48 protein-coding genes and 1 pseudogene (2 of these 49 only partly in view) are annotated in these 57,671 nt (G+C 71.8%); 26 read left to right on the top strand and 23 right to left on the bottom strand.

From position 1 onward, the window contains the following. Both LADH09A_RS10800 and LADH09A_RS10795 read left to right on the top strand, forming a co-directional pair. Positions 1-2,583, top strand: the 3' portion of a protein-coding gene (locus LADH09A_RS10800) for a DUF4407 domain-containing protein (RefSeq protein ID WP_238644736.1). Its footprint begins 339 nt before the window's first position; only the last 2,583 of its 2,922 coding nucleotides appear in the window; its start codon lies beyond the left edge, outside the window; its stop codon occupies positions 2,581-2,583. Between the two features lie 2 nt (positions 2,584-2,585). After that, complete coding sequence (locus tag LADH09A_RS10795; RefSeq protein WP_238644735.1) at positions 2,586-4,121, top strand: WD40 repeat domain-containing protein; 1,536 nt, start codon at positions 2,586-2,588, stop codon at positions 4,119-4,121. Positions 4,122-4,149: 28 nt separating this feature from the next. On the opposite strand, the gene LADH09A_RS10790 is transcribed toward LADH09A_RS10795, so the two are convergent. Together LADH09A_RS10790 and LADH09A_RS10785 are read right to left on the bottom strand one after the other, a co-directional pair. Beyond that, a complete protein-coding gene (locus LADH09A_RS10790; protein WP_308194527.1) occupies positions 4,150-5,346 on the bottom strand; it encodes a pyridoxal phosphate-dependent aminotransferase in 1,197 nt (398 codons plus the stop codon). 40 nt (positions 5,347-5,386) lie between these two features. Continuing rightward, complete coding sequence (locus tag LADH09A_RS10785) at positions 5,387-5,878, bottom strand: MmpS family transport accessory protein (protein WP_238644734.1); 492 nt, start codon at positions 5,876-5,878, stop codon at positions 5,387-5,389. An 807-nt stretch (positions 5,879-6,685) separates the two neighbouring features. Between LADH09A_RS10785 and glmS the strand changes: the two genes are divergently transcribed. Next, positions 6,686-8,599: a glutamine--fructose-6-phosphate transaminase (isomerizing) gene (gene glmS / locus LADH09A_RS10780; protein WP_238644733.1), complete on the top strand. Its 1,914-nt coding sequence runs from the start codon at positions 6,686-6,688 to the stop codon at positions 8,597-8,599. On the opposite strand, the gene LADH09A_RS10775 is transcribed toward glmS, so the two are convergent. Both LADH09A_RS10775 and LADH09A_RS10770 read right to left on the bottom strand, forming a co-directional pair. Next, complete coding sequence (locus LADH09A_RS10775) at positions 8,586-10,202, bottom strand: alpha/beta hydrolase (RefSeq protein ID WP_238644732.1); 1,617 nt, start codon at positions 10,200-10,202, stop codon at positions 8,586-8,588. The two genes, glmS and LADH09A_RS10775, sit on opposite strands and share 14 nt — an antisense overlap. Continuing rightward, on the bottom strand, positions 10,199-10,495 hold the full coding sequence (locus LADH09A_RS10770) for a hypothetical protein (protein ID WP_238644731.1): 297 nt from the start codon (positions 10,493-10,495) through the stop codon (positions 10,199-10,201). The genes LADH09A_RS10775 and LADH09A_RS10770 overlap by 4 nt, the downstream gene beginning before the upstream one ends. A 174-nt stretch (positions 10,496-10,669) precedes the next feature. Between LADH09A_RS10770 and LADH09A_RS10765 the strand changes: the two genes are divergently transcribed. The 6 genes from LADH09A_RS10765 to ung all read left to right on the top strand — a co-directional run bounded on the left by LADH09A_RS10765 (position 10,670) and on the right by ung (position 16,109). Continuing rightward, positions 10,670-11,038, top strand: a complete 369-nt coding sequence (locus LADH09A_RS10765) for a holo-ACP synthase (protein ID WP_141911139.1) — start codon at positions 10,670-10,672, stop codon at positions 11,036-11,038. 54 nt (positions 11,039-11,092) lie between these two features. Further along, complete coding sequence (locus LADH09A_RS10760) at positions 11,093-12,562, top strand: NAD(P)H-hydrate dehydratase (protein WP_238644730.1); 1,470 nt, start codon at positions 11,093-11,095, stop codon at positions 12,560-12,562. Between the two features lie 80 nt (positions 12,563-12,642). Further along, positions 12,643-13,761, top strand: coding sequence for an alanine racemase (alr, locus tag LADH09A_RS10755; protein ID WP_238644729.1), 1,119 nt, complete (start codon positions 12,643-12,645; stop codon positions 13,759-13,761). Continuing rightward, entirely contained in the window at positions 13,758-14,861 is a 1,104-nt protein-coding gene (locus tag LADH09A_RS10750) for an alpha/beta fold hydrolase (RefSeq protein WP_238644728.1), read from the top strand. Before alr ends, LADH09A_RS10750 begins: the two co-directional genes overlap by 4 nt. After that, positions 14,858-15,340: a tRNA (adenosine(37)-N6)-threonylcarbamoyltransferase complex ATPase subunit type 1 TsaE gene (gene tsaE, locus LADH09A_RS10745; protein WP_238644727.1), complete on the top strand. Its 483-nt coding sequence runs from the start codon at positions 14,858-14,860 to the stop codon at positions 15,338-15,340. The genes LADH09A_RS10750 and tsaE overlap by 4 nt, the downstream gene beginning before the upstream one ends. Before the next feature lie 67 nt (positions 15,341-15,407). Then, a complete protein-coding gene (ung, locus tag LADH09A_RS10740; protein ID WP_238644726.1) occupies positions 15,408-16,109 on the top strand; it encodes a uracil-DNA glycosylase in 702 nt (233 codons plus the stop codon). A 16-nt stretch (positions 16,110-16,125) separates the two neighbouring features. Here ung and LADH09A_RS10735 read toward each other — a convergent pair whose 3' ends face one another. Beyond that, positions 16,126-16,830 carry a helix-turn-helix domain-containing protein gene (locus tag LADH09A_RS10735; protein WP_238644725.1) on the bottom strand — a complete coding sequence of 235 codons (705 nt, stop codon included), beginning with the start codon at positions 16,828-16,830 and terminating at the stop codon, positions 16,126-16,128. Between the two features lie 283 nt (positions 16,831-17,113). Between LADH09A_RS10735 and tsaB the strand changes: the two genes are divergently transcribed. The 4 genes from tsaB to LADH09A_RS10715 are packed head-to-tail and all read left to right on the top strand — an operon-like array spanning position 17,114 to position 19,578. Then, positions 17,114-17,791, top strand: a complete 678-nt coding sequence (gene tsaB, locus LADH09A_RS10730; RefSeq protein WP_238644724.1) for a tRNA (adenosine(37)-N6)-threonylcarbamoyltransferase complex dimerization subunit type 1 TsaB — start codon at positions 17,114-17,116, stop codon at positions 17,789-17,791. Continuing rightward, positions 17,788-18,270, top strand: a complete 483-nt coding sequence (rimI, locus tag LADH09A_RS10725; protein WP_238644723.1) for a ribosomal protein S18-alanine N-acetyltransferase — start codon at positions 17,788-17,790, stop codon at positions 18,268-18,270. The genes tsaB and rimI overlap by 4 nt, the downstream gene beginning before the upstream one ends. After that, a complete protein-coding gene (gene tsaD / locus LADH09A_RS10720; RefSeq protein ID WP_238644722.1) occupies positions 18,263-19,309 on the top strand; it encodes a tRNA (adenosine(37)-N6)-threonylcarbamoyltransferase complex transferase subunit TsaD in 1,047 nt (348 codons plus the stop codon). Before rimI ends, tsaD begins: the two co-directional genes overlap by 8 nt. A gap of 14 nt (positions 19,310-19,323) precedes the next feature. Next, positions 19,324-19,578: a hypothetical protein gene (locus LADH09A_RS10715; RefSeq protein ID WP_053660576.1), complete on the top strand. Its 255-nt coding sequence runs from the start codon at positions 19,324-19,326 to the stop codon at positions 19,576-19,578. 31 nt (positions 19,579-19,609) lie between these two features. Here LADH09A_RS10715 and LADH09A_RS10710 read toward each other — a convergent pair whose 3' ends face one another. The 8 genes from LADH09A_RS10710 to LADH09A_RS10675 form a co-directional block, all read right to left on the bottom strand. Further along, positions 19,610-20,353 carry a DUF4142 domain-containing protein gene (locus LADH09A_RS10710; RefSeq protein WP_238644721.1) on the bottom strand — a complete coding sequence of 248 codons (744 nt, stop codon included), beginning with the start codon at positions 20,351-20,353 and terminating at the stop codon, positions 19,610-19,612. 125 nt (positions 20,354-20,478) lie between these two features. Further along, positions 20,479-20,775, bottom strand: coding sequence for a DUF1707 SHOCT-like domain-containing protein (locus LADH09A_RS10705; RefSeq protein ID WP_238644720.1), 297 nt, complete (start codon positions 20,773-20,775; stop codon positions 20,479-20,481). Positions 20,776-20,794: 19 nt separating this feature from the next. Further along, positions 20,795-21,976 (bottom strand): ROK family protein, encoded by a 1,182-nt coding sequence (locus LADH09A_RS10700; RefSeq protein ID WP_238644719.1) that lies wholly within the window; start codon positions 21,974-21,976, stop codon positions 20,795-20,797. A gap of 20 nt (positions 21,977-21,996) precedes the next feature. Continuing rightward, the gene (locus LADH09A_RS10695) at positions 21,997-23,259 is read right to left on the bottom strand and encodes a sugar ABC transporter permease (protein WP_238644718.1); all 1,263 of its coding nucleotides are present in this window, start codon (positions 23,257-23,259) and stop codon (positions 21,997-21,999) included. Next, entirely contained in the window at positions 23,256-24,074 is an 819-nt protein-coding gene (locus LADH09A_RS10690) for an ATP-binding cassette domain-containing protein (protein ID WP_238644717.1), read from the bottom strand. The genes LADH09A_RS10695 and LADH09A_RS10690 overlap by 4 nt, the downstream gene beginning before the upstream one ends. A 115-nt stretch (positions 24,075-24,189) precedes the next feature. Then, the gene (locus LADH09A_RS10685; RefSeq protein ID WP_238644716.1) at positions 24,190-25,278 is read right to left on the bottom strand and encodes a sugar ABC transporter substrate-binding protein; all 1,089 of its coding nucleotides are present in this window, start codon (positions 25,276-25,278) and stop codon (positions 24,190-24,192) included. A 179-nt stretch (positions 25,279-25,457) separates the two neighbouring features. Then, complete coding sequence (gene ybaK, locus LADH09A_RS10680; protein ID WP_238644715.1) at positions 25,458-25,937, bottom strand: Cys-tRNA(Pro) deacylase; 480 nt, start codon at positions 25,935-25,937, stop codon at positions 25,458-25,460. Between the two features lie 10 nt (positions 25,938-25,947). Next, positions 25,948-27,144 (bottom strand): THUMP-like domain-containing protein, encoded by a 1,197-nt coding sequence (locus LADH09A_RS10675; protein ID WP_238644714.1) that lies wholly within the window; start codon positions 27,142-27,144, stop codon positions 25,948-25,950. A 265-nt stretch (positions 27,145-27,409) separates the two neighbouring features. Between LADH09A_RS10675 and groES the strand changes: the two genes are divergently transcribed. The 3 genes from groES to LADH09A_RS32065 all read left to right on the top strand — a co-directional run bounded on the left by groES (position 27,410) and on the right by LADH09A_RS32065 (position 31,320). After that, positions 27,410-27,718: a co-chaperone GroES gene (gene groES / locus LADH09A_RS10670; protein ID WP_007465101.1), complete on the top strand. Its 309-nt coding sequence runs from the start codon at positions 27,410-27,412 to the stop codon at positions 27,716-27,718. A gap of 70 nt (positions 27,719-27,788) precedes the next feature. Further along, positions 27,789-29,429 carry a chaperonin GroEL gene (gene groL, locus LADH09A_RS10665; protein ID WP_238644713.1) on the top strand — a complete coding sequence of 547 codons (1,641 nt, stop codon included), beginning with the start codon at positions 27,789-27,791 and terminating at the stop codon, positions 29,427-29,429. 124 nt (positions 29,430-29,553) lie between these two features. Then, positions 29,554-31,320, top strand: a complete 1,767-nt coding sequence (locus LADH09A_RS32065; protein WP_238644712.1) for a molybdopterin-dependent oxidoreductase — start codon at positions 29,554-29,556, stop codon at positions 31,318-31,320. A gap of 423 nt (positions 31,321-31,743) precedes the next feature. Here LADH09A_RS32065 and LADH09A_RS10655 read toward each other — a convergent pair whose 3' ends face one another. Both LADH09A_RS10655 and LADH09A_RS10650 read right to left on the bottom strand, forming a co-directional pair. Further along, a complete protein-coding gene (locus tag LADH09A_RS10655) occupies positions 31,744-32,304 on the bottom strand; it encodes a hypothetical protein (protein WP_238644711.1) in 561 nt (186 codons plus the stop codon). A gap of 832 nt (positions 32,305-33,136) precedes the next feature. Continuing rightward, positions 33,137-33,520 carry a WhiB family transcriptional regulator gene (locus LADH09A_RS10650; RefSeq protein WP_238644710.1) on the bottom strand — a complete coding sequence of 128 codons (384 nt, stop codon included), beginning with the start codon at positions 33,518-33,520 and terminating at the stop codon, positions 33,137-33,139. Between the two features lie 253 nt (positions 33,521-33,773). Here LADH09A_RS10650 and LADH09A_RS10645 point away from each other — a divergent pair, with 253 nt between their 5' ends. Beyond that, entirely contained in the window at positions 33,774-34,592 is an 819-nt protein-coding gene (locus LADH09A_RS10645) for a helix-turn-helix transcriptional regulator (protein WP_238644709.1), read from the top strand. Positions 34,593-34,923: 331 nt separating this feature from the next. Here LADH09A_RS10645 and LADH09A_RS10640 read toward each other — a convergent pair whose 3' ends face one another. Further along, entirely contained in the window at positions 34,924-35,343 is a 420-nt protein-coding gene (locus tag LADH09A_RS10640; protein ID WP_238644708.1) for a DUF5319 domain-containing protein, read from the bottom strand. 185 nt (positions 35,344-35,528) lie between these two features. Here LADH09A_RS10640 and guaB point away from each other — a divergent pair, with 185 nt between their 5' ends. Both guaB and LADH09A_RS10630 read left to right on the top strand, forming a co-directional pair. Beyond that, positions 35,529-37,091, top strand: a complete 1,563-nt coding sequence (gene guaB, locus LADH09A_RS10635) for an IMP dehydrogenase (RefSeq protein ID WP_238644707.1) — start codon at positions 35,529-35,531, stop codon at positions 37,089-37,091. 30 nt (positions 37,092-37,121) lie between these two features. Continuing rightward, a complete protein-coding gene (locus LADH09A_RS10630) occupies positions 37,122-38,240 on the top strand; it encodes a GuaB3 family IMP dehydrogenase-related protein (protein ID WP_238644706.1) in 1,119 nt (372 codons plus the stop codon). Positions 38,241-38,310: 70 nt separating this feature from the next. Here LADH09A_RS10630 and LADH09A_RS10625 read toward each other — a convergent pair whose 3' ends face one another. Together LADH09A_RS10625 and LADH09A_RS10620 are read right to left on the bottom strand one after the other, a co-directional pair. Then, positions 38,311-41,628: a ThuA domain-containing protein gene (locus LADH09A_RS10625; protein WP_238644705.1), complete on the bottom strand. Its 3,318-nt coding sequence runs from the start codon at positions 41,626-41,628 to the stop codon at positions 38,311-38,313. Between the two features lie 214 nt (positions 41,629-41,842). Further along, the gene (locus LADH09A_RS10620; RefSeq protein WP_238644704.1) at positions 41,843-42,964 is read right to left on the bottom strand and encodes a sugar phosphate isomerase/epimerase family protein; all 1,122 of its coding nucleotides are present in this window, start codon (positions 42,962-42,964) and stop codon (positions 41,843-41,845) included. A 318-nt stretch (positions 42,965-43,282) separates the two neighbouring features. Here LADH09A_RS10620 and LADH09A_RS10615 point away from each other — a divergent pair, with 318 nt between their 5' ends. Together LADH09A_RS10615 and LADH09A_RS10610 are read left to right on the top strand one after the other, a co-directional pair. Next, the gene (locus tag LADH09A_RS10615) at positions 43,283-44,704 is read left to right on the top strand and encodes a M1 family metallopeptidase (RefSeq protein ID WP_238644703.1); all 1,422 of its coding nucleotides are present in this window, start codon (positions 43,283-43,285) and stop codon (positions 44,702-44,704) included. Between the two features lie 110 nt (positions 44,705-44,814). Further along, a complete protein-coding gene (locus tag LADH09A_RS10610) occupies positions 44,815-46,272 on the top strand; it encodes a M1 family metallopeptidase (protein ID WP_238644702.1) in 1,458 nt (485 codons plus the stop codon). A gap of 6 nt (positions 46,273-46,278) precedes the next feature. Here LADH09A_RS10610 and LADH09A_RS10605 read toward each other — a convergent pair whose 3' ends face one another. Continuing rightward, entirely contained in the window at positions 46,279-47,397 is a 1,119-nt protein-coding gene (locus LADH09A_RS10605; protein WP_238644701.1) for an LCP family protein, read from the bottom strand. A gap of 145 nt (positions 47,398-47,542) precedes the next feature. Between LADH09A_RS10605 and LADH09A_RS10600 the strand changes: the two genes are divergently transcribed. Then, a complete protein-coding gene (locus LADH09A_RS10600; protein WP_238644700.1) occupies positions 47,543-49,240 on the top strand; it encodes an FAD-dependent oxidoreductase in 1,698 nt (565 codons plus the stop codon). 67 nt (positions 49,241-49,307) lie between these two features. Next, the gene (guaA, locus tag LADH09A_RS10595; protein ID WP_238644699.1) at positions 49,308-50,864 is read left to right on the top strand and encodes a glutamine-hydrolyzing GMP synthase; all 1,557 of its coding nucleotides are present in this window, start codon (positions 49,308-49,310) and stop codon (positions 50,862-50,864) included. Positions 50,865-50,871: 7 nt separating this feature from the next. On the opposite strand, the gene LADH09A_RS10590 is transcribed toward guaA, so the two are convergent. Then, complete coding sequence (locus tag LADH09A_RS10590; RefSeq protein ID WP_238644698.1) at positions 50,872-51,246, bottom strand: PspC domain-containing protein; 375 nt, start codon at positions 51,244-51,246, stop codon at positions 50,872-50,874. Between the two features lie 143 nt (positions 51,247-51,389). Here LADH09A_RS10590 and LADH09A_RS10585 point away from each other — a divergent pair, with 143 nt between their 5' ends. From LADH09A_RS10585 to LADH09A_RS10575, 3 genes are all read left to right on the top strand, one after another. Continuing rightward, positions 51,390-52,340: an NUDIX hydrolase gene (locus tag LADH09A_RS10585; protein WP_238644697.1), complete on the top strand. Its 951-nt coding sequence runs from the start codon at positions 51,390-51,392 to the stop codon at positions 52,338-52,340. Between the two features lie 331 nt (positions 52,341-52,671). Next, entirely contained in the window at positions 52,672-53,628 is a 957-nt protein-coding gene (locus LADH09A_RS10580) for an NUDIX hydrolase (protein ID WP_274529338.1), read from the top strand. 346 nt (positions 53,629-53,974) lie between these two features. Then, positions 53,975-54,913: a CDP-alcohol phosphatidyltransferase family protein gene (locus tag LADH09A_RS10575; RefSeq protein ID WP_238644696.1), complete on the top strand. Its 939-nt coding sequence runs from the start codon at positions 53,975-53,977 to the stop codon at positions 54,911-54,913. An 80-nt stretch (positions 54,914-54,993) separates the two neighbouring features. Here the strand turns inward: LADH09A_RS10575 and LADH09A_RS10570 are convergent, their stop codons facing one another. The 3 genes and pseudogenes from LADH09A_RS10570 to LADH09A_RS10555 all read right to left on the bottom strand — a co-directional run. Then, positions 54,994-56,247, bottom strand: coding sequence for a phosphatidylserine decarboxylase (locus LADH09A_RS10570; protein WP_238644695.1), 1,254 nt, complete (start codon positions 56,245-56,247; stop codon positions 54,994-54,996). Between the two features lie 530 nt (positions 56,248-56,777). Then, positions 56,778-57,020: pseudogene (locus tag LADH09A_RS31880) on the bottom strand (hypothetical protein); the annotation flags it as partial. After that, positions 57,017-57,671, bottom strand: partial view of a PspC domain-containing protein gene (locus tag LADH09A_RS10555; protein ID WP_238644694.1) — the end only. The gene runs 1,130 nt beyond the window's last position; the window shows 655 of its 1,785 coding nt (coding positions 1,131-1,785); its start codon lies off the right edge, out of view — the gene reads right to left on this strand; it ends in the stop codon at positions 57,017-57,019. The gene LADH09A_RS10555 and the pseudogene LADH09A_RS31880, both read right to left, overlap by 4 nt.

Below are 57,671 nucleotides of genomic sequence, written 5' to 3'. Positions count from 1 at the left end.
GCCGTCGGTCCGCTGGCGGTGCTTCCGGCGGCCGGTCTGTGGTTCCTGCTGATCCTCAACTTCGACCGTTGGCTGGTCACCACGCCGCTGTCCAGCAGCGGAATCCGGAGACTGGGGACAGTCCTGATCCGGTTGGGCATGGCTCTGATCTTCGGGATCGTCGTCGCCGAACCCCTGGTTCTCGTGGTGTTCCAGAGCGCGGTGTCCGAGAAGGTGAAGGAACTCCGCGAGGACGAGGTCCGCAAGTTACGGGCGACCTGGGAAGGGTGCAACCCGCTGGACTCGGTGACCGACGTCGGCGCTGCGGGTGGGACGCCAGTCACCACGGCTCCCGTTGACGCTGCCCCCCAGGACCCGGCGCCCGCTGCGGCCGACGACACCTGCGGGAAGTACGTCATACCCCCGCCCACGGCGATCAGGGCACTGCAGAACGAGTACGCGTCAAAGCAGCAACAACTCGTCGACCTGCAGAAGGCCCTCACCCCGCTTCGGGAGCACCACGACGCCCTGGTCAAGAAGTCTCAGGACGAGTGCCTGGGCAAGCCGGGCATTGGGCAGACCGGTCAGTACGGCGACGGTCCGGTGTGCAAGCGCCTGACCCAGGACGCAGCGGAGTACGCCCGCCTCAACCGGCTCGACCCCCTGACATCGAGCGCCGCGGACCTTACCGGCCAACTTCAGAACCTGACCGAGAGGATCCGCGAGGAGAGCGTGATCTCGGTCGCGGCACGGCAGACCTACATCGACGTTCAGGCAGATGCGCGGCGGGCCGGTTTCGAGGAACCCGGCCTGTTGGAGCGTATTGAGGCGCTGCACAGGCTGGCCGCCGAGCACGCGGCACTGGCCTTGGGGATCTGGGCCGTACGGGCGCTGTTCATCCTCGTCGACCTGGCCCCCGCGCTGGTGAAGTTCAACTCTGGTCCAACCACCTACGACCGGTTGGCGCAACGGAGCCTCAACCTCGGCGAGATGCGGTACTCGGCGTTGGCGCTGGAGGAGACGGCGCGTGCGCATCGCTGGGCCGACGACCAGAAGGAAGACCTCGACGTCGAGCGGGCCAGGTCAGCGGCCGGCCGGGCCGCCGAGTACGACACCATCGTCGACGAGCTTGAACGGCACTGGGCCCGAGCTGCCTCGGAACTGCCCCACCCGACCGGCGCCATTGGTCCGGCAGACCGAGGATTCCCGATGTCGGAGTCGACCTACTCGTACATCGCCGAGGAGGAAATTCCCCAGTTCGACCCGCCCGAGCCGGCCGAGGACGAGGGATCCGACGCCTCCGGCGGGTTGACCGGGAACGACCAGGCTGTGAGCGGTGACGGTGATCGGCTCCGACGGGCGTTCCGTTCCGTGCCACGGATGAACGTGGTCACCCTCGGCGGGGTGGGAGTGGGCAAGACGGCGTTGATGGCGGTCATGTTTGCCGAGTTGGAGGACGACGAGGAGTGGCCGGGACGCGGTTACCGGGTCATCTGTCCGGACGCCGAGCAACGTGACACCCTCTCCCGTCACGCGCACGCGGTGAAGGCTCCCGGCGTCGAATGGCCGGAACGCACCAACACCGCGGCGGTTCAGGAGTACGGCTTCAACTGCCTGGTCCGGGTGGACCATGAGGAGATCCCCGTTCTGCGCCTCCGCTACTTCGACTACGCCGGCGAGTTGATCGAACGCGGCGCGGAGGTCGATCGGGCCACCCGGGTCGAGCTGGCGCGACGGGTCGAGTCGGCGGATGCCGTACTGCTGATGGTGGACGGTGTCCGACTGCGTGAGTGCGAGGGCGATGCCCGGGATCGCCTCGACTTCGGCCATCTGCTCAACAACTGCGTACGGTGGATCGAGGGGGCGAGCGGTCCGGTCCAGGTGGTGGTGACCAAGTGGGACTGCCTTGAGGGTGAACCCGACTCGGCCGGGCGACCATGGACCCGGGAGCGGCTGGTGCTCGCCTTGGAGCGCTACCCGGCGATGCGCCGTTTGGCGGCTCGTCGACCCTCGTTGGCCGGTGGGGGTGGCGGTGGTCCCGGCCTGCGCGTGATTCCGGTCTCCGTCGTCGGTGCCGGCGCTGTGCAGGAGCGGCGCGGTCCCGGATACCCGCTGATGGAGAAGGTCCGACCCGGCACCCCCATCAACGTGGATGTGCCGTTCGCGGGCCTGCTGCCGGACCGGCTCCTGCAGGTGTTGGACGGGATGGGACACGCGGCGCTCCGGAGCCGTATCCGCACCGCCCGCCGTCGGCGGATCCGCTATCGCGTCACGACCCTGCTGACCAGAACGGCGGGGCTCCTCCGGGGGCTCACGCTTCAGCTCAACCTGGGTGTCGGCTCGGTTGGCTGGCAGCATCAGGCGGCCACCGACCCCAACGCGGGCTGGGTTGCCTCCGGGGTGTTGGAGGAACGCCTGGTTACCCTCCGCCGCGACATCGCCCGTGACACCGAGCTCGTCGGCAACGCTCAGGAGCTGCGCCGACGGGCCGACTGGTCGCTGCGGGCCAAGCTGCGCGTGCTGGAGTGCTTCACGCGCAGGCTGGCTCGCTTCGATCGGGAGTTCCCCGGTCGCGGTCTGCGCAACACGACGGTGGGGGAGTGACGATGGCTGCGACGACCGGTCCCAGTCGTCCGGAAGGGTCGATGTGGCCCTTCCTGGTCAGCCCCGCAGGTCGAGGCGGCAACCGTCCGATCGTCCTTCCTGATCTGGATCTCGGCTCGGACCACGGGAGGCTGCTCCAAGCCCTGGTCCGTACCGACGACGGGATCGTCGACGGTCTGGTCGAGACCCGGGAGTTGGAAACCCGCCAGTACGGGCACCTGACCCTTGTGTTCCGACGGGTGCGGGCAGGCAGTGACGGCGCGGCACATGTGTGGGACCTCGCCGAGCGTCGGCGGATCGCTGGGCTCACCGGCCACGTCGCCCGGATCACCGACGTGGCCTTCTCGCCGGACGGACGTTTGGTCGCCACGGCAAGCTGGGACCACACGGTCCGTGTTTGGGACGTCCGTTCGGCGCAGACCGTCGCGACCCTGGATGGGCACGACTCCTGGGTGGTGGGCTGCCGATTCACCCGTGACGGCCGCACGGTGGTCACCGCCACCGCCGACGGGACGATCGCGGCCTACGACGTGACCTCCGGCGCCCGCACCGTCGTCGCCAGGCTGGAGGTGGTGCTCGTCGGGCCGATGGAGATCAACCGGACCGGCCGGGTGCTGCTCGTCGCGGCCGCTGACCACACCGTCCGGGCGATCCAACTGCGTCGGGGGGAACAGGTCGGCGTGCTGCGCGGCCACCGGGACCGGATCACGGCCTGTGCGCTGGCGCCGAACGGACTCCTGCTGGCGACCGCGAGCCGCGACCGGACCGTTCGGGTGTGGGACCTTGCGACCGGGGTCGAGCGCGACACCCTCACCGGGCACCAGGACTGGGTCACCGGTCTCGCCTGGCCCGCAGAGGGCTGGATCGCCTCGGTGGGCTGGGATGGCACACTCCGGCGTTGGTCTCCCCGGCAGGAGGTGCTGTTGCGCGAGGTGGGGCCACTGCGGGCCTGTGTGGCGGTGCCCGGCGGTCAGCAGGCCAGCCGGCTGGTGGTCACCGGCGAGCACGGGCGGATCGTCCGCTGGGACGCCGCCCATCCAGATGCGACCGCGATCCTCGCCGGGGACGCCGGCTGGATCGACGTGGCACGTTGCTCGCCCGACGGGCAGCTCATGGTGACCGGCAGCCACAACGACGGGCCGGCCGGAGCGCACCCCTTCCGGGACGGATTCGGCCGCCCAGCGACGATGGTCGAGGGAGTTCTGCTGGCGGGGCGCCGCGGCGACGCTGTCCTCACCGACCTGGACTGGCAACGGGTGCATGCCGTCTGCCTGGACGGGTTGGGCACCGCGCTGACCGACCATCGAGGGGATCTGGTGGTCCGTAGCGGTCCGCAGAACCGCCCTGGCGACCCACAGCCCGCGGTGACCGGCCCAACCGCTCTCACCGGCAGGCGGAAAAAACGTTCGATCTCCGCTGGTGAACCGGCCCTCGAAACGCGGCTCCGTCGCGGCGGCGGATGCGCGCTGTCCTCGGTGGCCGTCGCACTGCTCGCGCTCGGTGGATTGTGGGAGGTGCTGACCAGGTTGCTGGGCTGATGCCCGCCGTACTCGCCGGACAGGTGGCTCAGGTCGTCGTGGCCAACCCGCGCAGCCGGCTGACCGCCTCGGTCAGCACCTCGGGGCGCTTGCAGAACGCGAACCGGACCAGCCGCCGGCCCGCCTCGACATCGTCGTAGAAGACCTGCGTCGGCACCGCCACCACGCCGCAGCGCTCCGGCAGCGAGCGGCAGAACTCCACCCCGTCCCGACCACCGAGGGCGGTGATGTCGGCGGTGACGAAGTACGTCCCCTCCGAGTCGAGCACCTCGAAGCCGGCGTCGGTGAGTCCACCGACGAGCTGGTCACGCCGCTGCTGGAGCCCATCACGGAAGCCGGTGTAGTAGTCGTCGGGCAGAGCCAGCGCCACGGCGACGGCGGGTTGCAGCGGCGCCGCGTTGACGTAGGTGAGGAACTGCTTCACCCGCAGCATTGCCGAGACCAGCGCCGCCGGGCCACTCGCCCAGCCGACCTTCCAACCCGTGCAGGAGAACGTCTTGCCGGCCGAGGAGATACGCAGCGTCCGCTCCCGCATCCCGGGCAGGCTGGCCAGTGACACGTGCGGGCCCGACGCGTCGGTGAAGACCAGGTGCTCGTACACCTCGTCGGTGACCGCGTACGCGCCGTGCTCCTGGCACAACTCGGCGACCAGCGCCAGCTCGGCCGGGGTGAAGACCTTGCCGGTCGGGTTGTGCGGTGAGTTGAGCAGCACCAGTCGGGTGCGCGGGCCGAACGCCGCGCGCAGCGCCGCCGGGTCGAAGGCGTACCGGCCGTCGGCCGCGGGCCGCAGGGTCACCGGTCGCCGGACCGCACCGGCCAGGGCGACCGAGGCGGCGTACGAGTCGTAGTACGGCTCGAAGCACACCACCTCGTCACCCGGTTCGCAGAGGGCGAGGATGCTGGCCGCGACCGCCTCGGTCGCGCCCGCGGTGATCACGATCTCGCCGTCCGGGTCGTACGACAGGTTGTGGAACCGCTGCTGGTGGGCCGCCACCGCCGCGCGCAGGGCGGGAATTCCCGGGCCGGGCGGGTACTGGTTCTGCCCACCGCGCAGCGCCTCGGCGGCGGCGGCCAGCATCTCCGGCGGACCGTCGGTGTCCGGGAAGCCCTGCCCGAGGTTGACCGCGCCGGTACGCACGGCGAGGGCGGACATCTCGGCGAAGATCGTCGTGCCGAACGGCCGCATCCGGGCCACCAGCGGGTCGACATCGGTGCTCGTCGTCACCTGCGCCAGCCTACGACCACCCGGGACGGAAACCCCAGCCTCACTCGGGCGTGCACCTGGTCCCCCAGTATCCCTGGGTCTTCCTGACGACCGGCTCGCCGGCACCGGTGACCGTGACGGTGCAGTCCATTGGCTTCTGGACGTCGTCGACCCAGTCGGCCTCCACCATCACCCGGCTCTGGCCGTTGGTTCGGATGGTGGTGCGCCAGGGAAGTTGCACGCCGTCGACGTGGATGAGGTCGCTCTCGGCGTCGTAGTACGCGATGTCGGCAACGCCCGACCCGCTGACCTCGTAGACCACCGTCACCGGGGCCGGCCCCGACGTCGGTCGGGTGATCGGCTGTTTGCTCGGGGTGGGCGCCACGGTGGTCGGCCGGGCGGTGGGTCGCTCGGGGATGAGCGGCCCGGCGGTGGACGTCCCGTCGTCGTCGGGAATGACCCACGGGTCCTCGGCGACCGGGTCCGGGGCGGTCGTGTCGAGCAGGGCGCCGCCCACGCAGAGGCAGCCGCAGATGATCAGGACCAGCGCCACGAAGGCCGCGACGACGATGCCGACGATCCGGCCGCTGTTCGTGGTCGGGCTGCCGCTGGCCTGCGGGTGACCGGGGTAGGTGTACGGCGGCGGATAGCCGTACGGCGGCCATCCGGCTGACGGTGGCCAGTGCGCGGGCGGTGGCTCGCCGGCGGGCGTCGGCCATCCGGCTGACGGCGGCCAGTGCGCGGGCGGTGGCTCGCCGGCGGGCGTCGGCCATCCGGCTGCCGGCGGCGGTCCGGCGGTCGTCGGGTCCGATGCGTCGGGCGGCGACGCCGGTGGGCCGGGCGTCCACTGGGTCGACGGCGGTTGAGGTGTCCACTGGCTCGGGGGCGGCGACGGGGTCCACGGTGCGGCCGGAGTCCACGGGGCTGGTGCCCACGGTGCCGGCGGTGCCCAGGGCTGGCCCGGGGCCAGTGGGTCGGGGGCCGAGGGCCCGGCGGGGAAGGACGGTGCCGTCGGATCCGACGGCAGCGGAGAGGACGGCTCGGGTGGCGACCCCGACGTGCCGCCGGGTGCCGGGTCCGATGGTGAGGAGGGGGACGGATCGGGCGGGGGCGCGTCGGACATGGCTGCTCCGGGCGGGAGTGGGTATGGGACGAACGGGCCGAGGGCGGGCGCGCCGAACCCGCCGAGAGACTGTCGTACCCGACGGCGCGCCGCAACCCCGTCTCCCCGGGCGGCCGTGAGCGGGGCTGTGACGCTCGTCCCGTTGCGACCCGCCAAACCTCGATCGCTCAGATTCCGTGATTGATAACCCGACTTTCGAGCACCCATGATGAGTGAAACTGGGTTAGGCTGCGGGCCATGTGTGGAATCGTGGGATACGCGGGCGCGCGCCCCGCACTCGGCATCGTGCTCGACGGGCTGCGGCGGCTGGAATACCGCGGCTACGACTCGGCGGGCGTCGCGATCGTGTGCGACGACCGGCTGCTGACGGAGAAGAAGGCCGGCAAGCTGGCCAACCTCGAGAAGGTGCTGTCCGAGCGGGCCGCCGAGGACCCGACCTCCTGCGCGGCCAGCCCGATCGGCATCGGTGACGGCACCACCGGCATCGGGCACACCCGGTGGGCCACCCACGGCGGCCCGACCGACCGCAACGCCCACCCGCACGTCGCCCCCGACGGCCGGGTCGCGGTGATCCACAACGGCATCATCGAGAACTTCGCCAAGCTTCGCGGCGAGCTGGAGGCCGAGGGCGTCCAGTTCACCAGCGACACCGACACCGAGTGCGCCGCACACCTGCTGGCCGCCGCGCTGGCCGACCTGCGAGCCGCCGGCCAGCCGGACAGCCCGCAACTGCTGGCCGCCGGCATGAGGGTGGTCTGCCAGCGGCTGGAGGGCGCGTTCACGCTGCTCGCGGTGGATGCCGGCGTGCCCGGTGCGGTCGTCGGCGCCCGGCGTAACTCGCCGCTGGTGGTCGGCCGCGGCGACGGTGAGAACTACCTGGCCAGCGACGTGGCCGCGTTCATCGAGCACACCCGGGAAGCGGTCGAGCTGGGCCAGGACCAGATCGTCCTCATCACCGGTGACAGCATCGAGATCACCGACTTCGACGGCCAGCCCGCCGCCGGCAAGGACTTCCACATCGACTGGGACTCCTCCGCCGCGGAGAAGGGCGGCTACGACTGGTTCATGCTCAAGGAGATCGAGGAGCAGCCGCAGGCCATCGCCGACACGCTGCTCGGCCGGCTCACCGAGACCGGCGAGATCGCCCTCGACGAGGTCCGCCTCAGCGACCAGGACCTGCGCGACGTCGACAAGATCTTCATCGTGGCCTGCGGCACGGCGTACCACGCCGGCATGGTCGCCAAGTACGCCATCGAGCACTGGACCCGGATCCCCTGCGAGGTGGAGCTGGCCAGCGAGTTCCGCTACCGCGACCCGGTCCTCGACCGGTCCACGCTGATCGTGGTGATCTCGCAGTCCGGCGAGACGATGGACACCCTGATGGCGCTGCGCCACGCCAAGGAGCAGAAGGCCCGGGTGCTGGCTATCTGCAACACCAACGGCTCGACCATCCCCCGTGAGTCGGACGCCGTGCTCTACACCCACGGCGGGCCCGAGATCGCCGTCGCCTCCACCAAGGCGTTCCTCACCCAGGTCGTCGCCTGCTACCTGATCGGGCTGCACCTGGCCCAGGTGCGCGGCATCAAGTTCGCCGACGAGGTGGGCGCGGTGGTCGCGCAGTTGCAGGAGATCCCCAGCAAGCTGCGCGAGCTGCTCGACCGGATCGAGCCCGTCCGTGAGCTGGCCCGCGAGCTGAAGTCCGAGCCGACGGTGCTGTTCATCGGCCGCCACGTCGGCTACCCGGTGGCCCTGGAGGGCGCGCTGAAGCTCAAGGAACTGGCGTACATGCACGCCGAGGGCTTCGCCGCCGGTGAGCTGAAGCACGGCCCGATCGCCCTGATCGACAAGGGCACCCCGGTGATCTGCGTGGTGCCCTCGCCGGTCGGCCGGGGAATGCTGCACGACAAGGTCGTCTCCAACATCCAGGAGGTCCGGGCGCGCGGTGCGCGGACCATCGTGATCGCGGAGGAGGGCGACGAGGCCGTCGTCCGGTACGCCGACCACCTCATCTACGTGCCGCGTACGCCGACGCTGTTGGCCCCGCTGGTCACCACGGTGCCGCTGCAGGTGCTCGCCGCCGAGATCGCCGCCGCCCGTGGTCACGACGTGGACCAGCCCCGCAACCTGGCAAAGTCGGTCACCGTCGAGTAGGCCCCTCGACGACCTGGCCCAGCACGACCCGGGCCATCCCGTCCAGCGCGGGATTGCCCGGGTCCCAGTAACCGGTGTGGCCGCCTCGCCCACTGCCGAAGACCCGACCACCGAACCCGGGATCCGACGGGTCGTGACCGAACCACAGCTCGTGGCCGGTGCGGTCGGGCCAACCCAGCGCGGCGGCCAGCGGAGCCGCGCCGGACAGCGCACGTCGGCCCAGCTCGTCCACCGGAAGGGCCCCGCGGATCACGTCGTCGGGAGCGCTGCTCGCCCAGACCTCTCGGGCGGGCACGCCCAGCTCGGCGGCGTGCGACGCACCGACCCCGGGGGAACCGACGAAGACCAGCGCGTCGGCGGCCAGCCCGTGCTCCCGGGCGGCCACCCCCACCACCAACGACCCGTAACTGTGCCCGAGCACGGTCTGTCGGGCCGGTGGCCCCTCGTGGGTGGCCCGCAGCCCCTCCTGGAAGCGGTGCAGCGCCGGGCCGGCATCGCGTGCCAGGCCCGCCGAGGCCGCGTCGGTCACGAAGTCCGGGGCGTCGTAGTCCAACCAGAGCACCGCCGCGCTGCGTTCACCCGGGGCGAGCGTGGCGCACCGGTCCAGCACCCGCGCCGCCCTGCCCAGCTCACCGGGGGCGTCGTCCAGCCCGGAACCCATGCCGGGCACGTAGGTGAGCACCCGGTCGGCCTGGTCCGGGTCGCCGAGCGCCAGCACCACCCGACCCTCACCGGCCGTATCCAGCCCCAGCAGGTACGCGCGCGGCTCCCCGCCGCCTGCCAGTCGTCCGCCCAGCGCGTCCAGACCGGCCAGCCGCTCGGCCACCCCGCGCAGCCGGACCGACGCGAGTGCCCCCGGCGGCACCCGGGTCAGCAACCGCCGCCGCTCGGCCAGCAGCTCCTCCCGCCAGACTCCGAGCCGCAGCCGGTTCGCCTGGTCGCGGGCGGCCACCGGCACCCCGTCCAGTCGGCCGACCAGCGCCGGCTCGTGCCCGATCAGCCACCGTCGCTGCGCCGGTGTCAAACCCGCCCACCAGGCGTGGACCAGGGGCGGCGCCGCACCGGGGCCCGGCCGGTCCGGTGGTGGTGGGGACGCCCAGCCGCTGCCGGCGGCCCGGGCCAGCTCGTCCAACCGGTCGGCGGCGACCCGGTCCGCGGCCCCGGCCTGGTCGAGCGCGTCCCGAACGGCTGCCGCCACCCGGGCCGCAGCCACGCCGGCCCGCTCGGTCGGCCGGCCCCGGGCAGGATCGACGTGCACGCCGCCCGAGCGGTCCACCAGCAGGCCGGCCGCGTCCGCCAGGGCGACCGCGTCGGCGAGCCGCGCCTTCGCCACCGTCAGCCGGGCGGCCAACTCGGCCAGCACCTGGTCGACCTCGATCACCACGGGTGCGACCGACGCCAACTCGTCACGCAGACCGACGAGCCGGGCGTCCGCCGCCGTGGCCGCCGCACCCGACCAACCGCCCCGCAACCGCCCACCAGCCGTACGCAGCTCACCGACGCGTCGGTCGACCAGCCCGGTCAACCCCGCCCAGGCCGCCCCGGCGGCCCGCCACCCGCTCGGATCGGCAGCCCACAGCTGTCGGTACGCGACGCTGCTCACCGGTGCAGGGCGGCGAAACGGTCGGCGGCCCGGTCGTCGACCGACTCGTACGCCTCGGCCGAGGCCCGCACCCCCGCCGACGCCGCCGCGACCCGGGCACCCAGCCGGCAGAACCAGGAGTGCACGGCTGCCTCCACTCCCGCCAGGGCCGCGCCGGCTCGCCACTCGGGTGCCGTCACCAGCAACCCGGGCACCCCCGCGAGGCCCAGCGCCAGCCGGTGCGCCCCGTCGTCGAGCACGACGGCGACAGCGCGCAGCTCCTCCGGCCGGACGACGAACGGCTTCTCGGTCATGACCACACCCCCACCGACGATCGGGATCGACGCGCCGACGCTAGGCGCGTACCGGAGGTCGCCGAGTGCCCTGTGGACAGCCGGCGGTGAGGCGTACCCCGGCCTGTCCACAGGCGTTGCCCACCGCGGGCCCGACGGCTAATGTGCGGCACCGGCCGCCGGTAGGGTGAAGTGGTGATCGTCGCTGTCGGCATCGACGTCGTCCTGGTCGACCGGTTCGCCCGGGCCCTGGCACGGACGCCGCTGCTCGCCGACCGGCTCTTCACCACGGCCGAGCGACACACCCGCGCCGGCGCCCCGCGCTCACCGGAGTCGCTTGCCGCCCGCTTCGCCGCCAAGGAGGCCGTGGCCAAGGCGCTCGGCGCTCCGGCCGGGCTGAGCTGGCACGACTGCGAGATCGTGCCCGACCCGGACGGCCGCCCCTGGCTCGCCGTCTCCGGCACGGTCGCGGCGGCGGCCGACGCGCGTGGAGTCAACCGCTGGCATCTCTCGTTGTCGCACGACGGGGGGATCGCGTCGGCGATGGTGGTCGCGGAACGGTGACGTCGGCTGGGTGGGCCGACCCGGTCCACCCGCGAACGAATGGGACACGGTGGCATGAGATCGGTGTGGCGGGTGGCCGACGTACGGGCGGCCGAGGCAGGGCTCATGGGCACGCTGCCGGAGGGGACGCTGATGCAGCGGGCCGCCGCCGGGCTGGCCCGACGGGCCGCGCTGCTGCTCGCCGAGCGGGGCGGGGTCTACGGCGCGCAGGTGCTGCTGCTGGTCGGTTCCGGCGACAACGGCGGCGACGCGCTGTACGCGGGGGAGCGGCTGGCCCGCCGGGGAGTCCAGGTGTCCGCCCTGCTGCTCACCCCCGGGCGCGCGCACGCCGCTGGGCTGGCCGCGCTGCGAGCGGCCGGCGGCCGGCTGGTGCCGCAACCGGCCGGCCCGGTCGACCTGGTCCTGGACGGCATCGTCGGCATCGGCGGCACCGGTGGGCTGCGGGCGAGCGCGGACGAGGTGGTCCAACGCCTCGGCGAGCTGCGTGGGCGCGACGGCGAGCGCGCCACCATCCTGGCGGTGGACGTCCCGAGCGGGGTCGCGGTTGACACCGGCCACGTGCCGCTGTCCGCGTCCGGCCGACCGACCGCGGTCCGCGCCGACGTGACGGTGGCGTTCGGCGCGCTCAAGCCCGCACTGGTGGTCGGGCCGGCCGCCGCCCTGGCCGGGCAGGTGGAGCTTGTCGACATCGGGCTGCGGCCGTGGCTGCGAGGGTCCCCGGCGCTGCGGGTCACGGAGTGGTCCGACGTGGTCGACTGGTGGCCGGAGCTGGGCCCGGCGTCGGAGAAGTACAGCCGGGGCGTGGTGGGGGTGTCGACCGGTTCGGCGACCTACCCGGGCGCGGCCGTGCTCTCCGTCGGCGGGGCTCTGGCCGGGCCGACGGGCCTGGTCCGCTACGCCGGCGGTGCCCGGGCCGAGGTGCTGCACCAGCACCCCTCCGTGATCGCCAGTGGGCGGGTCGCCGACGCGGGCCGGGTGCAGGCCTGGGTCTGCGGCTCGGGCCTGGGCACCGGAGAGGACGCGGCGGCCGAGCTGCGCGCCGTGCTGGCCTCCCCGGTGCCGGTGGTGCTCGACGCCGACGCGCTGACCCTGCTGGTGGACGGCTCCCTCGCCGACCGGCTGCGCGGGCGGGACGCGCCGATCGTGGTCACGCCACACGACCGGGAGTTCACCCGCCTGTGCGGGGAGGAACCCGGTGCCGACCGGGTCGGCTCCGCGCTGCGGCTGGCCGCCTGGATGAACGCGGTGGTGCTGCTCAAGGGCGACCGCACGGTGATCGGCACGCCGGACGGTCGGGCGTACGTCAACCCGACCGGCACCGCGGCGCTGGCCACCGGAGGCACGGGTGACGTGCTGGCCGGGCTGCTCGGCTCGTTGTTGGCGGCCGGGATGCCCGCCGATCGGGCTGCGGCCTCGGCCGCGTACCTGCACGGGCTCGCCGGCCGGGAGGCGGCCCGGGGTGGGCCGGTGACCGCGCCCGACGTCGTGACAGCGCTTCGCCCGGTTGTCGCCCGGCTGGGCTGATCGGGCCGTTCCGGCCGGGTCGGCGTGCGGGGGCGTGCGTCGCCGCCCCCGGTGATCACGGCGGAAAGTAGGCTGGGCGTATGTGGCAGGCCGAGGTACGCGTCGATCTTGACGCGATCCGCGAGAACGTGAGCCGACTCCGCTCCGGCACCACCGCCGAGCTGATGGCGGTGGTGAAGGCCGACGGGTACGGCCACGGGATGCTTCCGGCCGCCCGCGCCGCGCTCGACGCCGGTGCGGACTGGCTCGGCGTCTGCACCCTCGACGAGGCGCTCACCCTGCGGCGGGCCGGAGTGACAGTGCCGGTGCTGGCCTGGCTGCTCGCGCCGGGGTTGCCGCTGCACGAGGGGGTCAGCGCCGGGGTGGACCTGGGCACGGCCAGCCTGCCGCAACTGGACGAGATGATCGAGGCGAGCCGGCTCGCCGGGCGTCCCGCCCGCCTGCACCTGAAGATCGACACTGGGCTGTCCCGGGGCGGGGCGACCGTCGCCGACTGGCCGGCGCTGCTGGACGCCGCCGCGAAGGCCCAGGCCGACGGCCTGGTCGAGGTGGTCGGCGTGTGGAGCCACTTCGTGTACGCGGACTCGCCCGGCCACCCCACCACCGACCGTCAACTGGCCGTGTTCCACGAGGGGCTGGCCATGGTCGAGCGGGCCGGGCTGCGACCGCGCTGGCGGCACCTGGCCAACTCGGCGGCCACCCTGACCCGCCCGGACACCCACTTCGACCTGGTCCGCCCCGGCCTGGCCATCTACGGCCTCTCCCCGGTGGCCGGCGAGACGTACGGGCTGCGGCCGGCGATGACGGCGCGCGCCCGGGTGATGCTCACCAAGCGGGTGCCCGCCGGCACCGGTATCTCCTACGGGCACGCCTACACGACGGAAGCCGACGCGAATCTGGCCGTGGTCCCGCTCGGCTACGCCGACGGGGTTCCCCGGCACGCGTCCAACACCGGGCCGGTGCAGCTGGCCGGAGCGCGAAGGACCATCTCGGGACGCGTCTGCATGGACCAGTTCGTGATCGACTGCGGCGACGACCCGGTGGCCGACGGCGACGTCGCGACCCTGTTCGGCAGTGGCGCCGACGGCGAGCCGACCGCCGACGACTGGGCCGAGGCGGTCGGCACGATCAACTACGAGATCGTCACCCGGTTCGGCGGCACGCGGGTGCCCCGGGTCTATGACGGCGAGCGGCCATGAGCTATCGCATTCCGCGTCCGCGGACCGCGGTGGGCCGGGTCGCGGGGATCCTCGGGGCCGCGGTCGGGGTCGCGGCCGCGGGCCTGGCGGCCGGCGTCGCGACCGAGCGCACCCTGGTCCGCCGGCTCAAGGCAGACCCGGCCGACCGCTACGCGCACGAGGCGTTCGGCGAGCAGCGGTACGACGAGGCGTTCCGCCTGGCGCTGCCGGACGGCACGGACATCCACGTCGAGGTGGTCGAGCCGACCAGGCCGGTGCCGGGGCATCCGACGGTGGTGCTCGTGCACGGTTTCTGTCTGGACATGGGGACGTTCCACTTCCAGCGCCAGATGCTCGCCGCCCGGGGTGACTACCGGGTCGTGGCGTACGACCAGCCCGGTCACGGCCGGTCCGGCCGGTTGGAGACCGGGGAGTACGACCTCGCGGTGCTCGGCCGGACGCTGCGCCAGGTGATCGACCGCACCGCGCCGGACGGGCCGCTGGTGCTGGTCGGTCACTCGATGGGCGGCATGACCATCATGGCGTTCGCCGAGTTGTTCCCGGAGCTGTTCGGTGACCGGGTGGTGGGCACCGTCCTGATGGCCACCTCGGGCGGGCTCGTCGCCGAGACCAAGCTGGTCGCGCCCGCGCTGCTCGGCCGGGTCGGCGGCCCGGTGTTGTACATGGTCAGCAACGCCACCCGGTACGGCGGGCCGGTGATCGACAAGGCCCGCAAGTCGACGTCGAACGTGGCCTGGCTGCTGACCCGCAAGTACGGCTTCGGCACCCGCAAGCCCAGCCCCGCGCTGGTGTCCTATGTGGAGATGATGAACTCCCGGACGTCGGCCGACACGGTGACCCGATACCTGCGGACCCTGGCCACCCACTCGCGCTTCCCGGCTCTCGCGGCGTTGGCCGCGACGCCGGTGCTGGTGGTGGTCGGCGACAAGGACATGATCACTCCGGTGACACACTCGGAGGAGATCGTCCGGCGGCTGCCGCACGCCGAGTTCGTCAAGATCAAAGACAGTGGTCACGTGGTGATGCTGGAACACGCCGACGAGGTCAACGCCGCGCTCGCGCGGTTCCTCGAATCACTCGCGAAGCCGGAGGAACGGTGAGTCACGTCGTCAAGCTGCCGACCGTCGAGGACACTCGGGAGTTCGGTCGACGCCTGGCCGGGCTGCTGCGCGCCGGCGACCTGGTGTTGTTGACCGGCCCGCTGGGCGCCGGCAAGACCGCGCTGACCCAGGGCGTCGGCGCCGGGCTCGGTGTTCTCGGCGACGTCACCTCGCCGACGTTCGTGATCGCCCGGGTGCACCGCCCCGATCCGGCCCGGGGCGGCCGGGTGGCTCTGGTGCACGCCGACGCGTACCGACTGGGCGCGGCGACCGACCCCCGCGCCGAGATCGACGACCTGGACCTCGACGCATCGGTCGAGGACTCGGTGACCGTGGTGGAGTGGGGCGAAGGCCTGGTCGAGCAGTTGGTCGACGCGCACCTGCGGGTCCGGATCGACCGCCGTGACGACGACACCCGCATCGTCGAGCTGGACCCGGTCGGCGGCGACTGGGCCCGTCGGCTCGCCGACCTGGGCTAGGCCGGTCGCTGTCGTACCCGATGCCTAGAGCGCGGGGGACCGACCCGCGCTGTGTGAGAGGTTCCTGATGCCCGACGACGCCCCCGCCCTGGATCTGCTGGCCCTGCTGCCGGAGCAGTGGCGTGCCGTGCTCACCCCACACCTGGATGCGGCGCGCACCGCCGCGCTGGCCGAGTTCGTCGCGCGGGAATACGCGACACAGACCGTCTTCCCGCCCGTGGAGGACCTGTTCTCGGCCTACCGGCTCTGCCCGCCGCAGGGCACCCGGGTGCTGATCCTCGGCCAGGACCCTTACCACCGGGCCGGGCAGGCCCACGGGTTGAGCTTCAGCGTCCGCGAGGGTGTGACGGTGCCGCCGTCGTTGCGCAACGTCTTCAAGGAGCTGGGCGAGGACGTCGGCGTTCCCAAGCCGCGTAGCGGCAACCTCGACGGGTGGGCCGCCCAGGGCGTGCTGCTGCTCAACGCGGTGCTGACCGTCCGTCAGGCCACCCCGGGCTCGCACGCCAACGCCGGCTGGGAGGAGTTCACCGATGCCACCATCCGGGCACTGGACGCCTCACCGGACCGGGTGGTCTTCCTGCTCTGGGGCGGCTACGCCCGCAAGAAGGCGGCCCTGGTCACCAACCCGCAGCACGTCGTGCTGGAGGCCGGCCACCCCAGCCCGATGAACCCGCGTGGCTTCCTCGGCAGCCGTCCGTTCAGCGCGGCCAACAAGGCGCTCGCCGACGCCGGCCTGCCCACCATCGACTGGGAGCGCACCGCCGGCTGACGTCTCTGCCGTTGGCTCAGCCTCCGCTGGCCTGCTGCCGGTCCCGGTAGCGGCGCAACAGCTCGCCGGCGCGTGGCTCGGTCAGCTCCAACTCGACGAGCGGCACCACCTGGTAACCCCGACCGCCGTGGCGCACCTCGATCGTCTCGGGCAGCTCGTCGCACATCGTGGCCCTGATCTCGCCGTACCGGCTCGACCATCGGTGCTCGCCCGGCTCCTCGGGCTCCAACCACACCCCGCCGAACTCGCCCCAGCGAGCGTTCCACCGCTGGCCGTAGTTCCTCTCCAGCCAGCGGGTGAGCACCTTCGAGTCCTGCCATCGCACGGCGATCTCCAGCGCGTCCACGGGCACCGGCGCGCCCTGCAACAACGCAGCCGTACTTCCGGTGATCACCTGCGGGAGGTCGCTGAGCCGGTCCATCAGCTCATTCAGGCCCAGCTCGTCGATCCGCTCGGCGATCGGCCGGGCGGCTAGGTCGTCCATCCGGGCGTCGAGGTGCGCGTCCAGCGGTTCCACCCCGACGACCAGCTGCACCTCCATCGCGGCGAGCAACGCCTCGAGCATGGCGACGCTGGGCGCCCGCCCGCCACGTTCGATCCGGGCGACGGTCGCCTGGCTGACCGCGGCCAATTCGGCCAACTCGCACTGGCTCAGCCCGCGCAACTGCCGTTGCTGGCGGAGGACGGTGCCGAGCAGAGCGCCGAGACGGGTGGATGGCATCTCGGGATGGTGAACCAGGCTGGGCCCCATCCGATACCGCTGAGGCTGATTCACGACTGGCCGGCTGTCGGGCGGGTTCCCGGGAGAGCGGGTCGAATGCCCTTCGTGGCGGGCCTTTCCCTGATGAGCGCTATACCTCTGAGTCATAAATATGACCCAGAGGTATAGCGCTTGTTGAGATGTCCGCCGCCCAAGCCGGAGCGTCCCCGAGAGCGGTGGGGCTGGGGCGGCTGAGGGCGGGGCGTGACCGGGGGCCGTGGCGGGGCGGCTAGGCTGGCTTACCGTGCTCGTACTCGTGGTGGACAGCTCGACCCCTGCGGTGACCGCAGCGCTGGTGGAGGTCTCGGCGGATGATGTCGTGTCCCGGGCGTACCGGTGCACGGTCGATGCCCGCGCGCACGGCGAACTGCTCGCTCCCCAGGTGGACGCGGTCCTCGCCGACGCCGACGCGCGCCCACGTGACCTGACCGCCGTCGTCGCCGGGCTCGGCCCGGGGCCGTTCACCGGGCTGCGGGTCGGCCTGGTCACCGCCGCGACGATGGGCCAGGTGCTCGGCATCCCCACGTACGGCGTCTGCTCGCTGGACGCCATCGGCTACCCGGCGGCGTCCGGTGAGCCGGTGCTGGCCGCCAGTGATGCCCGGCGCAAGGAGCTCTACTGGGCCGTCTACGACGGTGCGGGCCAGCGGATCGTCGGGCCTGAGGTGTCCACGCCGTCGGTCGCCGCCGCGCGCGCCCGGGAGCTGGGCGCGACGATCGCGGTCGGGGACGGGGCGCACCGGTACGCCGAGATCCTGGACCTGCCCGTCCGGGTCGAGCCCCGGTACCCGGACGCCACCGTGCTGGCGCTGCTCGCCGCCGAGCGGATCCGGGCGGGTGCGTCCAGTGAGCGGCTCACCCCGCTCTACCTGCGCCGTCCCGACGCGGTGGCGGCGACCGGCCGTAAACCGGTCCTGCCATGACGGCGGTACGACTCGTCCCGTTCCGTTGGTGGCACATCGACGACGTGCTGCCGATCGAGGCGGACCTGTTCGGCGCCGAGCAGTGGTCGCCGGCCATGTTCTGGAGCGAGCTGGCCAACGGACACCACTACCGGGTCGCCGTCGACGGGGAAGGCGCGGTGCTCGGTTACGCCGGTCTCGCCGGGGTTCCTCCGGACGAGGTGTGGGTGCAGAACATCGCCGTCCGCCGGGACGCCCAGCGACGCGGCGTCGGCCGTGCCCTGCTGGAGGAACTGCTCGCCGAGGCGGCCCGGCGTGACGCCCGCAGCACCCTGCTGGAGGTCGCCGTGGACAACGCCGCAGCCCAGCGGCTCTACGCGACGTACGGGTTCGAGCCGATCGGGGTGCGGCGCGGCTACTACCAACCGAGCAACACCGACGCGCTGGTCATGCGGCGCGACGCCGAGCCGACCGGGAACGGACCACACGACCATGGCTGACGAACCGCTGATCCTGGGTATCGAGACCTCCTGCGACGAGACCGGCGTCGGCATCGTGCGGGGGCACACCCTGCTGGCCGACGCGCTCGCCTCCAGCGTCGAGGAGCACGCCCGGTTCGGGGGTGTGGTGCCCGAGGTGGCCAGTCGGGCACACCTGGAGGCCATCGTGCCCACCATGGACCGGGCCCTCACCGAGGCCGGAGTCACCCTGGCCGACATCGACGCGATCGCGGTCACCTCCGGGCCTGGTCTGGCGGGCGCGCTGCTGGTCGGTGTCGCCGCCGCCAAGGGGTACGCGGTCGCCGCCGAGAAACCCATCTACGGCGTCAACCACCTCGCCGCCCACGTCGCGGTGGACACCCTTGAGCACGGCCCACTGCCCGAACCCGCCATCGCGCTGCTGGTGTCCGGCGGGCACTCGTCCCTGCTGCTCGTCGACGACCTGGCCCGGGGCGTCACCCCGCTGGGCGCCACCATCGACGACGCGGCCGGCGAGGCGTTCGACAAGGTCGCCCGGCTGCTCGGGCTGCCGTTTCCGGGCGGTCCGCCGATCGACCGGGAGGCCCGGGCCGGCGACGCTGCCGCGATCGCCTTCCCACGTGGCCTGACCGCCGCGAAGGACCTCGCCGCCCACCGGTACGACTTCTCGTTCTCCGGCCTGAAGACGGCGGTGGCCCGGTGGGTCGAGGCGCGTCAGCGTGCCGGTGAGCCGGTGCCGGTGGCCGACGTGTCCGCGTCCTTCCAGGAGGCGGTCTGTGACGTCCTGACCAGCAAGGCGCTCGCCGCCTGCCGCGCCCAGGGCATCGAGACCCTGGTGATCGGTGGGGGAGTGGCGGCGAACTCGCGGCTGCGGGCGATGGCCGAGCAGCGGGCCGAGAAGTACGGCATCCAGGTTCGGGTGCCCCGGCCGAAGCTCTGCACCGACAACGGTGCGATGGTGGCCGCGCTCGGTTCGCACCTGGTGGCCGCCGGGGTCGCGCCGAGCCGACTGGACCTCCCCGCCGATTCGGCACTGCCGTTGACCACGGTCAGCGTGTGACGGGAGCGCCGGACATGATCGTACGGATGTGGGAGGCGCGCGCCGAGGCGTACGGCGTCGCCGACCTGATCACCTGGGTGTGCGACACCGCCCTGCCCGAGTTGGAGCACGACCCGCTGCACGTCTCCAGCGAGGTCTTCTCGTCCACCGACCATCGCGTGGTGGTCATCTCCAAGTGGCGCAGCAACCCGCGGCCGCTGCCCGACCCGCCTGCCCTGCTGGTGGCCCGCGCCCCGCACTCCTGGGACTTCACCCAGGTCGACCGCTGACGCGAGCCACCAACGGGGTCACCGCCGATGGTCAGGTGCGGCGCAGCATCCGGTAGGTGGCGATGCCACCGGTGCCCAGCGCGGCGAGGAAGACCAGCCAGACGACGGTGCTGCTGACACCGACCTGAGGGCCGGCGTTGGCGGAGGCGGCGGCCAGCAGACCGTCCTCACCCGGGGCGGGCAGCGCGGCCGGGGGCAGCTCCGGCCAGCGCACCAGACCGGTGCTCTCCAGCATCTGCATGTGGTGCATCACGAAGCCGTTGGAGTCGTCGCAGAGCTTGCGGACCGTGGCGTCCCGGGTGCTGGCCCGCACCGCCCCGATCACCGGGAAGATCTTGCCGTGGGCGACCCGGAGCCGGGTGACGAAGATCTGGTCGAATCGGGCGCCGGAGGCCTTCTGCATCTCCGCCAGCCAGCCCTTCTGCTCGGCCGTCGGCTCGCTGGGGATCGTCGCGCCCAGCTTGTTGGCCGCGTCGACGACGAGCTGGTCGAGCTTCTGGTGCTCACTGGCGATGCCGGCACCGATCTCCCGGACCTTGGCCGACTGCCCCTTCTCGGCGGCCATCTGACCGGCTGGCATCTCCCACAGCCCGGCCAGCCGTACCCCGTTGAGCAGTGTCATGTCGGCGGCGTTGAGCTGCTGCCCGCCGCCGGCGGGCGCGGCCATGGCCATACCGGGCAGGACACCGATCCCCGCGACGATCGCGACGAGCAGCATCGCCGCTCGGTGGGTCCGGTTGCCCAGTCGGCGATGGGCGGATCTGAGCGGTGCCATGTCTGTGGTGCCTCCTCGGTCCGGACCGAAACGCGTCGGGACCGGACAGCCATACGCTCCCGGCTGCCCGTCCGCCCACTGATACGGACTGGTCGCACGATCAGTTCATCGGTTGACGATCCGGATCAGCGGGTGATGGCGAGGAAGCCGCCGAGCAGCAGCAGGGTGAGCGCGGCGGCGGCGAAGAGCATCAGCAGCTCGCGGCGCCCGTGCCCGACGGCGTCGCCGTCACCGGGCGGGTCGGCCAGTGCCGGCAGATCGCGGGTCAGCGCGGCCAGGTCACCGAGGGTGCGGGCGGTCCACACCGCACCCGCCCGATCGGAGAACTCGTCGAGGGTCAGCCGGCCCGCCGCGGTGTGCCGGTGCAGCTCGGCGACCACCCGGTTGCGGTCGTCGTCGGAGGCGCGCAGCTCGACATCCACGCCGGACAGCGTACGCGGGTCAGCCCACGTCGAGGGGGTCGGCGAGGAGTCGTTCGAAGGCCAGCTCGGCCGCCCCGATCAGGGGGGCGTCCGCCCCCAGCTTGGGTGTGCGCAGCCGGACGTGCTCCAGGCAGGCGCCGAGCGCGTTGGAGTTGAGCCGGCTGCGGATCTGGGCCGCCGCGGCGAGGTAGAGGTCGCGCATGGTGCCGCCGAAGATGACCATCTCGGGGTTGAAGATGTTCACCAGGTTCGCGACCCCGAAGCCGAGCCAGTCGCCGGCCTGGCGGACCGCCGTCTGGGCTCGGGCGTCACCCCGGTCGGCGGCGTCGAAGACGGCCAGCAGCGCGTCGCGACCCCGGGCGTCGGAGCGTCCGGCGGCCCGGAGCAGACCGTGCTCGCCGATCTCGGTCTCCCAGCAGCCCCGGGAGCCGCACTCGCAGGGCCGGCCGTCGCGGACCACCTTCATGTGGCCGACCTCGCCGCCGTATCCACCGTGGCCGGTCAGCCGGCGTCCGCCGGCGATGATGCCGGCGCCCACGCCGACGTCGCCGTACAGGTAGAGGACGTTGTCGCAACCGGCCGCGACACCCCGTGCGTGCTCGGCGAACGCGGCGACGTCGGCCACGTTGCCCACCGTGACCGGCACGTCGATGCCCAGCTCGTCGGCGAGGGCCGCGCCGATCGGCTCGTCCACCCAGCCGGTGGTCGGCCCGAGCCGGACCAGGCCGTCGTCCCGGCGGACCATGCCGCAGACCGCGACACCGGCGCCGACGCAGATCGCGTCTGCCGGCACCAACTGCTGCATCTCCTTGACCGCCCCGGCCAGCAGCGGCGCGGCCTCCGCGGCCAGCAGGCCTCGTGGTCTGTCCAGGTCGCGGCGGTCCAGGACCGCCCCACCCAACCCGATCCGGGCGGCGCGCAGTCGGTCCACCTCCACGGAGTACGCGTACGCGTAGACCCGGGCCGACTCGGGCCGGACGACCAGTGACGGTCGCCCGGCCCGGCCGGTCTCCTTCGGCGCGCCTTCGCTGACCAGCCCCACGGCGGACAGGTCGGCGGTGAGCGCGCCGATGGTGCTGCGGTTGAGGCCCAGCGTGGTGGTCAGTTCGGCGCGTGTGGTCGCCCCGTGGACGTGCACATGCCTCAGCAGAGCCCCGAGGTTCTGCCGTCGGACGTCGTCCTGGCTCGGTCCTGGGCGCATCGTGGTGCTACCTCCCGCGGTCAGCGGGTGCCGGTGGCTGCCGCGCGGCGGCGGGAGAGCGCGTCGACGCTGGCGGCGAGCAGCAGCACGACGCCGGTGACCACGTACTTGATTCCCGCGCTGTACCCCATCAGGCCCATTCCGTTTTCGATGACCGCGACCACCGCGCCGCCGAGCACGGCGTCGAGGACCCGGCCCTTGCCACCGAAGAGGCTGGTGCCGCCGATCACCGCCGCGCCGACCGCGTAGAGCAGTACGTTACTGCCCCCGGTGTTCGGGTCGACGGAGTTGGCCCGGCTGGCCGCCACGATGCCACCGATGGCGGCCATCGACGAGCAGATCACGAAGACCGAGATCCGGATCCGGTCGACCTCGATGCCGGCCCGGCGGGCCGCTTCCCGGTTGCCGCCGACGGCGTAGATGTGTCGGCCGTAGCTGGTGCGTTGCAGCACGAAGGTCCAGATGATCAGCAGTACCGCGATGACCGGCACCACGATCGGTACACCCTTGAGCGAGACGATCAGGACGTTGCGGCTGCGCTCCAGGTTGAGGACGTACACCGCGGCGCCGAGGATGACGGCGAGCCCGCCGATCCGCAGGGCCACCACCGCGATCGGGTCGGTGATCAGGCCACGGGCCACCCGGTTGCGGTAGCGCAGCAGTTGCACCGCCGCGTAGCCGACGACCGCGAGGGCGGCCAACGACCAGCCCAGGATGGGCGCGAGGTTGCGGTTCGCGATGGCGACCAGCACGTCGTCGCGTACGGAGATGTTGGTGCCCTCCTTCACGAGCAGCAGCACGATGCCCTGGAAGGCGAGGAAACCGGCGAGGGTGACCACGAAGGACGGAATGCCGATCTTGGCGACCAGCAGGCCGAGGCTGGTGCCGATGAGCACGCCGGTGGCGACCGCGGCGAGCACGGCGACCCACCAGGGGTAACCGAGCACGGTGACCACATTGGCCAGCACCGCCGCGCAGACGCCGCTGGCGAAGCCTGCGGACAGGTCGATCTCGCCGAGCAGCAGCACGAAGACCAGGCCCATCGCGATCAGCGTGACCGCCGCGCCCTGGGTGAAGAGGTTGGCGAAGTTGCCGGCCGACAGGAACGACGACGGCCGCATGATCGCGAAGACGGTGCAGAGCACGATCAGGCCGAGCACGGCCGGGAGCGCGCCGACGTCGCCACCGCGTACCCGGCTCCAGTAGCTGCGGGCGTGCCCCCCGATGGTTGGCGGTGGTGTGACGGCCGCCGGGCCGTCCTTCCGCACGGCGGTCGCGGTCATCGGAGGCCTCCTGAGGTCGAGTCGGCCGGCTGCGCGCCGTCGCCGTTGCTGCTCGGGTCGGTGGCGAGGCCGAGCCCGCCCGAGCGCCCGGCGGTGATCAGCTCGACCACCTGGGCGTGGGTGATGTCAGTGGTCTTCACCTGGGCGACCATCTGGCCGAGGTAGAGCGCGGCGATCCGGTCCGACACGGCGAAGACGTCGTTCATGTTGTGCGAGATGAGCACCACGGCCAGGCCGTTGTCGGCGAGGCGGCGGACCAGTTCGAGCACCTGCGCGGTCTGTGCCACACCGAGCGCCGCGGTGGGCTCGTCCAGGATGACCAGCTTGCTGTTCCACAGCACCGCCTTGGCGATGGCCACGGTCTGGCGCTGGCCGCCGGAGAGGCTGGACACGTGCTGACGCAGCGAGGTGACGGTGCGGATGGAGAGCCCCGCCAGCGTCTCCGCGGCGAGTTGTTCCATGGTCGGCTCGTCCAGGACGATGCCGCTGCGCCTCTCCCGGCCCAGGAACATGTTCTGCACGATGTCCAGGTTGTCGCAGAGCGCGAGATCCTGGTAGACGACCTCGATGCCGAGTGCGGCGGCGTCGCGGGGGCTGCCAATGTGTACCGGTTCACCGTTGAACAGGAACTCGCCAGCGTCGGTGGGGTGGATGCCGCTGATGCACTTCACCAGGGTCGACTTGCCGGCGCCGTTGTCGCCGACCAGTGCGGTCACTTCGCCCGGGTGGACGGTCAGGGCGACGTCGCGGAGCACCTGGACAGGACCGAAGCTCTTGTCGATCCCGCGGAGTTCCAGCAAGGGGGTCGCGGACACGGGGGGTCTCCTTCTTAAGGGAGGGTCGGGGCCCGTCCGGCGGGCGCCGCCCGGCACGGGAGGGTGCTCCCGTGCCGGGCGGCGATGGTCGTTCCGACGGGTACTGCGGCGTCGGTCAGCTGATGCCGGCTTCGGCGCAGAACTTGGCGTACGCCGCGGTGCAGACCTCTTCCTTGGTCACGTAGCCGTCGGCGATGACGTCCTTGACGCTGTCCTTGTAGATGGCCTTCGGGGTGAGCAGCACCGAGGGGACGTCCCGGTCACCGTCCTTCACCGTCTGGCCGGTCTCCTTCTTCTCGCCCTTGGCGAGCGCGATGGCCAGGTCGGAGGCGGCCTTGGCCTCTTCCCGAACCGCCTTGTAGACGGTCATGCACTGGTCGCCGGCGAGGATGTTCTGCAGACCCTCGGTGCTGGCGTCCTGCCCGGTCACCGGCACCTTGCCGTTGAGCTTGTTCTTCTTGAGGATCGAGATGGCGGCGTTGCCGAGACCGTCGTTGGCGGCCAGCACACCGTCGATCTTGCCGCTCGCCTTGGTGAGCTGCTGCTCGAAGATCGTCGCGGCCTGGGCGTTGTCCCACGCCGGCACGGCGTCCTCGGGGCCCTTGACGTACTCCTTGGCGTCGAACTTCGGCTTCAGCACCGAGTCGTAGCCGGCCTTGAACAGGGTGGCGTTGTTGTCGGTGGGGGAGCCGTTCAGGTACGCCACGACGGGGTTCTTGGCGCCCTTCTCGGTCAGGCACTTCGACAGGCCCTCGCCCTGGAGCTTGCCGACGGTCTCGTTGTCGAAGCTCACGTAGTACTGGGCGGAGCCGCCGAGGGTGAGCCGGTCGTAGTCGATCGTGGCAACGCCCTGCGACTTGGCCTTGTCGAGCACGGCCTTGCCGGTGCCGGAGTCCAGGTTGACGATCATCAGGGCGGTGACGCCACCGGTGATCATCTGGTCGGCGATGGTCTGGAAGGCGGTCTTGTCGTTCTGGGCGTTCTGGATGTCGTACTGGACGCCGGCGGCCTTGAAGGCCTCTTCCAGGAACCGACGGTCTGCGGTCTCCCACCGGGCCGAGGACTTGCTGTCCGGGAGGATCACGCCGATCTTGGGAGTCTTGGCGGAGTCGGCCGAGCCGGAGCCGGAGTCGTCGCCACAGGCGGTCAAGCCGCCGGTCGTGAGCAGGCCCACGGCGGCGATGGTGAGGATCCCCTTACGCATGTGCAGGGTCCTTTCGGGGGTGGGGGAGGTGTTGTTTTGTTGTGTCCGGCAACGTATTTCGCGTCACACCGGATCCACAAGACCGCGCAGGTGCCAAGTTTGTTGGGAGCGATAACAATTCAGCAACGCGACTGTTACTCCCCGGGTATCCCACGAGGAGCCGGACGTAACGAGAGTCGTCAGCGGGTCTGCAACGGCGCGGTGCGAGCGTCGGTCAGCGCCACCAGATCCGTCCCGGCCAGTTCGAGCTGGAGGCCGCGCCGACCAGCCGAGACGTAGATCGTCGGGAATTCCAATGCGGAGTCGTCCAGCACGGTGGGCAGCCGCTTGCGCTGCCCGAGCGGGCTGATCCCCCCGCGTACGTAGCCCGTTGCCCGCTCGGCGACCGCCCGGTCGGCCAGCGCCGCCCGCTTGCCACCGACCGCCGTCGCGAGCGCCTTCAGATCCAGCTCGCCGGTGACCGGGACGACCGCCACGGTGAGCGTGCCGTCGACCTCGGTCACCAGCGACTTGAAGACGCGCTCCGGTGGCACGCCGAGCGCCACCGCCACCAACGCGCCGTAGTTCGGGGCGTCCGGCGCCACCCGGTACGGGTGGGTGCGATGCGCCACCCCACGCTTGACCACCAGTGCCGTCGCCGGAGTGCCCTGTCCTGCCACACCGGCGACGCTAGTCGACCGGCCGACCGATCAGCACGGTCGGTGCGCCGGCGACCCGGGTGAGCACCAGGCTCGCCGCCTCGCCGCCAGCCAGCCGCAGGTCCCGCCGAAGCTGCTCCGGGGTGAGCGCCGAACCTCGCTTGAGGATCTCCACCCGGCCCACCCGACGCTCCCGCAGCAGCGTCCGCAGGCGCTTGAGCGAGAACGGCAACACGTCGGTGATCTCCAGGCAGCGCGCGTACGGGGTGTGGGTCGGGTGGTCGGCGTAGAGGTAGGCGATGCTCGGGTCGCCGAGGGTGGCGTCCAGTTCGCCGGCGAGTTCGGCGACGAGGTGCGCGCGGACCACCGCCGGGTCCGGGTCGTACAGGTAGCGGCGCGGCGGCCCGACCGGCGCCTCGTCGGCACCCGAGCCGCTGAGCTGGTGGCGGTGAGTCTCGATGCCCCGCTGGCGGTAGAGGGTGGCGCGCCGGGGCACCTCCGCCAGCGCACCGCACCAGAGCGCGGCCTCGACCAGGTCGCCGTCGACACCGACCCACTCCGCCTCCGCGCCCGCCGGAATGAGCCCGTGGTCCAGGCCCGGCGCCACCTTCACCACCGTGCGCGGCACCCGCTCCGCCAGCCCGGTCACGAAGTTCCACGGTGGCGAGTAGGCGCGCGGGTCGAAGATCCGTCGCCCGGTGCCGGTGGTGCGGCGGGCCGGGTCGCAGAAGACCCCGTCGACCCGGGACACGTCGAACGCGGTGGCATCCCCGCACTCGACGGTGAACAGGTCGGCAAGCCCGGCCGCCTCGGCGTTGGCGGCGGCCATCTCGGCGGTCACCGGGTCGGCCTCCACCCCGTACACCCGAATGCCGGCGCGGGCGGCGGCCAGCGCGTCGGCGCCGAGGCCGCACCCGAGGTCGGCCAGCGTGCGCACGCCGGCCGCGTGCAGCCGGGCGGCCCGACGGTCGGCGACCACCCGGCGGGTGGCCTGCTCCAGACCGGGTCGGGTGAGGAACATCGCCGCGGCTGCCGGGCCGAACTTGCCGACCGCCCGGTGGCGCAGCTCAGCCTGGGTGAGCGCCGCCGCGGCCAGCGTCGGCGGCACCCCGGCCGCGCGCAGGGCCGACGCCGCGGCCAGTGGATCGCCGCCGGCCAGCCCGGCCGCCGCCGTGAGCGCGGCCGACCCCTCGGGGGTACGCAGCGCCGCCAGCTGATCGAGATCCACCCGGCCATTCTCCGGGTAGACCCGGAAATCCGGGCTGGCGGGGCGCGACTCGCTGGCACTCTCCTTGACGGAGTGCTAGCCACGGAATAACCTGCGATTAGCACTCTCACCCTGAGGGTGCCAGCTTCCGGGTCTCACGACCCGGGTGCGCACGCCAGGCGGACCGGCACCCGCGACGACGGCCCCGCCCGGTGGCATGAGGCAGATTGACGCTGGTCGGCCCCGCCGGCCAGCAACGAAACCAGTACCCCAGGAGGGTATGCCCGTGACTACCGCGACCAAGGTTGCGATCAAGCCGCTCGAGGACCGCATCGTGGTCCAGGCGAACGAGGCTGAGACCACCACGGCGTCGGGCATCGTGATCCCCGACACCGCCAAGGAGAAGCCGCAGGAGGGCACTGTCCTCGCTGTCGGCCCGGGCCGCGTTGACGACAACGGCAACCGGGTTCCGGTTGACGTGCAGGTCGGCGACACCGTCCTCTACTCGAAGTACGGCGGCACCGAGGTCAAGTACGCCGGCGAGGAGTACCTGGTGCTCTCCGCCCGCGACGTCCTCGCGGTCATCGAGAAGTAAGCAACCGATCAGTGCCACTGCCCCGGTCCGGCTCGCCGGGCCGGGGCAATGGCGCTTCGAAGGGACATAAATGGCGAAGATCCTGAGCTTCTCGGACGACGCCCGGCACCTGCTGGAGCACGGTGTCAACGCCCTCGCGGACGCGGTCAAGGTCACCCTCGGCCCGCGCGGGCGCAACGTCGTCCTGGACAAGAAATTCGGTGCGCCGACGATCACCAACGATGGTGTGACCATCGCCAAGGAGATCGAGCTCACCAACCCGTACGAGAACCTTGGCGCGCAGCTGGTCAAGGAGGTGGCGACCAAGACCAACGACGTCGCCGGCGACGGGACCACCACCGCGACCGTGCTGGCCCAGGCGATGGTTCGCGAGGGTCTGCGCAACGTGACCGCCGGGACCAACCCGGCCGGCCTCAAGCGGGGCATCGACCAGGCGGCCGCCAAGGTCTCCGAGGCGCTGCTCGGCCGTGCCGCCGAGGTCACCAGCAAGGAGTCGATCGCGAACGTGGCGACGATCTCCGCGCAGGACGCCACCATCGGCGACCTGATCGCCGAGGCGATGGAGCGGGTCGGCCGCGACGGTGTCATCACCGTCGAGGAAGGCTCCATGCTCACCACCGAACTGGACGTGACCGAGGGTCTCCAGTTCGACAAGGGCTTCATCTCGCCGAACTTCGTCACCGACCTGGAGAGCCAGGAGTCCGTCCTCGAGGACGCGTACATCCTGGTCACCACCCAGAAGATCTCGGCGATCGAAGAGCTGCTGCCGCTGCTGGAGAAGGTCCTGCAGAACAGCAAGCCCCTGCTGATCATCGCCGAGGACGTGGACGGCCAGGCGCTCTCCACCCTGGTGGTCAACTCGCTGCGCAAGACCCTCAAGGTCTGCGCGGTCAAGGCCCCCGGTTTCGGTGACCGGCGCAAGGCGATGCTCCAGGACATCGCGATCTCCACGGGCGCCGAGCTTGTCGCCCCGGAGCTGGGCTACAAGATCGACCAGGTCGGCCTGGAGGTGCTCGGCACCGCCCGGCGCGTCGTGGTCGACAAGGAGAACACCACGATCGTCGACGGCGGTGGCCAGAAGGCCGACGTCGCCGACCGGGTCTCCCAGATCCGCAAGGAGATCGAGGCCTCCGACTCCGACTGGGACCGGGAGAAGCTGGCCGAGCGGCTGGCGAAGCTCTCCGGTGGCATCGCCGTCATCAAGGCTGGCGCGGCCACCGAGGTCGAGATGAAGGAGCGCAAGCACCGCATCGAGGACGCCATCGCGGCGACCAAGGCTGCGGTCGAGGAGGGCACTGTGCCCGGCGGCGGCGCCGCCCTGGTGCAGATCCGCTCGGTCCTCGACGACGACCTGGGCTTCACCGGTGACGAGAAGGTCGGTGTCTCGGTCGTGCGCAAGGCGCTCGTCGAGCCGCTGCGCTGGATCGCCCAGAACGCCGGTCACGACGGCTACGTCGTGACGCAGAAGGTCGCCGACCTGGAGTGGGGCAACGGCCTCGACGCCGCCAAGGGCGAGTACGTGGACCTGGTCAAGGCCGGCATCATCGACCCGGTGAAGGTGACCCGCAACGCGGTCACCAACGCCGCCTCGATCGCCGGTCTGCTGCTCACCACGGAGAGCCTCGTGGTCGAGAAGCCGGAGCAGGCCGAGCCGGCCGCTGGCGGCGGCCACGGCCACGGTCACGGCCACCAGCACGGCCCGGGCTTCTGACCGGTAGCGACACCCGTTCCGGGGCACACCGTCGTACGGCGGTGTGCCCCGGCTCTTCTTATGGGTCTGTTACCGACGCCGCCGTTGTTGGCGACCGGACCGGGTGATCGCGCACACTGGGCCGATGAGCACCACGTCGCGGCGGTACGCCGCGCTGGCCGGGATCACCGCCGCCGCCGTCGCGATCGGAATCGCCGAACCGGTGGCGGTCCTGACCGGTCCCCGCTCGGCGCCGCTGGTCGCGGTCGGCGGGGTGGTCGTCGACGCCGTACCCGAGCCGCTGAAGCAATTCGCCATCGACCTCTTCGGCACCGCCGACAAGATCGCGCTGCTGGTCGGCACGGGCCTGTTGCTGGGAGGGTTCGCGGCGCTGTTCGGTGTGCTGGCGGTCCGCCGGCTGGCATTCGGCCTGGCCGGCATCGCCGCGTTCGGCGTCATCGGCGTGGCCGCCGCGCTGACCCGTGCCGGTGCGAACGCCGCCGACGCGCTGCCGTCGCTGGTCGGCGCCGGTCTCGGCGCCCTGGTGCTCTGGTTGTTCATCGCCGGCCCGTTCGAGCTGGACCCCTGGCCCTGGTCGCCGCCCACGCCGCCCGTGCCGCCCACTGTGTCGGCGCCGCCTGCTGGTCCGGCGTCGTCTGCGGGCCCGGCGCGGGGGTCGTGGGCCGAGCCGCCCTCGCCGGCACCCGAGGGTCTGCCGGTTCCGGTGACTCCCGCCGCGCCGGTGTCGCCTGCTGGTCCGGTGTCGCCCGCGGTGCCGGTGCCGGTGGTTCCGGGCGGGCACACCGCAGCGGTGGACGAGCCGGCTGGTGCTGCGGGAGTCGACCCCGAGTCACGGCGGCGCTTCCTCACCAGCAGCGGGGCGCTGCTCGGCACGGCCGTGGTGGCCGGTCTCGGTGGGCGCTGGCTGGCCGGTCGCCGCGGGGTGTCCGCCGCTCGGGACGCCATCCGGCTGCCCGCGCCAGTCGCCCCCGCACCGGCCGTGCCCGCAGGCGCGGACCTCTCGCTGGCGCAACTAGCGCCGTACGTCACCTCCAACCTCGGGTTCTACCGGATCGACACCGCGCTGGTGGTGCCCCAGGTGGACCCGGACAGCTGGCGGCTGCGGATCCACGGACGGGTCGGCACCGAGCGCACCTACACCTACGCCGATCTGCTGGCCCGGCCGCTGGTCGAGCGGTACGTCACGTTGGCCTGCGTCTCCAACGAGGTGGGCGGGGACCTGATCGGCAACGCCCGCTGGCTCGGCGTACCCCTGCGGGAACTGCTCGACGAGGTCGAGCCGGACGCGGACGCCGACCAGGTCGTCGGCCGGTCGGTCGACGGCTGGACCTGCGGCACCCCCACCGCCGCGCTGCGCGACGGGCGGGACGCGCTGCTGGCGGTCGGCATGAACGGCGAGCCCCTGCCGGTCGAGCACGGCTTCCCGGTCCGGATGGTGGTGCCCGGCCTCTACGGGTACGTGTCGGCCTGCAAGTGGGTGACCGAGCTGGAGCTGACCCGGTTCGCCGACTTCGACGCGTACTGGGTCCCGCGCGGCTGGTCCGTCGAAGGGCCGATCAAGACTCAGTCGAGGATCGACGCCCCCCGGGCACGTAACCGGCTGACCACGGGGCCGGTGACCATCGCCGGTGTGGCGTGGGCGCAGCACCGGGGTATCCGCCAGGTCGAGGTACGCGTCGACGACGGGGAGTGGCAGCAGGCCGAGCTGGCCCCAGCCGTGTCGGTGGACACCTGGGTGCAGTGGTCCTGGCGCTGGGACGCCACGCCAGGGGAGCACCGGCTCCAGGTCCGGGCGACGGACGCGACCGGCGAAACCCAGACCGAGCGTACGCAGGATGTCGTCCCGGACGGCGCCACCGGCTGGCACACGGTCACCGTCACCGTCCGCTGACCCGGGCGGCCGGGCGGTCCGCCCGGCCGAAGCCGTCGGGGCGCTGTCGGTCCGGCCCGGTGGGCAGTTGGCGCTCGTCGGCGTGGCGCTCGTCGGGCTGGCGGGCTGGTCTGGTGGGTGGCGTCGCGGTCGTCGGTCTTGGTGTGGCGCTCGAAAGGCTGGTGTGGCGCTCGTCTGGTTGGTCTGGCGCTCGTCGGGCTGGTGTGGCGCTCGTCGGTGTGGTGGGCCGAGCGGCGCGGCGCTTCCGGCCGTCCGGCGCGAGCCCGACAGTGCAGATCTTGGACAGTTTCCGTTCGGGGCTGACGGTAACTGTCCAAGATCTACCGGATCTTGTTTAGCCTCCTCGTGTTCGTGGGGGAAATGCCGCTGGCCGGCACCCCGGGGTGGGGTGCCGGCCAGTGGTCGGGTCGTTCGGTGTGGGGGTCAGCTGTTCCAGTGCTGGGCGACCAGGTCGGTGGCCTGCTGCTCCCACTGGGCGTACGCGTCCGGGTACGCGGAGACCTGGACGGTCTGGGCGGCGTCGGTCAGGGGCATGTCCTGCCACCCGTCGACCTGCTTGAGGCCCTTGAGGAACGCCGTCGTCGAGTACTCCGGGTTCGTGATCTGCTCCGGGGTGCCCCAACCACTGGACGGGCGCTGCTGGAACAGGCCCAACGAGTCGTGGTCGTTGGCGTCGCCGAGGTGACCCAGGTTCTCCAGCTTCGACTCCTGCAGGCTCGTGGCGATGGAGATGACCGCGGCGCGCTCGGGCAGGCCGGCCTTCTTCGTCGCGGCGATGATCGCCTTGACGTTCGCGGTCTGCTCATCATTCAACGCGATGCGGGACTGGTCGCCCTGCGGCTTCGGCGCGTCCGACTGCACCGCGACAGCGACGGGCTTGGCATCAACCGGGTTGGCGTGCGCGGCGATCGGGCCGGCGAAGACACCACCGGCGAACGCGAGGCCAGCAACGGACAGCATGCTCTTACGGATGATCGTGTTCATGGGGGTAGCTCCTTCGGGGGTAGGAAACACCCAGGCCACCAATGGGGGTCGGCGGTACAGGGTGTGAGCACCTCGTCCGGCGCTGCATCAATACCAGGAAAGTCTGGGGGGAGGTCGGTGCCTGACAAGCCGGGGGCTCATGGCGCCGGGGTCGGCGGCCTGCGAGCCGGGGCTCGGGCACCGCGGTTCGGGGTCACAAGCCGGGGGCTTGTGGCGCCGGGTCCATGTGTAACGACCGGGGGGCCAGGGTCATTCCGGGGTTGGCCCATCCACCAGCACCCGATCGGGCAGGGCACTCGGGCGGTCGCTTACGGAAGGCTTCAACGATCCGGTGGGGGCAGGCATTCCAACCCGCCACCAGCGATCCAACCCCATGGGCGGGCTGGTGAGCCGGTGGTCCTGCGATCATCAGGGTGTGTAACGACCCCGCCCCGGCCATCATTCCGACCCACGGGTGCGACCGGTCACAGGCCAAAGGCACCTGACGGCGGGAGGCGGTCACTGGCACACCCGGCCAACGCCTTATGCAGGGCATAACTCCCATACCGCGCAGTGATTCGGCCGCAGGTCATCCGATCTGGGCATGATCCACTCGGGTTTGCCAATATCGGGCTGTCGGAGGCGCTGGGATGCCCCGACATCATGAACTCCGTGTGGATCATGTGAAGGGTGGGGCCTCGGGCGGGGGCGCGCCACCTCGCAAAGGCGAATCTGAGTCCTCGTTTGCGTCACATGACCGGAAATCGAGCTTCGGGCGCGCAATGGCCGGCGACGTCGAAACCGCGCCCCCGGTCGGGGGGCGCGGTTTCGGGGACGTCAGGTACGTGTCAGGTCAGGCGACGTTGCGTTGGACGGGGACGGTCGACTTGTGCGGGTGACCCAGTCGGGCCTCCAGCCGTGCGACGTCGACCCGGGCGTGCCTGCGGTCTGCCAGGTCCTCCCAGCCGACGGCGAGCAGTCGCAGTCGTTCCGACTCGCTGAAGCCGCCCCACACGCCGTACGGCTCACGGACCGACAGCGCGTGTGCGGCGCACTCGGCCCGGACCGGGCAGGCGCGACAGACCGACTTGGCGGCTGACTCTCGACGCAGTCGGGAGGAGCCGCGCTCGCCGTCCGGGTGGAAGAACTGGGCGCTGTCCCGCCCTCGGCAGGCACCGAGTCGTTGCCAGTCCCAGAGATCGACGATGGGTCCGGGCAGTCTACGTACGTTCGACATCAGCACCCCTCCTCCCGCGCGGCTCCGCGAGAATCCTTGTGGCCGGCATCCGGGCGGCGGGCCGCGCAGGCGCACCGTTCCCGGCCTGGACCTCCCGGTACCCGGGCCGCAGCCGACTCACACGTGTGTGATCGAAAACGTCCTACAAATTGTGGCTTTTGCCCCATCTGTCGGAAAAGTTCGAAGGATTGCCGGGAACCCCCTCCCCAGCCGACCCCGTCATGGTCTGCTCGTTGGCGGAGAGGAGACCACAGTGCGTACCGTCCTTGTGTGCGTTCGGACACCACTCGCGGCCCAGCACCTTGCTTCTGCTGCCGCGCGGCTGGGGTTGTCAGCAATCGTTCGTACCGCCGTCTCCGATCCTGAGGTGATGCTGCGGCTGGCCGAGCGACCGGCCGACGTGGTGTTGGCCGACACGGCCCTCACCCGGCCGGACAGCGCCGGCTTTGTTCGTCGGGTTCTGGCTCGCGCCCCGCAGGCCGCGGTGCTGCTGCTCGGCACGGAGGAGTCCGAGGCGGCGGCTGCCACCATCAGCGCCGGCGCCCGGGGTCTCATCCAGAACGTCGACCACGATCTGACCAGCGCGGTGGCCAAGGCCCTCCTGCTGCTCACGGCACCCGGCCGGGCCAACCGGCAGCGGATCACCGATCCAGCCCGGGATGCCGCGGCGGTGGGCGGTTCCGGCCGCTCCGGGCCGTCGCCGCGTGGCTCCGGTGATCCCGGCTGGTCGGCGACGCCCGGCGAAGGGTTGGCGGGCATGCCGTCGGTGCCGGTGCAGCGGGGCGACGACGAGGCCGAGTCGGCGACCGGCGAGTCGTCGGCGGACCAGAACGACCCGGCCCGCCCCGCCCCGAACGCCCGGCCCACCCGGGCGTCGATCGGGCTCACCGAGCGCGAGCTTCAGGTGCTGCTGGGCATGGCCGAGGGTAAGAGCAACGCGGAGATCGGCCGGGAGTTGTTCGTCTCGGAAGACACCGTCAAGACGCACGCTCGCCGGTTGTTCCGCAAGCTCGGCGCCCGCGACCGGGCGCATGCGGTGGCAGCAGGCTTCCGGGCCGGCCTGGTCGCCTGAGGCACACGCCGCCCCGCACGGCCGCGCGGTGGCGGCAGGCTCTCAGACGCCCGGGTACGCGCGGCTCCGCACGGTCCGCGGTCGCGGCAGGCTTTCGGCACCTGAGGTACGCGCTGCTCCGCACGTCACGCGGTGGCGGCAGGCTCTCAGACGCCTGGGTACGTGCTGGCTCCGCACGGTCACGGTGGCGGCAGGCTTTCGGGCACCCACGTGTCACCGCGCACGCGGTGGCAGCAGGCTCTCCGACCGTCTGGGGGTACGCGCAGCCCCGCCGATCACATAGTGGCGGCAGGCTTCGGAGCCGGCCTGGCCGCCCGAAGGCGTGCTGTCGTCACTGCGTGGCGGTCGGGGTGCCCGGCTCGTCCTCGGTGCCCTCGGTCAGGGTGTCGTGCACGCCGTCGGCGTAGCCACGGGCGTAGTCCCACGTCACGTAGTGGTCCGGGTCGGGGTCGTACGCGGGCTCGTGCACCCGGGGGCGGCCCGAGTTGAGCAGGTGGCGCAGGTTGCCCCGGAGCAGGTCCCAGTCGAAGTAGTGCGGCTCCCGGCAGTCCTCGCATTCGATCACCAGCCCACGGACCCCGATCGGGGCCAGCAGGGCCTGGTAGATCTCCAGATCGGCGAGGTCTTCCAGCACGTCCTGCCGCTCGACGTCGGTCAGCGGATCCGGCGTCGGGTCATCGCCCGGGTCATCCAGACCCGCGGTGGGATCGGCCGGGTCGCCATTGAACGGGTCGATGGGCTCGTCGTGCACCCCTTCACCGTAGACCCAACGCGGCGCGGACGTCCGCCCCCCGGCCGTGCGCCGGGCCGGGCCGCCACGGACGGGTCGCCCAGGTCACTGGGTACGATGAGGCGACGTGCCGGCACCGTGGCGCGCTCCGGTGCCCGCCCGCGCCACCTCGCTGAAGCCCATCCGAGCAGCTCAGGGGAGCAATCGTGGAAAATTCGCCCAGCACCGATCTTCCGGCCGGCGTCGAGCACGCCGACCTGGGCGGCCACCTGCCCGAGCTGCCGGCCGGCTCCGCGCGGGTGGTTCCGCTCGGCCTCACCTTCGACGATGTGCTGCTCCAGCCGGGCGAGTCGGACGTGGTGCCCAGCCGGGTCAACACCCGGACGAAGCTCACCCGCAACGTCGAGTTGTCCATTCCGCTGCTCTCCAGCGCGATGGACACGGTGACCGAGGCCCGGATGGCGATCGCCATGGCGCGCCAGGGCGGCATCGGCGTGTTGCACCGCAACCTCTCCCTGGAGGACCAGGCGCTCCAGGTCGACCTGGTCAAGCGCTCCGAGTCCGGCATGATCACCAACCCGGTGACGGCCAGCCCGGACGACACGCTGCGCGAGGTCGACGAGCTGTGCGGGCGATACCGCATCTCCGGCGTCCCCGTGGTGGACGGCGACGGCCAGCTGGTCGGCATCGTCACCAACCGCGACATGCGTTTCGTCTCCGAGCCGGACACCCCGGTCCGCGAGATCATGACCCACACCCCGCTGGTGACCGCCCGGGTGGGCGTGAGCAAGGACGACGCTCTCGCGCTGCTGCGCCAGCACAAGGTCGAGAAGCTGCCGATCGTCGACGAGTCGGGCCGGCTGCGTGGCCTGATCACCGTGAAGGACTTCACCAAGAGCGAGCAGTACCCGGACGCCAGCAAGGACGACGCCGGCCGCCTCCGGGTCGCCGCCGCCATCGGTGTCGGCGAGGACGCGTACAAGCGGGCCCGTGCCCTGGTCGACGCGGGCGTCGACGTGCTGATCGTGGACACCGCGCACGGTCACCAGCGGGCCGTGCTGGACATGGTCCGCCGGCTCAAGGCCGACGTCGCGGTCGACATCATGGGCGGCAACGTGGCCACGTACGCCGGTGCGAAGGCGCTGGTCGACGCCGGCGCGGACGGCGTCAAGGTGGGCGTGGGGCCGGGCGCGATCTGCACCACCCGGATCGTCGCCGGGGTCGGCGTGCCGCAGGTCACCGCGATCATGGAGGCGGCCCGGGCCGCCCGCCCGGCCGGTGTGCCGGTGATCGGCGACGGTGGCATCCAATATTCCGGTGACATCGCCAAGGCCCTGGTGGCCGGCGCCGACACGGTGATGCTCGGCAGCCTGCTGGCCGGCTGCGAGGAGAGCCCCGGCGAGCTGATCTTCGTCAACGGCAAGCAGTTCAAGACCTACCGCGGGATGGGGTCGCTCGGCGCGATGCAGTCCCGGGGTCAGGCCAAGTCGTACAGCAAGGACCGCTACTTCCAGCAGGACGTGCTCAGCGACGACAAGCTGGTCCCGGAGGGCGTCGAAGGTCAGGTGCCCTACCGGGGGCCGCTCTCCCGGGTCGCACACCAGCTGGTCGGCGGGTTGCGACTGGCCATGGGGTACGCCGGTGCGGAGAACATCCCCGATCTGCACCGCCGGGGCCAGCTCATCCGGATCACCGCGGCCGGGCTGAAGGAGAGCCACCCGCACGACATCCAGATGACCGTCGAGGCGCCCAACTACCACACCCGCTGACCCACCACCCCCAACCACCTGGAGTCCCCCATGCGTGACGTGGTCGAGATCGGGCTGGGCAAGACCGCGCAGCGCGGCTACCACCTGGACGACATCGCCATCGTGCCGAGCCGCCGGACCAGGGACGTCGACGACGTCTCCACCTCCTGGCAGCTCGACGCGTACCCGTTCGGTATCCCGTGCGTCGGTCACCCCTCCGACGCCACCATGAGCCCGGCGTCGGCGGTGCGGCTCGGCCAGCTCGGCGGCCTCGGCGTGCTCAACGTCGAGGGGCTCTGGACCCGCTACGAGAACCCGACCAAGGTGCTGGAGGAGCTGGCCGGCCTCGACGAGGACGCCCGCGCCACCAAGCGGCTCCAGGAGGTGTACGCCGAGCCGATCCGCCCGGACCTGATCGCCGAGCGGGTTCGTGAGCTGCGCGCCGGTGGCGGCACGGTGGCGGTGCGGGTCTCCCCGCAGCACACCCTGGCGCTGGCCCCGGTGATCCTGGACGCCGGGGTGGACATCCTCGTCATCCAGGGCACCATCGTCTCGGCCGAGCACGTGTCGACCACCGACGAGCCCTTGAACCTCAAGGAGTTCATCGCCGACCTCGACCTGCCGGTGATCGTGGGCGGTTGCACGGACTACAAGACCGCTCTGCACCTGATGCGCACCGGTGCGGCCGGGGTGATCGTGGGCATCGGTGGCGACGAGTGGTCGACCACCGAGTCGGTGCTGGGGATCCGGGTGCCGATGGCCTCCGCGATCGCGGACGCCGCGGCGGCCCGCCGCGACTACCTCGACGAGACCGGTGGCCGGTACGTGCACCTGATCGCCGACGGTGACATCCAGACCTCGGGCGACATCGCCAAGGCGCTCGGCTGCGGTGCGGACGCGGTGATGCTCGGTGAGCCGCTGTCGCTCTGCGAGGAGGCGCCCGCCGGTGGTGCCTGGTGGCACTCGGCGGCGAGCCACCCGTCGCTGCCTCGGGGCTCGTTCGAGGTTGCCGGTGAGCCGCTCGGGTCGATGGAGGAGCTGCTCTTCGGCCCGGCCGACGAGGCCGACGGCCAGCTCAACCTGTTCGGTGGGCTGCGTCGGGCGATGGCCAAGTGCGGTTACCGCGACCTGAAGGAGTTCCAGAAGGTCGGCCTGGTCCTCGACCGCTGACCCTTTTCGTCAGACGCCGGAAGGCCGGCCCCGCTGTGCTGCGGGGCCGGCCTCCGTCGTATCGGGCGGGTCAGCCCTCGGTGAACTCCACCCAGTTCAGATTCCCCAGGCCGCTGGTCGGGCCGCCGGGCACGGCGCGGTAGACCAGGTAGAGCCGGTGCGCCCCGGCCGGCTGGTCCACCGGCACCGCGGTGCTGGTGAAGGCCGCGTTGCCGGTGGTCGCGTTCAGGGTCGCCGTGGCGACGATCGGGCCGGTCGGCGAGTCGAGTCGCAGCTCCACCGCCGCCCGTGGGGTGTCGGCGGTGGCGGCCGAGCCGCCGGAGTGGCGCAGCGTCACGGTGGACACCCCGCCGAGGTTGATCGGGTCGAAGGCGATGTGGTCGCCCGGGTCGATCGCGTTGACGTGCTGCCCGCCTCCGGTGTCGCCGGTGGTGGCCACCTCGACCCCCTGCCGTACCTGGGCGTTCTCGGCCTGCTGCCGGGGCGTCTGGATGATCGCCTGGCCGACTGCGGTGATCGGAGCCTGGCCGCCACCACCCAGGTCGGTGTACGACGCGCTGATCCCGCCGTACAGGTACCCGCCGGCGTGGTCACCGCCGTCGGCCGGGGTGGTGAGGGTGCCGGTGCAGCCGGTGGTCGAGCTGTCCGGGTGGCCGTGGCTGTCGTGGCCGAGGACGAAGGTCACGGTCACCCGCGAGCAGTCCACCGGCCCGTCCTCCGGGTCGGTCACCGTGACCGTGAACGGCACACTCTCCCCCCAGGTGAAGAAGCTGCCGGACACCGGGGAGGTGACGGTCACCGTGGGCGCGGTGTTACCGACCACGATCTCCTTGGTGAGCACGGCCGTCTTTCCGCTGGAGTCCGTCACCGTCAGCTTGGCGGTGTACGTCCCGTTGGCCGTGTAGGTGAACGACGCGGCCGGGTCGGCCGAGTCGACAGTGCCGTCGCTGGTGAAGTCCCAGGCGTACGAGATGGACTCGCCCGGATCCGGGTCGTAGCTGCCGGCAGAGGAGAACCGTACGGTCAGCGGTGCCGTACCCGAGGTCGGGGTGGCGTCGAGTTTCGCCACCGGTGACCGCTTGCCCTTGACGTACCGGATCACCGACAGTTGCGCGTCCGGGTTGGCCCGGAAGAAGCCGTCACCGTACTCCAGCAGGTAGAGAGAGCCGTCCGGGCCGAACTCCATGTCCATCGGGTTGTCGAAGACAACGCCGGGCAGGAACTGCTCGACGCCGGTCAGGGTGCCCCGGCCGTCGGTGCGCATCATGAAGATCTTGTCCCGGGTGAACTCGCCGAACACCACCGCGTTCTGGTAGTACTCGGGGAACTTCACCTCCGAGGTCGACGCCGGGTCGTACGAGTAGATCGGTCCACCCATCGGGCCGATGCCACCGGTGCCGATGACCGGCCACGTGAAGTCACAGCCGGCCGCAGGGGTCTCCAGGTACGACCCGGCACAGGGGGTGCGCGCGTCGAACGTGTACCAGAACTGTGGCTGCTCGACCTTCGGCAGCACCCGCAGGCCGGTGTTGCGCGGAGAGTTGTTGACCGGGGCGCCGCAGTTGAACGGCGCACCGGAAGTTCGCGTCACGAAGTCGAAGTCGATGTACGGCAGGCTCGGCGAGTAGCAGTACGGCCAGCCGTAGTTGCCGGCCTTGTTGGTGGCGAACCAGCGGCCGGTGCCGTCCGGTCCTCGGGTGGCGCTGGGTACGCGGGAGTCCGGCGAGTAGTCGCCGACGTAGACCATGCCCTTGGCGTCCACGTCGTACCGGAAGGGGTTGCGTAGCCCCATCAGGAAGATCTCCGGCCGTGTCTTGGCGGCGGTGTCCTGCGCCTCGGGGAAGAGGTTGCCGTTCGGGATGGCGTACGTCCCATTGGCCCGGACCTTGATCCGCAGCAGCTTGCCCCGCAGGTCGTTGGTGTTGGCCGACGAGCGCTGCGCGTCGTAGCCGGGGCCCTGGGTCGGCGACTCGTTGATCGGGGTGTAGCCGTCGGAGCCGCCGGCGTTGGTGTCGTCCCCGGTGATCAGGTAGAGCAGCCCCTTGCCGTCGAACTTGATCTCGCCGGCCACGTGGCAGCAGATGCCGCGGTCCACGTCGACCCGGAGGATCTGCTGCTCGGTGCTCATGTCCAGGTGCGGGGTGGGCGAGTCCACCAGCTTGACCCGGGAGAGCTGGTTGTAGCCCTTGAACTTGTCCCAGACGGTCGGGTCGGTCGACGTGGCCGGCGCGTCGCCCTCGTTGACGCCCGGGGTGGCCGGGTCGTCGACCGGGGTGTTGAGCTTCGGCGCGTAGTAGATGTAGACCCACTTGTTGGTCGCGAAGTCCGGGTCGATCGCCACCGACTGGAGGCCGTCCTCGTCGTGCTGGTACACGTCGACGGTGCTGATCACGGGGCTGGCGCCGGTGGCGGGGTCGTAGAGCCGCACCTCGCCGCCGCGGGTGTTGTGCAGCACCCGACCATCCGGGAGCACGGCCAGCGACATCGGCTCGCCCGGGTCGTCGTTGAGGGTCACCTTCTCGTAGTTGCCGAGCACCGTGGCACCGCAGTCGCCCTCGACCACGCCGGCGGACCACTGGATGCCGCCGAGCAGGTGCTCACGGAACTTCGCCGAGCGGTACGTCTCGATGCTGTGCCCGAGGCCGGTGTAGAAGGAGCGCCCGCCCTGGTGGTCCTTGCACCAGGTGACCGGGTGGTCGTACCCCATGGCACCACCGGTGTAGGTCTTCTCGTCCACGGTGGCCAGCACGTGCGCGGAGCCCCGGACGTTGCGGCTGAAGTTGTACCACTCCTCGGTGAGGGTGAGGGTGCGCGGCAACGTCTCGGTGGCCGGGTGGGCCCGGTCGGCCACGTCCACCACACCGCGGACGGCCGGTGAGGCGCCAGCCACCTTCGCGCCGACCAGGTCCTGGTAGAAGGCCCAGTCCGGCTCGGTCTCCGCGGCGGCGTGCACGCCCACGTAACCGCCGCCGGCCTTGACGTACGCCTCGAACGCCGCCTCCTGGCTGGCGTTGAGCACGTCGCCGGTGGTGTTGAGGAAGACCACCGCGCGGTAGTTAGCCAGCTCGACGGCGGTGAACGCGCTGGCGTCCCGGCTCACGGTGACGGTGAAGTCGTTCGCCCGAGCCAGCTGTCGGATGGTCTCGACACCGTCGGGGATGGACGCGCGGCGCTCACCGGCCGTCTTGGTGAACACCAGCACCCGGTAGCTCTGGGGGGCGCGGGCGGTGGAGCGCAGCGCGGCCGGTCCGTTCTCCACGACGGCCGGCGCGGTCGGAGCCACGTCGTCGGTCGGTGCGGCGGTCGCGGGAACGGCGGAGGCGAGGGGAACGGTGAGGATCAGTCCAGCGGCGACGGCGAGCCATCGTCGTCCGGTCGGTCGGGGCATCGGTTCCTCCGGTGGTCGGCAGGCGCGCGGTGTCCCCGGCCTGGGTGGGCCGGCAGCGCATCTGCGTGGGGGATGGAACGGGCGCGCCCCGTCGCCGCACGGGAGGCGCGGGGTGACCGGGCCGGTGTCGACCGGGCCCGTCACCGTGGGCCGGCGCGGTGGCCGGCGGAGGGGGTGCGCGGCCGGCGTCGGGTGGACGCCGGCCGCGCCGGTGTCACTTCTTCAGGTAAATGGTCAGGTCGGACATGTTGCGGTAGCTGAGCGCCGCGAAGTCGAGCGACTGGGCCCGGTTGGCGGTGCCGCCGGGGGCGGTGTCCATCTCCCAGTTGGCGTGGTGGAAGTCCCGTTCGCCGATGGTCTGGAAGAACTGCTGGAAGTTGATGTCGCCCTCGCCCAGCGGCGTCATCTGGTGGCCGTTGGGCACGCTGGTGTCGCGGTCGCCGTCCTTGGCGTGGAAGAGCGGGAAGCGGGTGGTCCGGTCTGCCACGTTGAGGATCGGGTCGAACAGGTCGGTCACCTCGCGGCCGGCCGGGTCGACGTACTTCTGGTGCTTGTAGCGGGCCACGTAGCCCCAGTAGATGTCGAACTCGAAGTAGACGTACCGGGGGTCGGTCTTGCCGAAGAAGTACTCCAGACGCCGGATGCCGGAGGAGCGGGTGGGGCGGCCCTGCTCGTCGAGTGGCCCGGAGTCCAACAGGAAGTTGTACGCGCTGTCGTGGTTGTGCGTGTAGAGGCGCAACCCTCGCGCCCGGGCCTGCCGGCCCAGCTCGTTCCAGGTGTCGGCGGCGGCGTCCCAGTCGGCCTTGTACGCGCTGTTGGTCGGGTCGCTGCCGGTGCCGATGTTCTTCATGCCGAGTTCCTCGGCGATGTCCAGCTGCTGCTGGAAGGTGGCCGCCTGGATCGAGGCGTGCGTGCCGTTGGCGACCAGGCCGTTGTCGTCGAGGATCTTGCGGATCTCGGTGGGGGTGATCTGTCGGCCCAGGATCGCGGTGTTCTGCGTGTAGCCGGCGAACTCGATCTCCTTGTAACCGATCTCGGCGAGCCGGGCGAGGACGCGCTCGAAGCCGTACGGCACGCCGCTGTCGTCGGGCGCGGCGGTGATCCGGTCGCGGACGCTGTAGAGGATGATGCCGCGATTCCTGGACGGGATCAGCGGCTCGACCCGCAGCTTGCTCTTTCCCTTGTCCTTGGGGTGGGCGAGCGCGGGGGTGCCGGTGGCGAGGACCGGCAGGCCGGCCGCGCCGATTGCGGCGGCGGCGCCGGCGGAGGCGGCAAGCAGGGACCGGCGGCTCAGCCGGCCGGTGGAGGAGGCGTCGGGTGCGGTGTGATCTGGCATGGTTCCACCTTTCGCGACGGTGGTTGCCGTCGATGACGATCAGCAGAGGTGCGACGAGGTCCGGTCGCGGGGCGCCGCCGAGCGCCCGTTGGGTCAGGACGCAGGTGCGCTGTCCTGGTCGTGATCGGCTTGAATGTTCCGAGCACGTTACATCTTGGAGACAGACACTAACGTCGGTCTTGGTCAAAAGAAAGGACGGATTGACCGCAACTTTTGTTTGTTTCAGCGAAAGTGACTGATGATCGTCGATATCGGCGGTACGGTGAGTGACGCTGACTACGCTCGTCCTGACCGGGAGACTGCCGCAGGAGGGTGTGCATGGTCCGAAACGGACGGGCACGGGTGAGCCGTCGACTGGCCGCCACCGCCGCTGCGCTGACCTGCGTCGTCGGGCTGGGCGCAACCGGTTGTACGGGCGACAGCGACGGTTTCCGCCCCGGCGCGGCCGATGCCGGCGACCCGTACGTGCCGGGGCGCGGCAACGGCGGCTACGACGTCTCGCACTACGACCTCGACGTCCGCTACGACCCGTCGACGGACCGGCTGAGCGGCCGCGCCGTCATCACGGCCACGGCGACCCAGGACCTGTCCCGGTTCAACCTGGACCTGGCCGGCCTGACCGTCAGCGCGGTCACCGTGGCGGACGCACGAGCCGACCACCGCCGCGGCGACGGCGAGCTGGTCGTGACCCCGCGTGACGGGCTCCCGCGCGGCCGGCAGTTCACCGTGGCGGTCGACTACGCGGGTGTGCCCACCGCGGTGGTCGACGGTGCACTGGGCAGCGGTGGGTTCCTGCACACCGCCGACGGCGCGGTCGCGCTCGGCCAACCCGACTCGGCCGCCACCTGGTTCCCGGTCAACGACCACCCGTCGGACAAGGCCAGCTACGAGCTGGCGGTCACCGTCCCGGACGGTCTGGCCGCACTGAGCAACGGAGTGCCCGGCCCGAAGAGCGGCGCCGACGGCTGGACCACCTGGCACTGGTCGGAGCGTGCCCCGATGGCCAGCTACCTGAGCACCCTGGTGATCGGTGACTACCGGGTGGTGACCGGCACGCACGCGGGCCGACCGATGGTCACGGCGGTGGCGGCGAGCCTGCCCGCGAGCGGCGGCGCGGCCAGTTCGCTGGCCCGCACCGGGGCGATCGCCGACTTCCTGGCCAGCCGGTTCGGCCCGTACCCGTTCGACTCGTACGGCGGGATCGTCATCGCCGACGACCGGATCGGGTACGCGTTGGAGACCCAGTCCCGCCCGGTCTACGGGCCTGCCTTCTTCTCCGACGACCAACCCAACCCGAGCGTGGTCGCGCACGAGCTGGCCCACCAGTGGTTCGGCGACAGCGTGTCGTTGACCAGGTGGGGCGACATCTGGCTCAACGAGGGTTTCGCCAGCTACGCGGAGTGGCTGTGGGAGGAGCACGACGGCGGCCGGACCGCGCAACGCAACTTCGAGATCCAGTACGCGGCGACCGACTGGTCGCAGCCGTCGGTCGAGCCGGGCCGGGAGTCGATGTTCGGCACCGCCGTCTACAAGCGGGGGGCGCTCGCCGTGCACGCCCTGCGTCGGACCGTCGGCGACGACACGTTCTTCCGCATCCTGCGGACCTGGACCAGCGAGCGGGCGGCGGGCAACGCGACCACCTCGGATCTCGTCGCGCTGGCCGAGCGGGTGGCGGGTCGGCAACTCCGACCGCTCTTCGACGCCTGGTTGGTGGGTGGATCAGCCCCCACACTGCCGTGATTGCGCCGTGATCGCCGGTCGATATGCTCCCGGCTGCGTACGGCGGGGGACCGTCCGCGCGCGCGGAGCGGTGGACGCCGTCGCCGCGACCGTACCGGGGAGGGTTCGAGATGCGGGTGACACGGCACGACCTGCGGATGAGCGTCGGTCTGCTGGTGACTGGGGCGCTCGCACTGTCCGGATGCGACTCGTCGAGCCCGAAGGCGGCGCCGGAGCCCAGCGCGTCGCCCGCCCCGGCGCGGACGTTCACCGCGGGCGCCGAGGGGGTCGGGGACGCCTACTTCCCCACCTACGGCAACGGGGGCTACGACGTCGGGCAGTACACCGTCAAGGTGCGCTACGACCCGGCGAAGGACCGGTTGACCGGCACGACCACCGTGCAGGCCACCGCGACGGCCGACCTGTCCACGTTCAACCTCGACCTGGCCGGCCTGACCGTCACCGCGGTCACCGTGGACGGCGCACCGGCGACCCATGAGCGGCAGCGCAACGAGCTGGTGGTGAAGCCGGCCTCCGGCCTGGTCAACGGCAACGGGTTCGTCGCCGAGGTCACCTACGAGGGTGTGCCGAAGCCGTTGAAGAACGAGACTCTCGGTGAGGGTGGGTTCCTGCACACCCCGGACGGTGCCATCGCCCTGGGCCAGCCCGAGTCGGCCAGCACCTGGTACCCGGTCAACGACCACCCGTCCGACAAGGCGGCGTACGACTTCGAGATCGCCGTGCCCGACGGTCTGACCGCCGTCAGCAACGGCGTGCCGGGCGGCAAGGCCAGCAAGGACGGCTGGACCACCTGGAAGTGGTCGGAGAAGTCGCCGATGGCCAGTTACCTGAGCACGCTGGTGATCGGCAAGTTCCGCATCACGACCGGCGAGCACAAGGGCCGTCCGGTCTACAACGCGGTCGCCACCAACGTGGCCAAGGGCGCAGCCGACACGTCGATCGCGCAGACCGTCAAGGTGGCCGACTACCTGGAGAGCGTGTTCGGGCCGTACCCGTTCGACGCGTACGGCGGTGTGGTGATCTCCGACAGCCGGATCTCGTACGCCCTGGAGACGCAGAGCCGCCCGGTCTACTCCGCCGGCTTCTTCCGGCGGGGTGAGAACACCGAGGTGGTCGCGCACGAGCTGGCGCACCAGTGGTTCGGTGACAGTGTCGCGCTGGCCAGGTGGGAGGACATCTGGCTCAACGAGGGCTTCGCGACGTACGCGGAGTGGCTCTGGGCCGAGCACACCAAGGCGTACACGGCCAAGGAGGCGTTCGACAACCGGTACGCCCGGATCCCCGCCCAGGTGTGGAAGACGCCGCCCGGCAAGCCGGGTGTCGACGAGTTGTTCAGCGAGTCGGTCTACCAGCGCGGCGGCATGACCCTGCACGCCCTGCGGGTGGCCGTCGGCGACAAGGCGTTCTTCGAGATCGTCAGGACCTGGGCGGCGGAGAAGCGCAACGGCACCGCCACCACCGCCGAGTTCGTCGCCCTCGCCGAGCGCATCTCCGGCCAGCAGCTCGACGCGCTCTTCGACGCCTGGCTGTACGGCACGAAGAAGCCGGCCCAGCCCAAGCGGCTCTGAGCGGGGTCAGTTCCTGACGACCAGGGTCGGGTTGGCGGCGAGATAGGCGTCGGCGCGGCCGGCGCGGAGTTCGGTGATGAACTTCCGGCCGACGCTGGTGAGCTGCTCGCCGCGGTAGGCGCTGCCCTTGCCGACGCCGGAACCGGGCAGGCCGACCAGCACGAACTTGTTCTCCGGCACCCCGCTGAGGGCGTACGCGATGTCGACGATCCGCCGCCCACCGACGTAGATCAGCGTGTCGCCCAGCGCTGCGACGACCTGGTCGACCCGCTCGGGTTGCCGGGCGAGGCCCTCGTCCAGGATCTTGCGGGTCAGCGCCTTGACCAGTTGCTGCTGGTGACGCTGCCGGGCGTAGTCGCCGCCGGTGATGTACCGCTGCCGGGCGTAGTCCAGGGCCTGCCAACCGTTGAGGTGCTGCTCGCCCTTCTCGTAGACCTGCTGCGGCCCGGTGTACCCGCCCGGCGCGCTCTCCCGGTACTTGCCGTCCGGTCGGCGGTGCATCGACTCGACCCGCTGGTCGACGTAGATGTCCACCCCGCCCAGGGCGTTGACCAGCCGGTCGAACCCGTTGAACGTGAGCACCGCGCCGGCGTCGATGCGCAGCCCGGTGTACCCGGCGACCGTGCTGCGCAGCAGCTCGTACCCCTGGGCGGTGCTCGGCTGCTTGGGTTTGCCCGGCACCCGGCTGCCGAAGCTCATCGCGTGGGTGAGCTTGGTCTTGCCACCCTTGTAGCCGGCCTTCGGGAACGCCGGGATGTCGACCAGCAGGTCGCGGGGGAGCGAGAAGAGGTACGCCTGGCCCAACCCCTTCGGCACGTGCAGCACCAGCACGGCGTCCGAGTGCGGCTCCCACCCGGGCACGCTGACCCGAGTGTCCACACCGACCAGCAGCAGGTTGAGCGGGCCGGTGATGTCCGCACCCGGCGGTGGGCCGCTGGGGCTCGGGGTGGGCGTCACGATCGGCGTCGGCGTCGGCGAGCCGGCGACCGGAGCGCCGCCCGGCTTGTTGTCGCCGGTCAGCCGGGTGATCACCACAGCCCCGGCCGCGATCAGCGCGACGGCGGCGAGGGCCGTCAACCCCAGCAGCAACCACCGTTGGCGCGGCGCCATCGACCCGAGGATCATCTTGGATTCCTTCCACCCGTCTGGTGAACAACGCTCCGACGGGTGCTCCGGGTTGCGGCCGGAAGGCGCCGGGTCGGTCGGCCGGAGCATGATCGCGCGAAAACTGCCGCTGGCGCGAGCGCTACTCACGAGTAATGATGCGTCCATGCGGTACGACGTGGTCGTCATCGGGTCCGGCTTCGGCGGCGCCGTCACCGCGCTCCGGCTGGCCGAGAAGGGATACTCGGTCGCCGTGCTCGAAGCCGGCCGGCGCTTCACCGACGACGAGTTCCCGCAGACGTCCTGGCGGGCCCGCCGGTTCCTCTGGGCGCCGCGACTGGGCTGCTACGGCATCCAGCGCCTCACCCTGCTGCGCCCGGCCGACCGACGCTCCGGCGGCGGCGTGCTGGTGCTCTCCGGCGCCGGGGTGGGCGGCGGCTCACTCGTCTACGCGAACACCCTCTACGAGCCGCTGCCGGCCTTCTACGTCGACCCGCAGTGGCGGGACATCACCGACTGGCGCGACGAGTTGGCCCGCCACTACGACCAGGCCAAGCGGATGCTCGGCGTCACCACGTACCCCCTGGACACCCGCGCGGACCGGGCCATGCGGGCGGTGGCCGAGCGGATGGGGGTGGGGCACACCTACCACGCCACCCCGGTCGGAGTGCACATCGGTCGACCCGGCCAGCGGGTCGCCGACCCCTACTTCGGGGGTGCCGGCCCGGAGCGCACCGGCTGCACGCACTGCGGCTCGTGCATGACCGGCTGCCGTCACGGGGCGAAGAACACGCTGGTCAAGAACTACCTCTGGCTCGCGGAGCGGCTCGGGGTCGAGGTGCACCCGCTGACCACGGTGACGGCCGTCCGCCCGGCCACCGGCGGCGGGTACGAGGTGCACGCCGAACGCACCGGCGCATGGCTGCGCAAGGGACGGCAGGTGATCCACGCCGACCAGGTGGTGTTCGCCGCCGGGGCGCTCGGCACCCAACGGCTGCTGCACGCCATGAGGGCCGACGACGCGCTGCCCGGGCTCTCGCCCCGCCTCGGCGAGCTGACCCGGACCAACTCCGAGGCGATCCTCGGCGCCTCGGTGCCCCGCCGCCGCGCCCGGGCCGAGCGGCTGGACTACACCGAGGGCGTGGCGATCACCAGCTCGTTCCACCCCGACCCGCAGACCCACGTGGAGCCGGTCCGCTACGGTCGCGGCTCCAACGCGATGGGGCTGCTCCAGTCGCTGCTGGTCGACGGCGGCCCCCACCGGGTTCGCCGCTGGTTGGGCAGCATCGTGCGGCAGCCCCGACTGGCCGCCCGGATGCTGTCGGTGCGCGGCTGGTCGGAGCGGACGGTGATCGCCCTGGTGATGCAGTCGGTGGACAACTCGCTGACCACCCGGTGGCGGCGCGGCGCGTTCGGTCGTCGGCTGGTCACCGGCCCGGGCCACGGCACCCCGAGCCCGACCTGGATCCCGGCCGGCAACACCGCCGCCCGACTGCTGGCCGACGAGATCGGAGGCACCCCCGGCGGCTCACTGACCGAGCCGTTCGACATCCCGATGACCGCGCACATCCTCGGCGGGGCGGTCATCGGTGCGACCCCGGCCGACGGGGTGATCGACCCCTGGCACCGGGTGTACGGGCACCCCGGTCTGCACGTCGTCGACGGCGCGGCGGTCTCGGCCAACCTCGGCGTGAACCCGTCGTTGACGATCACCGCCCAGGCGGAACGGGCGATGTCCTACTGGCCCAACCGGGGCGAGGAGGACCCCCGGCCGACGCTCGGGTCCCCGTACCGCCGGCTGGCGCCCGTACCCCCGCACCACCCGGCGGTGCCGGCGGACGCCCCGGGCGCGCTGCGGCCCTGAGGCCGGCCGGCGCGGCGGGGCGAGCCGGTGCCGGGCACGGCCGTGACTGTCGGTAGGCTTTGCGCACATGAGCCTGCCTCGCCCCGTCCTCGTGGTGGACTTCGGAGCCCAGTACGCCCAGCTCATCGCGCGCCGGGTCCGTGAGGCGAAGGTCTACTCCGAGATCGTGCCGCACTCGATGCCGATCGCCGAGATGCTGGCGAAGAACCCCGCCGCGATCATCCTCTCCGGCGGCCCGGCCAGCGTCTACGCAGCGGACGCACCGCAGATCGACGCGGGCGTGTTCAGCGCCGACGTGCCGGTCTTCGGTATCTGCTACGGCTTCCAGGCGATGGCCCAGGCGCTCGGCGGCACCGTGGCGAGGACCGGCAACCGCGAGTACGGCGGCACGCCGCTGCGCCCCCGCCTCCTCGACCCCGGTGTGCTGCTGCGCGACCTGCCCGCGGACCTCCCCGTCTGGATGAGCCACGGCGACGCCGTCACCGAGGCCCCCGCGGGCTTCACGGTGACCGCCGAGTCGGCGGGCGCGCCGGTCGCCGCCTTCGAGGACCTGGCCGGCCGGCGGGCCGGCGTGCAGTTCCACCCGGAGGTCGGGCACACCGCGCACGGCCAGGAGATGCTGACCCGCTTCCTGTACGACATCGCCGGCATCGAGCCGACCTGGACGCCCGAGAACATCATCGACGAGCAGGTTGCCCGGATCCGCGCCCAGGTCGGCGACAAGGAGGTCATCTGCGGCCTGTCCGGCGGGGTGGACTCGGCGGTCGCCGCCGCGCTGGTGCACAAGGCGGTCGGTGACCAGCTCACCTGCGTCTTCGTCGACCACGGTCTGCTGCGCGCCGGTGAGGCCGAGCAGGTGGAGAAGGACTACGTCGCCGCCACCGGCATCAAGCTGAAGGTGGTCGACGCCACCGAGCGGTTCCTCGGCGCGCTGGCCGACGTGACCGACCCGGAGCAGAAGCGCAAGATCATCGGCCGGGAGTTCATCCGGGTCTTCGAGGCCGCCGCCCGCGAGATCGCCTCGCACGGCGACGTCGAGTTCCTCGTCCAGGGCACCCTCTACCCGGACGTGGTGGAATCCGGCGGCGGCACCGGCACCGCCAACATCAAGAGCCACCACAACGTCGGCGGTCTGCCGGAGGACCTGAAGTTCGCCCTGGTCGAGCCGCTGCGCACCCTGTTCAAGGACGAGGTCCGGGCGCTCGGCCTCCAGCTGGGGCTGCCCGAGGCGATGGTCTGGCGGCACCCGTTCCCCGGCCCCGGCCTGGCCATCCGGATCATCGGCGCGGTCAACCAGGAGCGCCTCGACCTGCTCCGCGAGGCCGACCTGATCGCCCGTGAGGAGCTGACCGCCGCCGGCCTCGACCGGGGCGTCTGGCAGTTCCCGGTGGTGTTGCTCGCCGACGTCCGCAGCGTCGGTGTGCAGGGAGACGGGCGCAGTTACGGGCACCCCGTGGTGCTGCGCCCGGTCTCCAGCGAGGACGCCATGACCGCGGACTGGTCACGACTGCCCTACGAGGTGGTTGCCCGGATCTCCACCCGGATCACCAACGAGGTGGCTGAGGTGAACCGGGTGGTCCTGGACGTGACCAGCAAGCCGCCGGGCACCATCGAGTGGGAGTAACCGCTGGTCAGCCGGCCGGCGGCGTGGTGAACGGGGTCGTCGGCGGGTAGGGCGGCGTCGGGGCGTACCCCGGTTGCGGGCTGCCGGGCGCGGGCCCGGCGGTGGGGTGTGGCGCGGAGGTGGGCTGCGGCGCGGCGCCCGCCGGGTGCGGCCAGGCCGGCGCGCCGGTGGGCTCCTCCGGCATCAGAAACCACATGATCGGGTACGCGAACAGCGCCAGCCCGCCGGTGAGCAGGCCGCTGACCGCGAAGAGAACCCGGACCAGGGTGGGATCGATGGCGAAGTAGCGGCCGACGCCGCTGGCGACCCCCGCGACCATGCGGTCGGTGGTGGGTCGCCGGAGCTGCTTGTACGGGGCGTGAGGAGCGGTGGTCGATGTCATGACCCCACTGTCCGCGCTGGTGGCCGGCCCGCCCTCGGTGACCGCCCGGATCATTACCCTGACCGATCCCTGATCGGCGTCAGACAGTCAGGAATCCGACTCTTTTCCGTTCCGGTAACCCGGCGCGGGGAGAATTTGCTCCCGTGACCACCTTGCTGGAGCCGCTCCGCAGGATCGCGGCATACGCAGTTTGTGCTGATTCAAGAGGCCGAGTCTTGCTGGTCCGCGCATCGGAGCGCTCCGGCACCCCCGGCACGTGGTCGCTGCCTGGCGGGGCGGTCGACCACGGCGAGGACCCGAACCACACGGTCGTCCGGGAAACCGCCGCCGAGACCGGCCTCTCGGTCGCCGTCTCCGGCCTGGCCGACGTGCTCGCCGACATGCGCGCACTGCCCGAGCGTGGCATCACCATCCACACCGATCGGCTGATCTACCGGGTGGCGGTGCGTGGCGGCACACTGGCCGACCGGGTCGGCGAGCGCCCCACCGACCTGGCCCGCTGGTACACCCTCGACGAGGCGCGCGAGCTGCCCCTGCGCTCGTTCACCGCACGCGCCCTCGGGTTGCCCGCCTCCTCGGCCGACGTGGTGCCCGACGAGGCACCCGAGTTCCCCTCCTTCTATGCCGTGCCCGGTCCCGACGGGCTGCACCGGGCACAACGCTTCGCCGCGTACGCGGTCTGCACCGACCCGGCCGGCCGGGTGCTGCTCACCCGCGTCTCCGACGGCTATCCCGGCGCCGGCTGCTGGCACCTGCCCGGCGGCGGCACCGACTACGGCGAGCAGCCCGGAGCGGCCCTCATCCGCGAGCTGGTCGAGGAGACCGGGCAGACCGGCCGCCTGGTCGAGCTGCTCGGCGTGGCCAGCCACCGCGATGCCGCCTCGCTCGGCCCCGAGGGCTACCCGATCGACTGGCACGGGGTGCGCGCCTTCTACCGGGTCGTGGTCGACCAACCCAACCCGCTGACCGTGGCCGACGTGGGCGGCTCCACCTGCGAGGCCCGCTGGTTCGGGCGCGAGGAGCTGGGCGCTCTCCCCACCCACCACCTCACCGAGGTGACCGCCGAAGCAGTCCAAGCCGCCCAGCTCACCTGACCCCTGCGCGCCCGGCCTTTCCTGGCGCCGGCGGTGCTTGGTGCTCGCGCGGCCTGCGCCCGCGGTCGTTCCAACCGCCGCGCGCGATGATCGACTCGGTTTCTTGAAAATCGCGGTATCCCCGGCACGGGGACACCCCGACTTCAGCAAACCCGAGTCGATCATCGCGTGAGCCTCGCAAGGCAGGCCGGTGCGGTCGCTGCCGGCGCAGCACGGCTCGATCGAGGCCAACGGAATGCGCCCCGAAGGCACGCCCACCGCCGCCCCCGCCCCAGCCCCGTTGATCATGAAGTTATCGTCACGACACGCCGGGATGGGCGGCTATAACTTCATGATCGGCGGGGTTGGGTGGGCCGGTGGACCTAGGGGAGGGGCGGGCGTGGGGTTTGTGCGGCGGGTTGGGGTTTATGGGGTTCTGTCCGACGGCGAGCGGGTGCTCGTCGTTCGGGATGGGGTCGAGGGTGAGTTTCCCGGGGTGTGGCGGCTGCCCGGTGGTGCTGTTGCGCACGCCGAGCATCCCGAGCGTGCCGTGGTTCGTGCGGTCGCCGAGCAGACCGGCTTGACTGTTGCGCCGGGTCGACTACGCGCCGTGATCGCTGACGTGACGAGCTGTCCGGAGGGCGTCTCGTTGCACACCGACCGACTGTTCTTCGACTTGACCCAGCGTGACGGCAGGTCGGATGGAGGCTCGCCGGGCGACGGGCTGGTCGATCGGGTTCGTTGGCTCACCCTGGACGAGGCGGCGGGGCTGTCGCTGACACCGTTCACCGCCGAGGTGCTCGGCCTGCCGGTCACACCGCTGCCGCCCGGGACGCACGGGTCGGGTCAGTCGCTCCCGCCGGCGCATCCCGACCGCCGTCTGCGCTTCGGGGCGTACGGGCTGGTCACCGATCCGGCCGGGCGGTTCCTGCTGACGCAGATCGCGGAGGGCTATCCGGGGGCCGGCTTGTGGCACCTGCCCGGTGGAGGGACCGACCACGGCGAGCAGCCCACCACCGGGTTGCTCCGGGAGCTGGTGGAGGAGGGTGGTCAGCTCGGCCGGGTGGTGGAGCTTCTGGGGGTGGACAATCTGCACAACCCTGCCGCACTCGGTCCGGAGGGTCGGCCGTTGGACTGGCACGGCGTACGGGTGATCTATCGGGTGTTGGTGGACGTACCTACCGATGCGGTGGTCACCGAATCCGCCGGGGGATCGACGGCGAGGGCCGGCTGGTTCACCCGCGCCGAAGCTGGTGACCTGCCGTTGAGCGACATCGCCGCGCTGGCAATCGGACAGAGTGGCCGATAGCACGCCGCTCGGTGAGCCGAAATGGTGACCCTCCGGTACAGTCAAAGGCGGGAATGATGGAGGAAACGGGCGATGAGGCCCGGGATGGGAACAAGCGAGCGGTTCGAGCGGTTTACGCCAGATATAAGCACCGCCGGCAGCTATCGCCAAGCCATGTTCCCCTATGCGATGGTGTACTCCGCAAAACGGCTGCCGGGCCACGCAAGGTCCGGCACGAGACAGCCGGACACCCGCCCCCACGGCGGTCAGCCGATCCGGTGATGGAGGAAACGTGCCGAGAGCCCCATGGCGCCGGCGTCGTACTACTGACAGTCCGCGCCCCGCAGGGCGTCGCTGGGCGGGCAGGTTGCGCCGCAGCAGCACGTTCGCCCGCCAGGTGCTGTTGGTCCGGGTCGGTCGCCGTGACGGCGACCTGCACCCGACCGACCTGGCTCCCACCGAGCACCGGTACGCCGACCGGCAGCGCCGTCGCTACGGCCTGGACCGGCTCAGCCGGCCGGCTGTCAACGTCGGCCGGGCGGAGATCGAGGCGGTGATGCCGGTCAGCCCGGCGATGCCGCCGATGGCGTACGCCGACGAGGCGTCCGCCGGCACGATCCCGCTGCTACCCGGCGAGCGCACCATCGCTCGTCGGATGAAGTTCGGCCTGGTCAACGCCTGCACGCTGGCCAGCCTGATGCTCGGGATGCTGGCCATCTTCCTGGCCATGCAGGGCGAGGTGCGCATCGCCGCGCTCTGCCTGATCGCCTGCGTCGCCTTCGATGGTCTGGACGGCGCACTGGCCCGCCGGCTCGGTGTGGCCAGCCCGTTCGGCGCGCAGATGGACTCGCTGGCCGACATGTGCTCGTTCGGTCTCGCCGCGCCGGTCGTGGTCTACGCCTCGCTCGCCGGCTCCGTCTCCACGGCCGCGGCGGCGGTGGCGTGCGCCCTGGTCGCGGCCTGCGCCGCGATTCGACTGGCTCGCTTCAACGTCTCGCCGAAGGACGGCCGCTTCTTCTGCGGCGTGCCGACCACGATGGCGGCGGCGGTGCTCGCCCTGACCGTGGCGATCGGCCTGCCGGTGCCCGGGGCCGTGCTGGTCGCCGGGGTGGCGCTGCTGGCCTTCGCGATGGTGTCGAGCTTCCCGTACGCCAAACTCGCCCGCCTGGTGAAGCTGCCCCCGTGGCTCTGGCTGGCTCCGGTGATCGGCGCACTGGTCGACATCCGGATCACGTTCGCCCTGATCGTGGTGGGCTACCTGGTCAGCGGGCCGGTGCTCTGGCTGCGGCAGCGTCGCACCGCCTGAGCAGAGCACGTCGCACAACCTGATCGCAGCAACGAGAAAGGGGCGCCGCTGTCAGCGGCGCCCCTTTCGACGTTCGCGGGTCAGCGCCAGCGGGCGATGACCGTCGAACCGCCGATCACCTTGTCGCCCGGCCCGACCAGAGGATCCGCGGCATCGGCCGGCAGGTAGACGTCGGTCCGGGAACCGAACCGGATCAGCCCGAAGCGCTCGCCCCTGGCCAGCAGCGCGCCGATGGGCGCGCGCTGGACGATCCGGCGGGCGATCAGCCCGGTGCGCTGCGCGACCACCACAGTGCCGCGAGCGGTGTCCAACACGGTGTACGCCGCCACGTTGTGCTCGGCGTCCGGCTTCATCGCGTTGACGAAGCCGCCGTCGGCGACGAAGTAGTCCACCACCTTGCCGGCGACCGGGGACCGGTTGACGTGCACGTCCAGCACCGACAGGAAGACCGCGACCCGGAGCCACTCGCCGTCGCCGAAGCGCTCGTCGTGCAGTCGCTGCACCGAGAGGACCTTGCCGTCCGCGCTGGCGACCACGGCGCTCGGGTCCTCCGGCACGTCCCGCTCGGGGTCGCGGAAGAACGCGGCGACCGGCCCGGCGGCCAGCGCCGGCAGCAGCCAGAGCTTGGACGACGGACGCGTCACCCGGGCCAGCGCCGCGAGGCCCAGCGCGATGCCCGCCGCGGCCACGCCGTTGGAGTCGATGTGCATTCCGCGGGTCAGCGGCACGCTCGACGGACGGTGCGCGGGGGCCAACCTGTCGGCCGTGGCCGGGCTGGCCGGCGTGAACCGCAGCCGGTAGACCCGGACCGGTGGCGAGTTGCGCAGCACCAGGTCGGCGCCGACGCCGTAGAGGGCGTCCTGTCGAGCCAGCTCGGTGGCCGCGCCGGTGGTGCGGCCCGGCGTGGCGACGGTGGCCACGCTCAGCACCGCGCCGTCGGAGAGGTATTTGGCCAGGCCCTCGATGCCGCTGCGGGCCTCCTCGGCGGTGCCGGCGAACACCTCGCCGGCGATGACGACCCCGGCGGCCTCGGCCTCGGCCAGCGAGTCGACGACGCTGACCCGGTCGGCGACCCAGCGACCCTGGGCGGTGATGTGCTCGCGGAGCGCGGCAGCGCCGAACGGCTCGGCGGGCACCACGGTGAGCCGGTCACCGGGGAGCAGCGCGTCGATCGCCGCGGCCAGCACCGCGGACTCCGGCCTCGCCCCGACCAGCAGGGCGGCCTTGGGATCGTTGATCCGGGCCAGCTCGGTGACGAGCGTACGGGCGGCTCGCTCGCCGATGCGGACCGGACCGGACCGGCCGGTGGTACGCACGGCGGGGGACTGGGTCATGTCGGGCGGGCTCCTGACGGGGTAGAGACGGGAATCGCGGCGGGACCGCCATGGCGGGACGGGCCGGCCGGCGGAGGCGAGATCTCCACCGGCCAGCATATGCGTCCGTTCGCGCCAACCGCACCGCCGTGGCGGTGGAGTAGGCCGACGCCGGCAGGCGCCTGCGGTCAGGCCTGCCCGCGCTGGCCCTTCCGCTCGTCGTCCGACTGGTCGTCGGCGACCTCGACGGGGTGGTCGGAGCGGGTCGCCTCGTCCCCCTCTGTCGGGGCGGGTCGGGTGCCGATCCCGAGGGTCGGCTCGTCGTTGCGGTCGTCGGGCTGACCAGGGACCGGTGAGGTCTGCGGCTCGGAGGGCGGATGAGCCAGCCAGGCCGGGTGGATCACCTCGGTGGTCGGGGCCTCCGGTGTCGGACCCGAGGGGGAAGCGTCCCAGGTGGACCGTTCGGCCTCCCAGACTGGAAGTGGGGCGCCGGAGGTCGGTACGGCGGCACCGGAGGTCGGTGCGGCGGCACCGGAGACGGGTGCGTTCGCGCCGGAGACAGGGGTGGCCTCGGTGGCAGCGGCCTCGGGGGTCGCCTCCGGCTGCGGGGACCGACCCGAGCGCAGCGCGCCGACCAGCCCGAAGACCCCGATCAGGATGAGTGCGCTGGCCAGGAACCAGCCGACCGCGGGGAGCGCGAGCCCGAGCAGTTGGGCGAGCAGCCACCAGCCGGACAGCGCCAGAAACACGAGCCCGAAGGCGAAGGACACCAGATCAGTGCGGTGAGCTTTCACCGGGTCACCTCCAGGTTGCCGGCATTGACATGGACGTAGAGGCGCAGGGTCCCGCCGCCGGGCCCGTCCGCGCCGACATCGGTGGTCTCCCGCAGGCGACCGTCCAACCCACCGGACCGGTTGCCGAAGATGTTGGCGTCGCCGGCGTTGACGTCGGCCACCGTGGTGACGTCCACGTTCGGCGGTACGACGACGGTCGCCTGGCCGAAGTTGATGGCGACGGTGACCTGGCTGTCCCGTTTAGCGAAGTCGATACCGCGCAGGTCGAGCACGGCGTCACCGAAGCTGTTCTCGTACCGGTCGGCGAGGTCTCGATAGTCGGTGGGTGCCCAGGTCACCGCACCGTCGACCCCCCGGATCCGGTCGTAGGACTCGGCGACCGTCGCCGTGCCCAGCGCCGCGGCGGTCACCAGGCCCAGCGCGATGAGCCAGCGGGCCCGGCCGAACCACGTGCCGACCAGCAGCCCCAGCGCGATCGTGGCCAACGCGGCCGCGAAGTACGACGAGGCGCTGATGGCGAAGACGTCCAGCAGGTCGAGCAGGGCGACCACACCGAGGACCAGGAAGATCAGCGAGAACGTCACCGCGCCGAGCGGCGAACGCTCCTTGGGGCGCTTCGGTGGCTTCGGTGGCTTGGGCGGAGGGGTCGCG

The organism is Micromonospora cabrerizensis (assembly GCF_022230955.1).
GTDB classification, from domain to species: Bacteria; Actinomycetota; Actinomycetes; order Mycobacteriales; family Micromonosporaceae; genus Micromonospora; species Micromonospora cabrerizensis.
This window is presented reverse-complemented; position numbering and strand designations above follow the sequence as displayed.

Coding starts and splice junctions, on each gene's coding strand:
- LADH09A_RS10700 (WP_238644719.1), bottom strand. CDS start 21,976: ATGCGCCCAGGACCGAGCCAGGACGACGTCCGACGGCAGAACCTCGGG.
- groL (WP_238644713.1), top strand. CDS start 27,789: ATGGCGAAGATCCTGAGCTTCTCGGACGACGCCCGGCACCTGCTGGAG.
- LADH09A_RS10610 (WP_238644702.1), top strand. CDS start 44,815: ATGCGGGTGACACGGCACGACCTGCGGATGAGCGTCGGTCTGCTGGTG.
- LADH09A_RS10710 (WP_238644721.1), bottom strand. CDS start 20,353: ATGGCACCGCTCAGATCCGCCCATCGCCGACTGGGCAACCGGACCCAC.
- LADH09A_RS10625 (WP_238644705.1), bottom strand. CDS start 41,628: ATGCCCCGACCGACCGGACGACGATGGCTCGCCGTCGCCGCTGGACTG.
- LADH09A_RS10685 (WP_238644716.1), bottom strand. CDS start 25,278: ATGCGTAAGGGGATCCTCACCATCGCCGCCGTGGGCCTGCTCACGACC.
- LADH09A_RS10715 (WP_053660576.1), top strand. CDS start 19,324: ATGATCGTACGGATGTGGGAGGCGCGCGCCGAGGCGTACGGCGTCGCC.
- LADH09A_RS10615 (WP_238644703.1), top strand. CDS start 43,283: ATGGTCCGAAACGGACGGGCACGGGTGAGCCGTCGACTGGCCGCCACC.
- ung (WP_238644726.1), top strand. CDS start 15,408: ATGCCCGACGACGCCCCCGCCCTGGATCTGCTGGCCCTGCTGCCGGAG.
- LADH09A_RS10735 (WP_238644725.1), bottom strand. CDS start 16,830: ATGCCATCCACCCGTCTCGGCGCTCTGCTCGGCACCGTCCTCCGCCAG.
- LADH09A_RS10600 (WP_238644700.1), top strand. CDS start 47,543: ATGCGGTACGACGTGGTCGTCATCGGGTCCGGCTTCGGCGGCGCCGTC.
- LADH09A_RS10580 (WP_274529338.1), top strand. CDS start 52,672: ATGATCGGCGGGGTTGGGTGGGCCGGTGGACCTAGGGGAGGGGCGGGC.
- guaA (WP_238644699.1), top strand. CDS start 49,308: ATGAGCCTGCCTCGCCCCGTCCTCGTGGTGGACTTCGGAGCCCAGTAC.
- LADH09A_RS32065 (WP_238644712.1), top strand. CDS start 29,554: ATGAGCACCACGTCGCGGCGGTACGCCGCGCTGGCCGGGATCACCGCC.
- LADH09A_RS10795 (WP_238644735.1), top strand. CDS start 2,586: ATGGCTGCGACGACCGGTCCCAGTCGTCCGGAAGGGTCGATGTGGCCC.
- LADH09A_RS10750 (WP_238644728.1), top strand. CDS start 13,758: ATGAGCTATCGCATTCCGCGTCCGCGGACCGCGGTGGGCCGGGTCGCG.
- tsaD (WP_238644722.1), top strand. CDS start 18,263: ATGGCTGACGAACCGCTGATCCTGGGTATCGAGACCTCCTGCGACGAG.
- LADH09A_RS10570 (WP_238644695.1), bottom strand. CDS start 56,247: ATGACCCAGTCCCCCGCCGTGCGTACCACCGGCCGGTCCGGTCCGGTC.
- LADH09A_RS10590 (WP_238644698.1), bottom strand. CDS start 51,246: ATGACATCGACCACCGCTCCTCACGCCCCGTACAAGCAGCTCCGGCGA.
- glmS (WP_238644733.1), top strand. CDS start 6,686: ATGTGTGGAATCGTGGGATACGCGGGCGCGCGCCCCGCACTCGGCATC.
- LADH09A_RS10760 (WP_238644730.1), top strand. CDS start 11,093: ATGAGATCGGTGTGGCGGGTGGCCGACGTACGGGCGGCCGAGGCAGGG.
- LADH09A_RS10695 (WP_238644718.1), bottom strand. CDS start 23,259: ATGACCGCGACCGCCGTGCGGAAGGACGGCCCGGCGGCCGTCACACCA.
- LADH09A_RS10620 (WP_238644704.1), bottom strand. CDS start 42,964: ATGCCAGATCACACCGCACCCGACGCCTCCTCCACCGGCCGGCTGAGC.
- LADH09A_RS10630 (WP_238644706.1), top strand. CDS start 37,122: ATGCGTGACGTGGTCGAGATCGGGCTGGGCAAGACCGCGCAGCGCGGC.
- alr (WP_238644729.1), top strand. CDS start 12,643: ATGTGGCAGGCCGAGGTACGCGTCGATCTTGACGCGATCCGCGAGAAC.
- LADH09A_RS10770 (WP_238644731.1), bottom strand. CDS start 10,495: ATGACCGAGAAGCCGTTCGTCGTCCGGCCGGAGGAGCTGCGCGCTGTC.
- LADH09A_RS10650 (WP_238644710.1), bottom strand. CDS start 33,520: ATGTCGAACGTACGTAGACTGCCCGGACCCATCGTCGATCTCTGGGAC.
- LADH09A_RS10655 (WP_238644711.1), bottom strand. CDS start 32,304: ATGAACACGATCATCCGTAAGAGCATGCTGTCCGTTGCTGGCCTCGCG.
- rimI (WP_238644723.1), top strand. CDS start 17,788: ATGACGGCGGTACGACTCGTCCCGTTCCGTTGGTGGCACATCGACGAC.
- LADH09A_RS10605 (WP_238644701.1), bottom strand. CDS start 47,397: ATGATCCTCGGGTCGATGGCGCCGCGCCAACGGTGGTTGCTGCTGGGG.